The sequence below is a fragment of the Amycolatopsis sp. NPDC000009 genome (genome assembly GCF_055563465.1).
Genome location: NZ_JBVHDI010000037.1, coordinates 1 through 43,227, shown reverse-complemented (window position 1 = coordinate 43,227; position 43,227 = coordinate 1). Strand labels below are relative to the sequence as shown.

Annotated in this window: 36 protein-coding genes and 1 rRNA gene; 7 read left to right on the top strand and 30 right to left on the bottom strand. The window is 69.6% G+C overall.

All coding sequences use genetic code 11. From position 1 onward, the window contains the following. Positions 1-123 precede the first annotated feature (123 nt). The 10 genes from ACZ3HL_RS44085 to ACZ3HL_RS44040 form a co-directional block, all read right to left on the bottom strand. Complete coding sequence (locus ACZ3HL_RS44085) at positions 124-1,107, bottom strand: peptidylprolyl isomerase (RefSeq protein ID WP_465537897.1); 984 nt, start codon at positions 1,105-1,107, stop codon at positions 124-126. A gap of 60 nt (positions 1,108-1,167) precedes the next feature. Further along, positions 1,168-3,459, bottom strand: a complete 2,292-nt coding sequence (locus ACZ3HL_RS44080) for a glycosyl hydrolase family 95 catalytic domain-containing protein (RefSeq protein WP_465537895.1) — start codon at positions 3,457-3,459, stop codon at positions 1,168-1,170. Between the two features lie 2 nt (positions 3,460-3,461). Beyond that, complete coding sequence (locus ACZ3HL_RS44075) at positions 3,462-5,741, bottom strand: glycosyl hydrolase family 95 catalytic domain-containing protein (protein ID WP_465537893.1); 2,280 nt, start codon at positions 5,739-5,741, stop codon at positions 3,462-3,464. Positions 5,742-5,911: 170 nt separating this feature from the next. Next, complete coding sequence (locus tag ACZ3HL_RS44070; protein ID WP_465537892.1) at positions 5,912-6,454, bottom strand: hypothetical protein; 543 nt, start codon at positions 6,452-6,454, stop codon at positions 5,912-5,914. A gap of 561 nt (positions 6,455-7,015) precedes the next feature. Beyond that, positions 7,016-8,353, bottom strand: coding sequence for a M1 family metallopeptidase (locus ACZ3HL_RS44065; RefSeq protein ID WP_465537890.1), 1,338 nt, complete (start codon positions 8,351-8,353; stop codon positions 7,016-7,018). A gap of 19 nt (positions 8,354-8,372) precedes the next feature. Beyond that, entirely contained in the window at positions 8,373-12,275 is a 3,903-nt protein-coding gene (locus tag ACZ3HL_RS44060; protein ID WP_465537888.1) for a Pls/PosA family non-ribosomal peptide synthetase, read from the bottom strand. A 245-nt stretch (positions 12,276-12,520) separates the two neighbouring features. Beyond that, on the bottom strand, positions 12,521-14,002 hold the full coding sequence (gene der, locus ACZ3HL_RS44055; protein ID WP_465421215.1) for a ribosome biogenesis GTPase Der: 1,482 nt from the start codon (positions 14,000-14,002) through the stop codon (positions 12,521-12,523). 4 nt (positions 14,003-14,006) lie between these two features. After that, complete coding sequence (locus ACZ3HL_RS44050; protein ID WP_465537886.1) at positions 14,007-14,675, bottom strand: lysophospholipid acyltransferase family protein; 669 nt, start codon at positions 14,673-14,675, stop codon at positions 14,007-14,009. Beyond that, complete coding sequence (gene cmk, locus ACZ3HL_RS44045) at positions 14,672-15,376, bottom strand: (d)CMP kinase (RefSeq protein ID WP_465421261.1); 705 nt, start codon at positions 15,374-15,376, stop codon at positions 14,672-14,674. Before cmk ends, ACZ3HL_RS44050 begins: the two co-directional genes overlap by 4 nt. A 92-nt stretch (positions 15,377-15,468) precedes the next feature. Next, positions 15,469-16,047 carry a TetR/AcrR family transcriptional regulator gene (locus tag ACZ3HL_RS44040; protein WP_465537884.1) on the bottom strand — a complete coding sequence of 193 codons (579 nt, stop codon included), beginning with the start codon at positions 16,045-16,047 and terminating at the stop codon, positions 15,469-15,471. Positions 16,048-16,138: 91 nt separating this feature from the next. On the opposite strand from ACZ3HL_RS44040, the gene ACZ3HL_RS44035 reads away from it, so the two are divergent. Genes ACZ3HL_RS44035 through ACZ3HL_RS44025 form a run of 3 tightly spaced genes read left to right on the top strand, consistent with a single transcriptional unit; the run spans position 16,139 to position 18,232 of the window. Further along, positions 16,139-16,531, top strand: coding sequence for a DUF4267 domain-containing protein (locus ACZ3HL_RS44035; RefSeq protein WP_465537882.1), 393 nt, complete (start codon positions 16,139-16,141; stop codon positions 16,529-16,531). Positions 16,532-16,546: 15 nt separating this feature from the next. Next, on the top strand, positions 16,547-17,029 hold the full coding sequence (locus ACZ3HL_RS44030; RefSeq protein WP_126736758.1) for a cation:proton antiporter regulatory subunit: 483 nt from the start codon (positions 16,547-16,549) through the stop codon (positions 17,027-17,029). Positions 17,030-17,035: 6 nt separating this feature from the next. Continuing rightward, positions 17,036-18,232, top strand: a complete 1,197-nt coding sequence (locus ACZ3HL_RS44025; protein ID WP_340685718.1) for a cation:proton antiporter — start codon at positions 17,036-17,038, stop codon at positions 18,230-18,232. 187 nt (positions 18,233-18,419) lie between these two features. On the opposite strand, the gene ACZ3HL_RS44020 is transcribed toward ACZ3HL_RS44025, so the two are convergent. The 7 genes from ACZ3HL_RS44020 to xerD form a co-directional block, all read right to left on the bottom strand. Continuing rightward, the gene (locus ACZ3HL_RS44020; protein WP_465537899.1) at positions 18,420-20,288 is read right to left on the bottom strand and encodes a Xaa-Pro dipeptidyl-peptidase; all 1,869 of its coding nucleotides are present in this window, start codon (positions 20,286-20,288) and stop codon (positions 18,420-18,422) included. Positions 20,289-20,385: 97 nt separating this feature from the next. After that, positions 20,386-21,138 (bottom strand): pseudouridine synthase, encoded by a 753-nt coding sequence (locus ACZ3HL_RS44015; protein WP_005153474.1) that lies wholly within the window; start codon positions 21,136-21,138, stop codon positions 20,386-20,388. Further along, entirely contained in the window at positions 21,128-21,865 is a 738-nt protein-coding gene (gene scpB, locus ACZ3HL_RS44010) for an SMC-Scp complex subunit ScpB (RefSeq protein WP_465421226.1), read from the bottom strand. The genes ACZ3HL_RS44015 and scpB overlap by 11 nt, the downstream gene beginning before the upstream one ends. Next, positions 21,862-22,797, bottom strand: coding sequence for a segregation and condensation protein A (locus ACZ3HL_RS44005; protein ID WP_465421228.1), 936 nt, complete (start codon positions 22,795-22,797; stop codon positions 21,862-21,864). Before ACZ3HL_RS44005 ends, scpB begins: the two co-directional genes overlap by 4 nt. Next, on the bottom strand, positions 22,797-23,213 hold the full coding sequence (locus ACZ3HL_RS44000) for a cobyrinic acid a,c-diamide synthase (RefSeq protein ID WP_465421230.1): 417 nt from the start codon (positions 23,211-23,213) through the stop codon (positions 22,797-22,799). The genes ACZ3HL_RS44005 and ACZ3HL_RS44000 overlap by 1 nt, the downstream gene beginning before the upstream one ends. Next, the gene (locus ACZ3HL_RS43995) at positions 23,210-24,226 is read right to left on the bottom strand and encodes a ParA family protein (protein ID WP_465421232.1); all 1,017 of its coding nucleotides are present in this window, start codon (positions 24,224-24,226) and stop codon (positions 23,210-23,212) included. Before ACZ3HL_RS43995 ends, ACZ3HL_RS44000 begins: the two co-directional genes overlap by 4 nt. Positions 24,227-24,318: 92 nt before the next feature. Continuing rightward, the gene (gene xerD / locus ACZ3HL_RS43990) at positions 24,319-25,221 is read right to left on the bottom strand and encodes a site-specific tyrosine recombinase XerD (protein WP_465421265.1); all 903 of its coding nucleotides are present in this window, start codon (positions 25,219-25,221) and stop codon (positions 24,319-24,321) included. Positions 25,222-25,339: 118 nt separating this feature from the next. Between xerD and ACZ3HL_RS43985 the strand changes: the two genes are divergently transcribed. Then, complete coding sequence (locus tag ACZ3HL_RS43985) at positions 25,340-25,825, top strand: DUF1707 domain-containing protein (protein ID WP_465537880.1); 486 nt, start codon at positions 25,340-25,342, stop codon at positions 25,823-25,825. A gap of 259 nt (positions 25,826-26,084) precedes the next feature. Here ACZ3HL_RS43985 and ACZ3HL_RS43980 read toward each other — a convergent pair whose 3' ends face one another. Next, complete coding sequence (locus ACZ3HL_RS43980) at positions 26,085-26,711, bottom strand: NUDIX domain-containing protein (RefSeq protein ID WP_465421236.1); 627 nt, start codon at positions 26,709-26,711, stop codon at positions 26,085-26,087. Continuing rightward, positions 26,708-28,408, bottom strand: a complete 1,701-nt coding sequence (locus tag ACZ3HL_RS43975; RefSeq protein WP_465537878.1) for a CTP synthase — start codon at positions 28,406-28,408, stop codon at positions 26,708-26,710. Before ACZ3HL_RS43975 ends, ACZ3HL_RS43980 begins: the two co-directional genes overlap by 4 nt. Before the next feature lie 88 nt (positions 28,409-28,496). Here ACZ3HL_RS43975 and aroA point away from each other — a divergent pair, with 88 nt between their 5' ends. Then, positions 28,497-29,786 (top strand): 3-phosphoshikimate 1-carboxyvinyltransferase, encoded by a 1,290-nt coding sequence (gene aroA, locus ACZ3HL_RS43970; protein WP_465537877.1) that lies wholly within the window; start codon positions 28,497-28,499, stop codon positions 29,784-29,786. Here aroA and ACZ3HL_RS43965 read toward each other — a convergent pair. Together ACZ3HL_RS43965 and ACZ3HL_RS43960 are read right to left on the bottom strand one after the other, a co-directional pair. After that, positions 29,783-30,718 (bottom strand): phosphotransferase, encoded by a 936-nt coding sequence (locus ACZ3HL_RS43965; RefSeq protein ID WP_465537875.1) that lies wholly within the window; start codon positions 30,716-30,718, stop codon positions 29,783-29,785. The two genes, aroA and ACZ3HL_RS43965, sit on opposite strands and share 4 nt — an antisense overlap. A 24-nt stretch (positions 30,719-30,742) precedes the next feature. Further along, positions 30,743-31,420, bottom strand: coding sequence for a GntR family transcriptional regulator (locus tag ACZ3HL_RS43960; RefSeq protein WP_465537873.1), 678 nt, complete (start codon positions 31,418-31,420; stop codon positions 30,743-30,745). Positions 31,421-31,568: 148 nt separating this feature from the next. Here ACZ3HL_RS43960 and ACZ3HL_RS43955 point away from each other — a divergent pair, with 148 nt between their 5' ends. Together ACZ3HL_RS43955 and ACZ3HL_RS43950 are read left to right on the top strand one after the other, a co-directional pair. After that, positions 31,569-33,011, top strand: coding sequence for an NCS1 family nucleobase:cation symporter-1 (locus ACZ3HL_RS43955; protein ID WP_465421247.1), 1,443 nt, complete (start codon positions 31,569-31,571; stop codon positions 33,009-33,011). Continuing rightward, positions 33,011-33,721 (top strand): aspartate/glutamate racemase family protein, encoded by a 711-nt coding sequence (locus tag ACZ3HL_RS43950; protein ID WP_465421249.1) that lies wholly within the window; start codon positions 33,011-33,013, stop codon positions 33,719-33,721. The genes ACZ3HL_RS43955 and ACZ3HL_RS43950 overlap by 1 nt, the downstream gene beginning before the upstream one ends. 63 nt (positions 33,722-33,784) lie before the next feature. On the opposite strand, the gene ACZ3HL_RS43945 is transcribed toward ACZ3HL_RS43950, so the two are convergent. The 9 genes from ACZ3HL_RS43945 to rrf all read right to left on the bottom strand — a co-directional run. Beyond that, positions 33,785-34,732, bottom strand: a complete 948-nt coding sequence (locus ACZ3HL_RS43945; RefSeq protein ID WP_465537872.1) for a copper transporter — start codon at positions 34,730-34,732, stop codon at positions 33,785-33,787. Continuing rightward, positions 34,729-35,913: a putative cytokinetic ring protein SteA gene (steA, locus tag ACZ3HL_RS43940; protein WP_340685737.1), complete on the bottom strand. Its 1,185-nt coding sequence runs from the start codon at positions 35,911-35,913 to the stop codon at positions 34,729-34,731. Before steA ends, ACZ3HL_RS43945 begins: the two co-directional genes overlap by 4 nt. 263 nt (positions 35,914-36,176) lie before the next feature. Then, positions 36,177-37,973 (bottom strand): DNA repair protein RecN, encoded by a 1,797-nt coding sequence (gene recN / locus ACZ3HL_RS43935; RefSeq protein WP_465537870.1) that lies wholly within the window; start codon positions 37,971-37,973, stop codon positions 36,177-36,179. 104 nt (positions 37,974-38,077) lie between these two features. Beyond that, entirely contained in the window at positions 38,078-38,989 is a 912-nt protein-coding gene (locus ACZ3HL_RS43930) for an NAD kinase (RefSeq protein ID WP_072026471.1), read from the bottom strand. Beyond that, positions 38,986-39,801, bottom strand: coding sequence for a TlyA family RNA methyltransferase (locus tag ACZ3HL_RS43925; protein ID WP_465537868.1), 816 nt, complete (start codon positions 39,799-39,801; stop codon positions 38,986-38,988). Before ACZ3HL_RS43925 ends, ACZ3HL_RS43930 begins: the two co-directional genes overlap by 4 nt. Before the next feature lie 3 nt (positions 39,802-39,804). Then, complete coding sequence (locus tag ACZ3HL_RS43920; RefSeq protein WP_126736807.1) at positions 39,805-40,011, bottom strand: hypothetical protein; 207 nt, start codon at positions 40,009-40,011, stop codon at positions 39,805-39,807. 58 nt (positions 40,012-40,069) lie between these two features. Then, entirely contained in the window at positions 40,070-41,059 is a 990-nt protein-coding gene (locus ACZ3HL_RS43915) for an HAD-IIA family hydrolase (protein WP_465537867.1), read from the bottom strand. Further along, positions 41,052-42,974 carry a tetratricopeptide repeat protein gene (locus tag ACZ3HL_RS43910; protein WP_465537865.1) on the bottom strand — a complete coding sequence of 641 codons (1,923 nt, stop codon included), beginning with the start codon at positions 42,972-42,974 and terminating at the stop codon, positions 41,052-41,054. Before ACZ3HL_RS43910 ends, ACZ3HL_RS43915 begins: the two co-directional genes overlap by 8 nt. A gap of 162 nt (positions 42,975-43,136) precedes the next feature. Further along, positions 43,137-43,227, bottom strand: a 5S ribosomal RNA gene (gene rrf / locus ACZ3HL_RS43905); the annotation flags it as partial.

Genomic DNA, 43,227 nt, shown 5'->3' with positions numbered 1-43,227 from the left:
CCTCAAAACCCACACCCACTACAACGAAAACACCGCCTGGGCCCACCACACCACCACCGCTTGACACACAAAACCCAGGGATGTCTTCACGGACTCGACGATCGCTCCACCGGAACCTAGCGTTCAGCCCACCGCGACCGACTGGAACGTCACCGGGATCCGCGGCGGTCCGGTCCCGTCGCCCGGCCCCTTCTCGTCGTCGACGCCACCGCGCGCGACCTTGTCCAGGGTCTGGAGACCGGCGTCCGAGATGCTCCCGAACACGGTGTACTCCGGCGGCAGTTCCGCTTCACCGAAGACCATGAAGAACTGGCTGCCGCCCGAGTTCGGCGCCTGCCGCTTCGCCATGGCGAGAATGCCCCGGCCGTACTTGATCTGGGGGAACACCTCGTCAGGGACGGTGTAGCCCGGCCCGCCCATCCCGGAGCCTTCCGGATCGCCGCATTGGAGCATCTGCAATCCCGAGGTACCAAGCCGGTGGCACGACGTGCCGTCGTAGTAACCCTGCTGTGCCAGCGAGAGGAAGCTCGCCACGGTGCACGGCGCGAGCCCGCGGTCCAGCGTCAATCCGACTTCGCCCGCCGTCGTCCTGAGGGTGACGGCCGTCGTGCCGGACGCCGGGGTCGGGCCCGCCGCGGGCGGGTTCACCTTCTTCGGCACCGGACCGGACGAATCCGCAGGGAACGCGCAGTCCGTCGGATCCGCCGGCGGCGTGCCGCGCTTCGGCATCGGAACCCTGCTGGAAGGGATGTTCACCGGGCTCCGCGTCGCGGTGTCCTCGGAGCTGGACGTCGGAGCCGGCGAGGAGGACGACGACGCGGCCGTGCTCTTTTCCTTCGAGTCCGACAGGAAGAACCCTGGTGCCACGAAGCCCGTGATCGCCACGACGGCGACGATCACGACGAGGCCCAGCGCACCCAGGCCAACCCAAAGCGCCGTCTTGTTCGACGACGGCGGCGGCTGTTGCGGCGCGCCGTACCACCCTTGCTGCTGGTACGGCTGCTGCGGATAGGGCTGCTGATACTGCGGCTGGGGATGCTGCCCCTGCGACGCTCCGGGATCGGGCGCCTGGCCTTCGGGCTCGCCCGGCTGCGGCGGCTGGGACATCTGTGCTCCTGTCGTCCGGAAGAAGTACAGGAACACTCTCGCGTATCGCCGCTCAAGAAGTCACGGCATCCCCCATGGTGCACTGTTCCCGTTCGCCGGGACGGGCCGGATCTCGAGGTCGGGCCGGTCACCGGCGCGGTGCACGACGGCCTCCTCGCCACGCCGCAGGTCGAGCCGGACGTCGCCGTTCGGCAACCGCCGCCAGCGTTTCGGCCGCCCCCACCGGTCGCGGACGGTCAGCTCCCCGTCCATGTCCGTCCGCAGCACGCACGGCGCCCCCGCCTCGCTGGTGACCTTGACCCAGCGTGTCTTCCCGGCCTGCCGGGAAGCGCTGAGCAGGAACGCGCCCTCCGTGCGGAAGTCGCGCAACGCCGCGTCCGCCCATTCGGCGGGCACGGCCGGGAACAGCCGGATCACCCCGCCCCAACTCTGCACGAGCATGTCGTGCAGCGATTGCGCGGCCGACAGCGGCGTCTCGATCACCGGACCGGATTCCTTGTACATCGTGTTCGGCTGGATGTAGCGCCGCTGCAGTTCGCCGAGGTAGAACGCCGCCTTCTCGCCGCGCAGCATCTGCGCCGACATCGACGCGGCGCCGGTGAACGTGTAGCCCTGCACCGCGCCTTCGAAGCCCACCCAGTGGTCGAGCGAGGTCTCGATGATCCGCCGGTGCTCCGGCCGCTCCCAGGTGATCTCGTACAGCGGGTAGATCTGCAACAGATGCGAGTAGTGCCGATGCGACTTCGCGAACGGCACACCCGCGCCGATCATGTAGCCGTTGGCATCGGCCGGATACGGGACCAGCGTGGCCAGCACCTCCCGCCACCGCCCCGCGAGCGGGTCGTCGACGCGCAGTTCCGCCGCCGACTCCAGCAGGGTCTTGCAACCCCAGCGGATCAGCGCGAGGTCGTAGTTGCAGTCCGGCGCGTTCACGCCGTACTCCGGGGAGAAGGTCGCCGGCAGGTGCAGCTTCCCGTCCGATCCGGGAGCCAGGAAGTGGAGGTAGTAGTTGATCGCCTTGCGCAGCAGCGGGAACAGAGTGTCCCGTAAGAGCCGACGGTCCATCGTGTGCCGATAGGACAGCCAGACGTTGTGCAGGGCCCAGGTGAGATTGCCGACCTCCGGAGTCGGCGTCGCCTGGCCGGGGACCCCCACCGGGAACCCCGCGTTCGTCCCGGCCGCGCCGTTGAGCAAGGTCATGTCGGTGGTGCGTGGGATGCCCGCCGAATCGTGCTGGTAGGGCTCGGCGACCTGGCTCGTCAGGTTCGTCCGGAACTTGCCGAGCGCGTGGCTCACGGCGTCCAGTTCGAGATGATTGGACCCGTGGATGAGCCAGTATTCGAGCTGGACGTTCAGGTTCCACCAGGTCGCGGGCCACGGGGTCGGCTCCAGCCACGGTCCGCAGGTCGCCATCACCGGCGCTTCCCGGCGCGCGGCGGAGGCGATCTTGTACAGCTGGATCCAGTAGAAACCCTGGAGCCGGGTGTCCGGAATGGACAGAAAGCCGTGCCGATAGTAGTCGTGCCACCAGCGGCGATGCCCGGCCGTCAGCGCGGAGAACGGTTCTGCCCGGCGGACCGTCTTCAACGCCTCTCGCGCGGCCGTCCGCTTCGGAAACGACCACGCCACGGACGTGTACAGCGTCCGCTTCGATCCGCGGGTGACCTCGCGCCACGCCGTGACGTGTTCCCCGCCGGACAGCAGGGTCTGCACGGAAAGCCTGGTGTCGCCGCTGCTTTCCAGGGTCGCGGGCGGGTTGGCCACGTATCCGGCGGGCGGCGGCTTCCCGAACTTCGGATCGGTTCTCGGGCTCACCGCCTCGGCCGGATGGAAGACCCACTCGAAGCCGCGCTCACCCTCGGTCGGCTCGACCTCGACCGCCAGCATCGAATGTCCAGTGTGGACGATCGCGCGCAGTGAGAGGCTGCCCGCGACCGTGGTGATCGTGCCCTTCAGTTCGGCGTTCCAGAGGTCCATCCGCCAGTCGATCCCGGTGATGGCTCCGACCGGTTCGAGGGTGAAGTACCCGATCGGCAGCCGCGCGAGCCCGAACAGGGAACCGAACTCCGGCCGGTGATCCTGCACCTCGCTGTGCTGGACGTTGAACCGGACGGCGTTCCGGCCCGGTTCGGCGTAGATGCCCGAGCCGAGGAAACCGTTGCCCAGGAAGGGACCTTCGTACCAGGTTTTCGGCATGCGGCGCCAAATCAGGTCGGCCGCGCCGAGGAAGCCGGGCCAGTCGATACCTCCGAGCGCGAAGTCGTTCTCCACCGCCGAAGCCGACGGCGCGAACCCGGCCGCCGCCACGCCCGCCAAGGCCCCGCCGAGCATCGTCCTGCGAGTGATGTCCATCCTCAGACCCCCCATGCCGGAGTTCCACGATCACCCGGAACGTCCCGTGGCTCCAGCACCGGACGTGTGCCGCGTCGGGTGACGACGGCCGTCCCGCCGCGGCCGAGCGGGATCGAGATCGTGCCGGGACCCGCGTGCCGCCACGGAAGCCGCCGTCCGCGCCCGTCGCGGACCTCGATGTCACCGCGGATACCGTGCCGCAGCGTGAGCGGCTCCCCCGCCTCGCTGTGGACGCGGATCCATTCGGTCGCGCCGTTCGCGCGGGAAGCGTCCACGAGGAAGGCCCCCTCCGCACGCAAGCTCTCGAAGGACGCGTCCGGCCAGCTCGACGAGACCGACGGGAAGACCTTGAGCACTCCGTGATCGCCCTGCAGCAGCATGTCCACTATGGACTGCGCGGCGGCGATGGGGCTTTCGATCGCGAGGTTCACGCCCTCGCGGTACATCGTGTTCGGCGTCAGCTGCGTGTTGGCCACGACGGTCCCGTCGAGGAAGATCTTCAGATAACGCAGGGCTTCCTCCGGCGCGTCCATCACGGAGCTCATCGACGACGCCGCCGCGAAACTGTACCCGTGCCATTTCGCCTGTGCGCCGGCCCAGTGCGCGAAGGTGCGGCGCATGATGTCCCGGTCGCCGGGACGGTCCCAGAGCTTCTCCCGCAGCGGATAGAGCCAGAGCAGATGCGAGAAGTGCCGATGCGAGTCGGCCAGCGGGACACCGTTGCCGATCAGCACGCCCTGGGCCGCATCCTGGTGGTACGGCACCAGTTTCTCGCCGATCTCCCGCCACGCCGGTGTCCGCGGGTCGTCGATCCGAAGCTTGGCCGCCGCTTCGACGAGGGTGCGCGCGGCCCAGCGGATCAACGAGAGGTCATAGGTGCAGTCGGCCGCGTCGGCGTACTCGGGTGATCTCGTCATCGGCAGGTGCAGGGCGCCGTCCGGGCCGGTCGCGAGGAAGTGGCGGTAGTAGTTGAGCGCCTTGGCGAGCGTCGGATACAGCACGTCGCGCAGGATGCGGACGTCCATGCTGTGCCGGTACGCGAGCCAGACGTTGTGCAGGCCCCAGATCAGGTTGCCGGTCTGGTCGTTCTTGGTGGCGGGGCCCGGGATCCCGACCGCACGGGTGCCGCCTGGCCGTAGCCGCCAGTCCCCCGGATGCGAAAGGGCGTACGTGTCACCGTCCCGGTAGGCGGGAGGGACCGAGAGTTCGAGGTTGGCGTGGTCGCGGCGGAACGTCGCGGTGACGGCGTCGAGTTCGGGATGGTTGCTGCTGTTGACGATCGGGTACGTGACCTGGACGTTGAGGTTCCACCACACCGCCGTCCAGCTGTTGCCGACCTCCGGGAACCACGGCCCCCATTCGGCGACGACCGGCCCGTTCGCGCGGGTGGCGCAGGCGGTCTTGTACAGCTGGATCCAGTAGAACCGCTGGATCCGTTTGTCCGGAACGGACACGAAACTGCGGCGGTAGAAGGCGTTCCACCAGCGCCGATGGCCGGCGACGAGCCCGTCCGGGTGCACCGCCGACGCCCGGTGGACCCTCCTGATCGCCTCGGCGGTGTGTGTCGGCTCGGGAAACGCGTACGCGACCGTCGCCGCCAAGAGCCGTCGCGTGCCGATCTTCCGCTCACGCCAAGCCGTCGTGTACCCGCCACCCGCGTGCAGCGGCTGCTCGCAGTACCGGACCTCGCCCGCACTGGCGAGCGTCGGATCGGGATTCGCCGTGTACTCGGGCGGTTTGCGGATCGTCCTGGTCGTCGCCGATTCGAGCGGTGTGAACCCCCATTCCGCGGACGCCTCCCCGGTGAGCGAGATGAGGAGGAGGTCCTGGTCGTTGTGGACCAGCGCGGAGAACCGCACCGAACCCCGGGTGGTGGTGATCGTGCCGCCGAGTTCGGCGTTGTACAGGTCCAGGTGCCAGTCCACCGCGGTGATCGCGCCCTCGAAGGTGAGGGTGAGGTAGCCGATCGGGAGCCGCGAGTACCCGATGGCCGCTTCCCACTGCCCGCGTTGATCCTGGACCTGGGAATGGCCGAGCATCACCTTGAGGACGTTCGGCTGCGTGCCCGCGTAGAACTGCACGCCGAGGAAACCGTTGGCGAGAAACGGACCCTCCTGCCAGTTCTTCGGCATCCGCCGCCAGACCATGCGCGCGTCGTCGACGATCCGGCGGTGGACGTCGTGTCCGGCGAGCGCCGGCGGAGCCCCCTGAGCCCACAGCCCACCGAGCGCGGCGGCCCCCGCCGCGACCCTCAGCATCGATCGTCTGGACAGCTCGGCCATGGGTCGCCTCCAGATTCATACTACGTTTACCGCAGCTCAAGTCCTGGCGACCGGCATGTTTCCAGAAATAGCCGAGCTTTGACCACCCCCTTCACTCGCGCAGCCGTACATACATCCGATGTCTCGTCGGACAATTCATCTGTCGTTGAGTAGATTCACCCGCAGTGTCCTCAACCCTGGGTCGAGTTCAACCGCAGAGCCTCGGCGGCCAGGTACGCCGCACGAAGCTCTGCGGCGACTTCCTCGGGCTCAGTCCGGAGACGGCTGGGCAGGGTCTGAAGCAGAGCGATCCCTGCCGCGGCATACCTGGCGTTTCTGTCCAAAGTCTTCGCATAGTCCTCCTTCGCGAAGTGGAAGTCGTAGGAGTCGATCTCCCAAGCGAGCCGGACCCACTTGAAGTAGCCATCGGGCGTCGCGATGTACTCCCCGCATTCGTCTCGGAGTGGCTGGTTCCAGCTCGGTTCGGGCAGACCGGAGAGCCGCCATACGTTCATCGCATCGATTTCGGCGACCGACCGGACTCCCCTGATGACGTCACGCAACACCTCGCGGGGCAACGCGCTACCTCGATCACTGCCCGCATCCAACTCCCGGATGAGGACCTCGGGGTTCAGTCGCCCTCGCTGAACCGCTTCGGTCAGCAGCGCCCCGACCGGGTCGCGCGCGGTGAACCTGCGGCTTGCGTCGAGAACGGCCCTGGCGAGCGGTGCCACTGGTACACCGCTCACGGCGACTGGTCGCGGCATCCGCGTCGTCCGCTCAACGACCACGAATCCGGAGCTGCTGACCTGGCGAGACGCGGGCACCAGCAGGTGGACTCGATCAGTGTCGTTTTTAGGCCTCCTCAAGCCCTGAAGGAGACATGCCTGAATTCCGGTGACGATCGCTTCCGGCCCACCGTAGAGAAGAGCGCCATCGATCGTCTGCCGTCGAGTCGGCCGTCCCGGACCGAGTAACACCACCCCCGGGAGCAACCGTTGCCACGGCCCTCCCGCCAGGCAACGCCGGTGGCAAGTCCTCTTCGAGACACCGAACGTCACGAGCCGCGCGACGGTGATCACCCCGCCGCGACTCAGCTTGTAAAGGGCCTCGTGATCGCGAGCCCACTCACCGGAACGCACAGACAAGATCATCGGCGACGCTGGTAACCGCCGCCAGCACCGATTTCGCTACCTGTGGACAACTCACCACATCAGCCCCAATGTGGATAACTCAGCCACGCGCCCAATGTGGCATTGGAGACGTTGAGCGTCCCCAATGCCACATTGGGCGCATCAGGGGTAGGGCAGAGGGGGCAGCGCCGGAGAGTCCAGCCAGGCGTCGAAGAAAGCGGCGAGTGAGCGCCCAGCGAACCGTTCGGCCAGCGCCACAAAAGCCGCGGTGGTCACCAGACCGTGCCGGTTCTCCACCGCCCAAGCCTTCACCAGCGGGAAGAACACCGCATCGCCGACGGTACAACGCAAGGCGTGCAACAGAAGGCCGCCGCGTTTGTACACACGCTCGTCGAACATCCGCGCCACACCGGGGTCGGCGAGCCGCAGGTCCGCGGGCTTCACCTTCATCCGCGCGTGCCAGATCTTCGCCCACTCATGCGCGCTCTGCCCCCCGGATTCCTCGGACCAGAGCCATTCCGCGTAGGTCGCGAAGCCTTCGTTCAGCCAGATGTGCCGCCAGTCGGCGACGGTCAGACTGTTGCCGAACCACTGATGCGCCAGCTCATGCACGACGAGCCGCTCGTGGGTGCGCCGCCCGTCGACGTGGTTGGCGCCGAAGATCGACATGCCCTGCGCCTCGATCGGGTCGTCGAGGTCGTCGTCGGTGACCACGACGACGTACTCGCCGAAGGGGTACGGGCCGAACATCCGCTGCAGCGACTCCATGATCTGGCCCTGCCGCCCGAAATCGCGCGCGAAGGCCCGGCGCAGGCGCGGCGGAACGGCGGCCCGCTGCGGAACGCCTCCGGACGCCAGCACGATGTCGTCGTACCGTCCGATTTGGACACTCATCAGGTACGTCGGTGTCGGCTCCGGCCGTTCGAAGACCCACTGGGTGGTGCTCGCGCGCGTGTACCGAGAGACGAGATTCCCCGTGACGGCCACGAGATACGGCGACGACGTCGTCAGCGCGACACGGTAGGTCGCCTTGTCCGCCGGATGGTCGTTGCACGGGAACCACGACGGCGCCCCGACCGGCTGACTCGCGACGAGCGAGCCGTCGGTCAGTTCGTCCCAGCCGATGTCACCCCACAGCCCGGGAAGCGGCCGCGGATTGCCGACGTAGTAGACCTCGATCCGGAACTCACTCCCGGCCGCCAGCGACTTCGCCGGCTTCACCTGCAGTTTGTGCGCGCGCCGCAGGTATTTGGCCGGTTTCCCGTTGACCAGCACCCTGTTGATCCGGAAATCGCCGAAGTCGAGCGTGAACCGCGACAGCGCCTGCGTCGCTTCCGCGGTGATGGCCGCGGAGGCCGACAACCGGTTGGGACCGATCTTGTAGTCCAGCTCCAGATCGTAGTGCCGGACCCGGTAACCGCCGTTGCCGTGACGGGGCAGATAGGAGTCGCCGGAGGTGTCCGAACCGGGCGAGGGCTGCGCGGAGGCCTTCGAAATCACCCGCGAAGAACCCCGCTTCCTACTTCGTCCAGGCCGAGATGGGATTGCCCAGCCAGCGCGAGTCGGCGGGAACCGCGTCGCCCCGGGTCACCAGGGAGCCCGGTCCGACGGTCGTCCGCGCGCCGATGCTCGCGCCAGGCAGCACGATACCGTGCGGCCCGAGCGTCGCTCCCTCGTCCAGGGTCACCGGCGACATCGTCATGATCCGGTCGTGGAACAGGTGCGTCTGCACGACGCAGCCGCGGTTGATCGTCGCGCCGTCGCCGAGGCTCACCAGATCCGACTCTGGCAGCCAGTACGTCTCCAGCCACACCCCGCGGCCGATCTTGACGCCCATGGTCCGCAGCCACGCGGGCAGCAGCGGCGTGCCCCCGAGCGAACCGATCAGCCACGGGACGGCGAGCGCCTCGACGAAGGTGTCGGCGAGTTCGTTGCGCCAGACGAACGAGCTCCACAGCGGATGGTCGACCGCGCGGAACCGGCCGACCAGCAGCCACTTCATCGCGGTCGCGGTCAGCGCGGCGACGGCACCGGCGGCGAGCAGCAGCGGGCCGCCGAGCAGTACCGCGACCAGGAAACCGAAGGACGACGCCAGCGCGAAGATCCCGGCGGCCACCAGCACGGTCAGCGCGACGCCGCACATCACCGGCACGATGCGGCACAGTTCGACGAGCGCACGCGCCGCCTTCAGCCGCAGCGGGGGCGTGAAGGTGCGGCTCGTGTCGGCCTCGCCGACCGACCGGCGGACCGGCAGCGGCGGCATCCCGAGGTACGACGAGCCCTTCTTCGCCTTCAGCGGAGCCGATGACAGCACACCGACGAGACCGCGTTTCGGCACCGAACGTCCCGGCGCGGCCATCCCCGAGTTGCCGAGGAACGCCTGCTTGCCGATCCGCGCCGGGGCGACGTGCAGCCAGCCGTGGCCGAGCTCGTACGTGGCGACCATGGTGTCGTCCGCGAGAAACGCGCCACTGTCCACCTGGGTCATCTTCGGCAGCGCGAGAACGGTGGACGCCTCGACGTTGCGGCCGACCTTCGCCCCGAGCATCCGGAGCCACACCGGGGTGAACAGGCTGGCGTACAAGGGGAACAGCCCTTCACGCGCCATACCCATCAGCCGTTCGGTCGCCCAGACCTGCCACGCGACCCGCCCGTGCACGGGGTGATAGCCCTCGACCATGCCGATGCTCAGCGAACGAACGCCGGCGAGCACGAGCAGGGCGTAAGACAGGAAGTACGCGATGGTCGCGAGCGGCGTGAACAGCAGCGCCTGGCCGAGCGCGGCACCCAGCGAAGCCGTCCCCGCGATCGCGTAGCCGAGCACCGCGACCGCCGGAAGCGCGGCGACAGCGGGCAGAAGACCGAGAGCGACCGAAGTCGCGCCGTAGACCGAAGCCCAGAACCGCGAGCGCGGCGGGCGGCTCGACGGCCACTTCAGCGAGTCCTTCGTGGCGCGGGCGGCGGGGGCACCGGCCCAGCGCTGTCCGGCGGGCACGTTGCCGCGCACGGTCGACCCGGCCGCGATCTCCGCGCCCTTGCCGATCCGGGCGCCGGGGAACAGCGTGCTGCGTGCGCCGATCCGCGCGTCGGCACCGATCCGGATCTTGCCGATGTGCACGAGATCGCCGTCCACCCAGTGCCCGGTCAGGTCGACCTCGGGTTCGATGGCGGCACCGCGACCGAGTTTCAGCATGCCGGTCACCGGCGGCGGGGAGTGCAGATCAACGTCCTTCGCGATCCGCGCGCCGAGAGCCTTGGCGTACGTCGTCATCCAGGAAGCGCCCGCGACACTGTCCGCGCCGCTGAACTCGGCGAGCTTCTCGGCCGTCCACAGTCGCAAGTGGACACTCCCGCCCCGCGGGTAAGTGCCGGGGCGGACCCCGCGCAGCAGCAGGCGCGAGCCGGTCGCCGAGATCGCGATCCGGCCTGCCGGGCTGAACAGCACGACCCACGCGGCGGCGATCCACACCCAGTTCAACGTCGGCGCCCAGGCGAAACCGGCGAGCGACAGCACGTTCGACAGCGTCGCGGCGATGGTCGTCCAGCGCAGGCCGACCAGGCCCATCAGCGGGATCATCAGCAGCGACTGGACGATGCCCGCCTTGCGCGGGGTCGGCGCGATGTCGCGGCGTTCGGTCTTCTCACCGCTCAGCGCGTCCAGCATCGACGCGAGCGCGCCGAGCTTCGGGTTCGCGTAGATGTCGCTCACCGACACCTGCGGGTGCCGGGTGCGGATCCGCGCGATCAGCTGGGCAGCGGTCAGGCTTCCGCCGCCGTTGGTGAAGAAGTCGGCCTTCGGGTTGTCGACCGAGACGCCAAGGATCTCCGCCCAGCCTTCGGCGAGCCAGCTCTCCGTCGGCGACAGGCCGGATTTCGCGGCGTCCACAGTGGACAGCGGCCAGGGCAGCGCGTTGCGGTCGACCTTGCCGGAGGTGCGCGTCGGCAGGTCGTCGATCAGCGCCAGCAGCGGGACGAGCGCGGCGGGCAGCTGCTCGCGCAGCCGGGTCGCCGCCTCGTCGTGGTCGAAGGCGACCCCGTCGGCGGGCACGACGTACCCGACGAGCACCTGGTTGCCGGCCTTGGTGCGGCGGACCGCGGCCGCGGCACCCTGCACTCCGGGCAGCGCCTGGAGCGCGGCGTCGACCTCGCCGAGTTCGATCCGGCGGCCGCCGAGCTTGACCTGCTCGTCGAGACGGCCGAGGAACAGCAGCCCCTCGGCTTCGGCGCGGACCATGTCACCGCTGCGGTACGCGCGGCGCCACCCCAGAGACGGCAGCGGCGCGAACTTCTCGGCGTCCTTCTCCGGGTCCAGGTAGCGGGCCAGGCCGACGCCGCCGATGACCAGTTCGCCGGTCTCCCCCATCGCGACCGGCTCACCCGCCTCGTCGACGACGGCGAGCTGCCAGCCCACCAGCGGCAGGCCGATGCGAACCGGACCTTCGCCGGTCATCTGCGCGGCGCAGGCGACGACGGTGGCCTCGGTCGGACCGTAGGTGTTCCAGACTTCGCGGCCTTCGACGGCGACGCGTTCGGCCAGCTCCGGCGGGCAGGCTTCGCCGCCGAAGATCAGCAGACGGACGTCTTCCAGCGCGTCGGCGGGCCACAGCGCGGCCAGCGTCGGCACGGTCGAGACCACGGTGATGCCCTGGGCGACCAGCCACGGGCCGAGGTCGACGCCGGTGCGCACGAGCGAACGCGGCGCCGGGACCAGGCAGGCGCCGTGACGCCAGGCGAGCCACATCTCTTCGCACGACGCGTCGAACGCGACGGACAGGCCGGCGAGCACGCGGTCGCCGGGGCCGATCGGCTCCTCGGTGAGGAACAGCTGCGCTTCGGCGTCGACGAACGCGGCGGCCGAGGCGTGCGAGACCGCGACACCCTTCGGCTTACCGGTCGAGCCGGAGGTGAAGATGATCCAGGCGTCGTCGGCCGGCGCGGGCGAGCCCTCGATGCCGCCCGGCGAGCCGAGGACGGTGATCGCGCCGCCATCGGTGACGACGGCGGCGACGTCGGCCTCGCCGAAGACCAGCTCGGCGCGCTCGTCCGGGTCGTCCGCGTCGACCGGCACGTAGGCGGCGCCGACGGACAGGATGGCGAGGATCGCGACATAGAGCTCCGCGGTGCCGGAGGAGATCCGGACGCCGACCCGGTCGCCGACGCCGACCCCGTTGGCGGTCAGCTTGCGGCCGTAGGCGTCGATCTCCTCGACGAGCTTGCGGTAGGACAGCGTGGTCTCGCCGTCGTCGATCGCGCCCGCGTTGGGATGGCGGGCGGCGGTCTCGGCGAGGATGTCGAGCAGGGTGCGCTCACCGGCGCCGAGTCCGGACCAGAACAAGGCACGGTCGGCGACGGGGGCGGGCGAGGGAGCGACGGTGACGTCGGCGACACAGGCGATCGGACGGGAATCGGCGGTCAGTGTCATCGGGCGGTCACCACGGGCACGGCTGAAGCATGGGCGCGCAAGCCCATCACACACCTTTCGCGAAGTGCGTCATTCGGGCTCGCTCTCCGAATGAGGCGCCCGCTAGCAGACCAATGACTTTACCGCAGGTGAACGACATATCTCGGGAGGGTCTCGGCAGAGTGTCGAACCTCACCGGCGGACACGCCGAAACCCGAGGTCATCGGCGTGTCCACCCAGTGAAATATTCACCTACATCGTGAGAATCAACGGGCTTTCGGTTTACCCGCGGATTTTCCGGCCGCTTTTCCGCCTGCCTTGGGCCGCTGCTTCTTTTCCCGCACCCGGACATTCACCCGGACGGGTGTGCCTTCGAAGCCGAACCGCTCACGGAACTTGCGTTCGATGAACCGCCGGTAGCCCGCCTCGAGGAAGCCGGTGGTGAACAGGACCAGCGTCGGCGGCCGGATACCGGCCTGCGTCGCGAACAACACCTTCGGCTGCTTGCCGCCGCGCACCGGCGGCGGGGTCGCGGCGATGAGGTCGGCGAGCCAGCCGTTCAGCTGACCGGTGGGCACACGCTGGTCCCAGGACTTCAACGCGGTCCGCAGCGCGGGCGCGAGCTTGCGCACCGACCGGCCGGTGAGCGCCGAGATGTTGACCTTGTCCGCCCACGGCACCCGCACCAGGCCGCGGTCCAGCTCACGGACCATGGCGTGGCGGCGGTCCTCGTCGACGAGGTCCCACTTGTTGAAGGCGAGCACGCAGGCGCGGCCCGCCTCGACGACCATGGTCAGCACCCGCAGGTCCTGCTCCGAAAGCGGCTCGGCCGCGTCCAGCAGCACGATCGCGACCTCGGCCGCGTCTATCGCGGTCTTGGTCCGCAGCGACGCGTAGTACTCCGCGCCGTTGGCCGAGTTGACCCGCTTGCGCAGACCCGCCGTGTCGACGAACCGCCAGGTCTCGCCGTCCAGCTCGACCAGCGAGTCGACCGGGTCGACGGTGGTGCCGGCGACCGAGTCCACGACGGACCGCTCCTCGCCGGAGAGCTTGTTCAGCAGGCTGGACTTGCCCACGTTCGGCTTGCCGACCAGCGCGACGCGGCGCGGGCCGGTGGTGGCACGGTCGCCGTCACGCGGCATCGACGGCAGCGCCTTGACGATGGCGTCGAGCAGGTCGCCCGAGCTGCGCCCGTGCAACGCGCTGACCGGGTACGGCTCGCCGAGGCCGAGCGACCACAGCGACGCGGTGTCGGCGAGCAGACGATCGTCGTCGACCTTGTTGGCGGCGAGCAGCACCGGCTTCTTCGAGCGGCGCAAGACCTTGGAGACGGCCTCGTCGGTGGCCGTCGCGCCGACGCTGGCGTCGATGACCAGCAGCACCGCGTCGGCGGTGGCCATCGCCATCTCGGCCTGCGCGGCGACGGAGGCCTGCAGCCCGGTCGCGTCCGGCTCCCAGCCGCCCGTGTCCACCAGCGTGAACCGGCGGCCCGCCCAGAAGGCGTCGTAGGCGACGCGGTCCCGGGTGACACCGGGGACGTCCTGCACGACCGCCTCGCGGCGACCGAGGATGCGGTTGACCAGGGTCGACTTGCCCACGTTCGGCCTGCCGACGACGGCGAGGACCGGCTGCGCGAGCTGCGCCTCCTCCTCGGCCTCGCCCGCGGCGATCTGCGCGTCGAGCGCGGTGAATTCGGACTCGTCGGACCAGGAGCCGTCGATCTCGCCGACTCCGTCTAGCTCTGTCATGTACTCAATCCTGTCGCGTGTCTTGGAGCCCGTGCTCCAAGCGCCATTCGTCCAGAGCCTTCACGAGGTCCGCGAGCGCGATGCGAAGCCGCTCGGTTCCCTCCTCCAGCCCTGTCCTTCCCTTCCCGATCGCGGGAGTGAAAGGTTCGCCGACCATGATGTCGACGCGTGGCCGCCAACGCCTCTTGGCGCCGGCGGGTTTGTACGTCCCCCGAGTGGCGACCGGAACCACGGTCGCGTTCCCGGCGCGGACCAGGAAGGCCGCGCCGCGCTCGAAGTTTTCGGCGTCACCGAGGCCGCGGGTGCCTTCGGGGAAGATCCCCACGGCACCGCCGTCCTCGAGCACCTTGACCGCCATCATCAGCGGTTTGCGGTCCACCGCACCCCGTTTCACCGGGATCTGGCCCAGCTTCGGGAAGAACCAGCCGACGAACCCCCGGAAGAGTTCCTCCTTGACCAGGAACGCCGTGCGGCGCGACAACATTCCGAACAGCAGCTGCGGTTCCACCATCGAGCTGTGGTTGGCGATGAACACCACCGGACCCGACGACGGCACCCGCTCGCCACCATGGACCCGGACCCGGAAAGCGGGCCGGACGATGAACTTCGAGATCCCCCTGCCGAAGGTGTGGAACGAGTCGATCGCGCCCTCGGGCAATCCTTTCGCGCTCACCGCGTGGCCTCGGCGGGGCAGCCTTCGAGAAGGCCGCGGTGCAAGGCCAATTCCGCCAGCGCGACGATCACCTGGTCGATGTTGAGCGCCGAAGTGTCCACCTCGACGGCGTCTTCGGCCGCACGCAGGGGCGACGCCGCCCGCGTGGAGTCCAGACGGTCACGCCGTTCCACCGCCGCTTTGGCGACGTCCACGGTCGACTCGCGACCGGCCGCGGAGTCCTGCGCGCTGCGGCGCGCGGCGCGGACCTCGGCCGAAGCGGTGAGGAAGATCTTGAGCGGGGCGTCCGGCGAGACGACGGTGCCGATGTCGCGGCCTTCGACCACGATGCCGCCGACCCGGCCGAGCACCTCGGCGATGATCTCGCGCTGCCGGGTGACCAGCAGTTCGCGGACCGCGGGGACGGCCGAAACCGGCGAGACGGCGGTGGTGACGTCCGCGCCGCGGATCTCGGCGGCGACGTCCTCGCCCGCCAGGGTCACGGTCGCCTCGCCGGGGCTGGTCCCGATGCCGAGTTCGGCCTTCACGGCGACGCCGGCGACCGCGTCCGCGTCGGCCGGGTCGACCCCGGCGCGCAGGACGGCGAGGGTGACCATGCGGTACATCGCGCCCGTGTCGAGGTAGCCGGCGCCGAGCTTCGTCGCGAGCTTCCGCGAAACCGTGGATTTCCCGGTTCCGGACGGGCCGTCCATCGCGACCACACCACGCAGGGCTCCCGTCACCGAAACTCTCCTCAGCTCATTCGTCGCTCACCTGATCGACGACCATTCTGCCTGGTGGCGCGCGACACGCCTCAGCCGCCCACGGCGAACCGGTCGACGAGCATGCCGATCCGTTCCGCGCGCGCGGGCGCGGGAAGCCGCCGGCTGCGCTCGAGAGTGACCAGGCCGTGCAGGGCGGCCCAGAACGTCTCGGTGTAGAGGGCGGGGTCGTATCCGCCGGCGACCTGGCCCACGACTTCGAGCAGCGCGCCGAACGCGTCCTTCAACGGCGCCGGACTGTCCGGACTGGCGAAGCTCAGTTCACTGGCGAGGGTGAAGATCGCGTCGTAGAGCGCGGGTTTGCGGTCGGCGAAGTCGAAGTAGTTCTCGGCCAGCCGCAGCAACGCGTCCCGCGAGCCCTCCGCCGTCCCGGCCCCTCGCCGCATGTGGACGGCCATTTCGGTGCATCCCTCGAGCGCCGCGGCGGCCAAGATCGCCCCTTTGCCGGAGAAATGGCTGTAGAGCACGGGCTGGCTGTACTCGATCTTCGCCGCCAGCCGCCGCGTGGTGACCGCGTCCCAGCCCTCCTCCTCGGCTATCTCGCGGGCGGTGGTGACGATCAGCTGTTCGCGTTGCGAGCGGTCCCGCTCACGCCGGGGATGGGTGACCATACGAATATGCTAGCACTGCTAGACAAGCTAGCAGCGCTAGCGCTAGTGTCCGTCTCGTTCCTAGCGCTGCTAGCTTTTGGAGTCGGAGACCATGACCAGAATCAAGATCGCTTACATCCTGTCCGCCGCCCTCGCGCTCTTCGTCCTCTACTTCGGGAGCGGATACGTCTTCTTCCCGGCGACCCAGACGGGCGGATTCGGGCTTCCGGTGATGCCGTCCGAGGGCGACCCGATCCTCGCCGTCAAGGGGGTCCGCGACATCGGCACGGCGCTCGTGGTGCTCGCGCTGATCCTGTTCCGGAACGCCCGCGCGCTGGGCTGGGCGCTGCTCGCGATGGCGTTCATCCCGTTCGGTGACATGCTGATCGTGGTGACCCACAACGGATCCGTGGGCGCAGCGCTCGGCATCCACGGCGCGACGTGTGCCCTGATGCTCGGGATCTCGGCGTTGTTCCTGATCCGCCCCGCGCGAAACGGACAGTGAGTTACTGTTGACGTCGTGAACGTCGAAGTGACCCCGCTCCCCGGAATAGGCGTCCGCAAGGACTTCGCCACCCGCAACGGCCGCCGCGTCGGCGTGGTGACCCATCGCGACGGACACGTCGAGCTGATCGTGTCCAAAACGGACGATCCCGATGCCTGCCTTGCCTCACTTCCGCTCACCACCGACGAAGCGGGCGCGCTGGGCAACCTGCTCGGCGCGCCCCAGCTGGTCGCCCAGCTCACCGAAGAGCACCGGGACCTGCCCGGCATCAACACCAAGCAGCTGCCGATCAAGGCGTCGTCGCCGTTCGACGGCCGGACGCTGGGTGACACGGCCATGCGGTCGCGCACGAGCGTCTCGGTCGTCGCGGTGATGCGGGCCGGGCAGGTCCACCCCTCCCCCACGCCGGACTTCAACCTCACCGCGGGCGACGTCCTCGTGGCCGTCGGCACCTCGGAAGGTCTCGAGGCCGCCGTGAAGATCTTGAAGTACGGCTGATCGCGGATGGATCACACCGCACTGTCCTTGATCGAACTCGGGGCGGTCTTCTTCGGGCTGGGCGCGTTGGGCCGCCTCGCCGGGAAGATCGGGATGTCCCCGATCCCGCTGTACCTGATCGGTGGCCTGTGCTTCGGGCAGGGCGGTCTGATCCCGCTCGGCGACATCGGCGACTTCACCCACCTCGCCAGCGAGATCGGCGTCGTCCTCCTGCTGCTCCTGCTGGGGCTGGAGTACTCGGCGGCCGAACTGTTCACCGGGCTGAAACGCTCGTGGGTGGCGGGCCTCGTGGACATCGTGCTCAACGCCGCGCCGGGCGCGATCGTCGCGCTCATCCTCGGCTGGGGGCCGATCGGCGCGATCGTCATGGCGGGCGTCACCTACATCTCGTCGTCCGGGATCATCGCGAAGGTGCTCGGCGACCTCGGGCGGCTCGGTAACCGCGAAACCCCGGTGGTGCTGTCGATCCTGGTGTTCGAGGACCTGGTGATGGCGCTGTACCTGCCGATCCTCACCGCGGTGCTCGGCGGGGTGAGCTTCCTCGGCGGCATGAAGGCGGTCGGGATCTCGCTGATGGTCATCACCGTCGTCCTGGTGATCGCGCTGAAGTTCGGCCGGTACGTCTCCGCGGCGGTGGACAGCCCGGACCGCGAGGTGTTCCTCCTCAAGGTCCTCGGCGCGGCGCTGCTGGTCGCCGGCCTGGCCTCGGCGATGCAGGTTTCGGCCGCGGTCGGCGCGTTCCTGCTCGGTATCGCGATCTCGGGTTCGACGGCGGAGAACGCGACGCACATGCTCGAACCGCTGCGGGATCTCTTCGCCGCGGTGTTCTTCGTCGTGTTCGGGCTCAACACGAACCCCGCGTCGATCCCGCCCGTGCTCGGCTGGGCGGTCGTCCTGGCGGTCGCGACCACGCTCACGAAGGTCGGCACCGGCTGGTGGGCCGCGCGCAGACAGGGCATCGGGAAGATGGGCCGGGCCCGGGCCGGGGCCGCACTGGTCGCGCGAGGCGAGTTCTCGATCGTCATCGCCGGGCTGGCGGTGGCGGCGGGCGCCGTGACCGGCGAACTCGCCGCACTCGCGACGGCGTACGTGCTCCTGATGGCGATCCTCGGCCCGACGGCCGCGCGGATCGTCGAACCGGTGGCCCGCGCACTGCAGCGCAAGCCGTTCGGCTCGAAGAGCCCGGCTTCGCAGACCGGCTGACCCGCCTGGTGCGCGAGTTACGCCTCTGATCACGCGAGTTACGCGCCTGATCACGCGAGTTCGCCGTTCCCGCACGCCAAGCCCGCGTGACCGGGCGCGGAACTCGCGTGATCGAAGGCGTAACTCACGTGATTGGAGGCGTAACTCGCGTGATCAGACGGACGACACAAGGGTTAAGCGGCAAGTCCTAGCCGCGCTCGAGCCCCGAAACGGTGGCAGGAGCGATCTGCGCCGGAGCCACCGGAAGCGGAGCCGGCACCGCCGACGGACCCGCACCCGAGACAGGCAGCGCCAACGAAGTCTTGCCCAGATCCACCGTGATCTTCGGATACTGCGACGGACCGGAGATGAACGAGCCGTCCGTGCCGCCGATGATCAGCGCGAGCTGATGCCCCGCCGGGACGACGTGGTCCGTACTCGCCAGCCGGAACGTCATCGTGTACGGCTGCCCCGGCGTCAGCGGCGATTCCTGGCTCAGCGAACGGTGGTTGGCCAGATCCGCCCACCCGCGGCTGATGATGTTCAGCCCCACCGAGACGGCGTCGGTGCTCGTGTTCAGGTAGCAGGCGTCGTTACCGGGCGAGCTCGCGCCCCAGCACGACTGGGTCAGCTCGTTCTTGATGCCTTCCTTCGGTCCGGTGTAGTTCCGGATCGTCGCCGGGCCGTAGTCGACCAGGACCGCCGAGAGTCGCGCCGTGGACGTCGACGGCGTCGCGGTCACGGTCACCTTCGCCGTCCCTGAGACGTGCAAGTCCTTCGCGAGCGCGCCGGTGCTGAACAGCACGCGTCCGCTCGCGGTCTCCGTCGGCCTCGCGGCCCAGCTGTTCGAAGACTGGCCCGACGAGTCCGTGAACGAGACCGTACCCGTCCCCGCGGTCGTGCCCAGCGTGCCGACACCCGGTGTGCTCCCGGCCGCGGGGCGCAGGGTGACGGCGCTGCCCGCGGGCCAGGCCGGCTGGTCCACCCAGACATCGGGCTCGCGTTCCACACTCGCGCCCGGTGTCTTCTCGATACCGTTGTCCACGCCGAGCAGGTAGTGGTCGAACCACTTGTGCAGGGTGTCGACCCACTCCGACCGCCGGTAGTCGAACGGATCGACGTGGCCCGCCTGCGTCAGCCAGATCTTGCGCTCGACGTTCAGCGCTTCCCACCACTGCCCGAAGTTGATCGTCTTGACGTTGAGGTCGCCGAGGCCGTGCGAAGCGAGCACGCTGGCCTTCACCTTCGAGGCGCTCTGCACGTGGTCCCGGTCGAGCCAGAACGCGTTGTAGTCGCCGTTGGCGGTCGCGCCCGCGATGAGCTTCTGGTTCGCGGCGCTGCAGTCCTGCCCGCCGTTTCGCCGCGAGACGGTCTGCGCGAGCCCCGCCGGGCTCCCCTGGCGCAGGTTCGCGCCGTCGGAACGGTAGTAGTCGTACCAGGAGCTGATGGCGCCGATCGGCACGATGGTCTTGAGCCCGTCGACGCCGGTCGCGGCGACACCGTTGGCCACCGTGCCGTCGTAGGACTTCCCGATCATGCCGACCGCGCCCGTCGACCAGGTCGCGTTCGTCCTCGCCGGACCGGTCGCCGTCGTGTAACCCTTCGCGCGGCCGTTCAGCCAGTCGACGACCTTGCGCGCCGAGTTGACGTCCGAGGGGCCGCCGACGTCGGTGCAGCCGCGGGACTTGTTGGTACCGGCCAGATCCACCAGGACCACGGCATACCCGCGCGGGACGAAGAAGTTGTCGTAATAGAGCGGGAAGCCGACCGGCCTGCCCGCCGAGTCGTAGGTCTTGAGCTCGCTCTCGTTGCCCCGCCCGCAGCACGAGTAGTACGGGCTCGCGTCCATGATGACCGGGACCTTCTCGCCCCGCGCCGCCGGCTCCTTCGGCCTGATGATGTCCGCGGCGACGCGGTCCGAACGGCCGTCGCCGTCCCCGTCGAGCCCGATGTCCACCCAAGCCGTCTCGCGGACGGCCTTGGCGAAGTCGTAGACCGGTTCGCTGCCCCGCGGTTTCGCCGCGGCCTGCGGCGCCGCGACCACGGCCGCGGCGACCGCCAAGATCCCTGCCAGCACAACTGTTTTCACGGTTGAGCCCTTCCCCGTCGGCTGAAAGCCCGTCAGGGAGAGCTAAACGCGATGATCACCTGTGCAGTAGAGCGGAAAGTCTTGGTTACAGATCGACGGCGCGGTACAGCGAGCCGACCTCGCCACGGTTCAGCCGCCGGATCGAGCCCGAGCGCTGGGCGCCGAGCTGGACGTCGCCGAGCGCGGTCCGGACCAGTTTGCGCACCGGGTGCCCGGTGGCCGCCATCAGCCGCCGCACGATGTGCTTCCGGCCCTCGTGGATGACCAGCTCGATCTGGGTGCGTCCGGCCAGCATGTCCTTGACGCGGAACTGGTCGACCTTGACGATGCCGTCCGGCAGCTCGAAACCCGCGCGCAGTTCCTTGCCGAGCCCACGCGGGACGATTCCCTCGACCTCGGCGAAATAGGTCTTCAGCACGCGGAACGACGGGTGCATCAGCCGGTGGCCGAGGTCGCCGTCGTTGGTGAGCAGGAGGAGTCCTTCGGTGTTCTCGTCGAGCCTGCCGACGTGCACGATTCCGGGCGTCTCCTCGTACCGGCCGCGCAGGTAGTCGCCGACGCACGGACGGCCGCGGTCGTCGCTCATCGTGCTGTGCACGCCCTTGGGCTTGTTCAGCAGGAGGTAGACGAGGTCCTCGCGGACCTGGACGCGGGTGCCGTCGACGTGGATCACGGAGTTGTCCGGATCGACCCGGCGGCCGAGTTCGGTGACCACCTTGCCGTCCACGCTCACGCGACCGCGCACGATCAGGTCCTCGGCCGCGCGCCGCGAGGCGACGCCTGCCTGCGAAAGGACCTTCTGCAGCCGAATGCCGTCGGGATGCGGGTCAGATGTCATCGATGGTGTCCACTTCGGGTAGCAACGGAGCGATGGGCGGAAGGTCGGCCAGGGACGAGAGGCCCAGTCGCTCCAGGAACAGCTCGGTCGTCACGTACAGCGTGCCTGTGGTTTCGGGGTCGGTCCCCATCTCCTCGATCAGGCCGCGCGCCAGCAGCGTCCTGATCACCCCGTCCACGTTCACCCCTCGGACGGCGGCGACCCTGGCCCTGGTCACCGGCTGCCGATAGGCGATCACGGCGAGGCTCTCCAGCGCGGCTCGCGTCAGCTTGGAACGCTGGCCGTCGAGCAGAAGCTTCTCCACGAACGGGGCATAGACGTCCCTAGTGTAGAACCGCCACCCTTCGCCGACTCGGCGCAGGTCGATTCCGCTGGTCCGCTCGGTGAACTTCTGGGCCATCGTGCGCAGCGCCACTGTCACCCGCGACACGGGCTGGCCGACCGTGTCGGCGAGGGATTCCTCGTTGATCGGCGAGTCGACGACCAGGAGCAACGCCTCCAGAGCCGCTTCGAGCGCCTCGTCGGAGGTCACGTCGGGGTAGTCGCCATCGCCGGCCGCGACGAGCCCTTCGTCGGCGGGCGGCTCCGCCTCCCCTGCCTCCGCTTCGGCCTCCGGCGGGCTGAAAGCGTCCGTCACCTCGTCGGACTCGGTGATGGGAGCTTTCAGCCCATCCTTGGTCTCGGGGGCTTCGCTCGCTTCGGTCTCTTCGGTGTTCTCCGGGCTCACCCGTACTCCTCGTCCTCAGCGACGGCGCGATCGTGCTCGGCCGCCACCGACGCCTCCTCCACGGACCCGCCGGTCCAGCGCACATGCAGTTCGGCGAGCGCCTCCAGCTGCTCGAACTGGACCGTGGCCTCCCGGTACAGCTCCAGCAGCGCGAGGAACCGCGCCACGATCTCGACGGTGTGCTCGCAGTCCTCGACCAGCTCACCGAAGGTCGCTTCGCCCCGTTCCGCCAGCTTGAGCCGCAGCAGGGCCGCGTGCTCGCGCACCGAGACCCGGCCCATGTGGATATGCGCGATCGACACCTGCGGCGGCGGCTTCGGCTTGAAGACCGCGACCGCGATCTCGGCGAACTTCGCCGGGTCGACACCGAGCATCACCTCGGGCAGCAGTCCCATGAACCGGTCTTCGAGCGCGACCGACCGGGGGTACCGCCGCAGCGCACCGGCCTCCAGCTCCCCGAACAGGGCCGCGACCTGCTTGTACGCGCGGTACTGCAGCACACGCGCGAACAGCAGGTCCCGTGCTTCGAGCAGGGCGAGGTCGTCTTCGCTCTCCACTTCGGCGGCGGGCAGCAGCCGCGCCGCCTTGAGGTCGAGCAGGGTCGCCGCGATGACCAGGAACTCGGTCGTCTCGTCGAGGTTCCACTCCGTGCCGAGCGCGCGGGTGTAGGCGATGAAATCGTCCGTGACCCGGTGCAGCGCGACTTCGGTGACGTCGAGCTGGTGCTGCGAGATCAGCTGGAGCAGCAGATCGAAGGGGCCCTGGAAGTTCGACAGGTTCACCTTGAACTTGGACGTGCTCAGCTCTTCACTGGCCAGTCCTTCCGGGACCATCCCGCCGTGCACGGTCTCGTGCACGGCGGGGGTCTCGTCTGCTTCTGTCCGCTCGACCGGCTCTGAGCCGCTGGGAGCAGCCGCGGCCGGGTCGTCCATCAGCTCTCGGTCTCTTTCCCGTCCTCGCTGCCCGCCCGCAGGCGCTGGACGAGGACCGAGTCCTCGCCCGCCGCGTCGAAGTCGGCCAGCAGCACGGCCACCGCCTCGCGGACCAGCCTGCCGCGATCGAGGACAAGGCCGTGCTTCGCCCGGAGGTTCAGCCTGGCCTGCTCCATCGCCAGCAGTTCGTCGCCGGAGACGTAGACGGTGATCTTCGCGTCGTGTTTGGTCCGCCCGGACCCGCTGCGCGCGGCCCGGGTCAGCTGTTCCTTGTGCGTCTCGTTCCCGGAACCGTTCCCGTTGCCGTTCCCCTTCGAGGGGGCGGGCTGTTCGGGGGCGGGCGGGAGATCGAGCGCGGGGCTGGAGGTGATCCTGAAGAGTTCGGACGCTCCGGGCAGGGAAGCTCGCCTGCTCACCGAGCGATCACCTCGCGTGCCAACGCGCGATAGGCCGCCGCGCCGGCTGATTTGGGAGCCCAGGTCGTGATCGGCTCGCCCGCGACCGTCGTCTCGGGGAACCGCACGGTGCGGTTGATCACCGTGTCGAACACGGTGTCGCCGAATGCCTCCACCACTCTCGCCATGACCTCCTTCGAGTGCAGGGTTCTCGGGTCGTACATGGTGGCGAGAATCCCGGTGATGTCCAGTTTGGGGTTGAGGCGTTCCTGCACCTTCTCGATGGTGTCGATCAGGAGCGCTACGCCTCGCAGACTGAAGAACTCGCACTCCAGCGGGATGATCACACCGTCCGCGGCGGTCAGTGCGTTCACCGTCAGCAGGCCTAGCGAGGGCTGGCAGTCGACAAGAACATAGTCGTAGTCGTTCATGACCGGACGAAGGACCCGTAACAAAGTGTGTTCGCGCCCTACCTCTGCGACCAACTGGACCTCGGCCGCGGACAGGTCGATGTTGCTCGGCAGCAGGTCGACGCCGTCCACCCGGGTCTTCCGGATGACGTCGGTGATGGCGACCGAGCGCTCCATGATGACGTTGTAGACCGTCTGGTCCAGCTCGTGCGGCTGAATGCCGAGGCCGACCGAGAGCGCGCCCTGGGGGTCGAAGTCGACCAGCAGCACCCGGCGGCCGCATTCGGCCAGCGCCGCGCCGAGGTTGATGGTCGAGGTGGTCTTGCCGACCCCGCCCTTCTGGTTGCACATGGCCATCACCAGTGCGGGACCGTGCCGGTCCAGCGGCGGCGGTTCGGGGATCTCGCGGTACGGACGGCCCGTGGGGCCGATACCGTCCCTCTCGAGTTCTTGCTGCTTGGTTTCTTTGGCGCGCTTGGCCTTGCGGCCGCGGGAAGAGATCGTGTCCTCCGACGGTTCGTCGCCGTCGTGTTCGGCGGGGGTTGCGATGGTCACCTGGCTGAGGCTCGCGGCAGCCGAACCGGCGGACGCGGACGGCTTCGCCGGCTCGTTCGGTGTCGACATAACGCGAAAGCTCCTCTTCGGCAGGATCCTCGGCAGCCTATGCGCGATCCGGGAGTCGAGCCAACGAGGCACGCCGGGACCGACCGGGGTGTTTAACCGAGCGCGCGGGGATGCGCTGTCGCGTAAACCTCGCGGAGCGTGTTGACCGTGACCAGCGTGTACACCTGGGTGGTGGTCACCGAAGCGTGGCCGAGCAGTTCCTGCACGACGCGGACGTCGGCGCCGCCTTCGAGCAGATGCGTGGCGAACGAATGGCGCAACGTGTGCGGGGAAACGCCCGCCGTGATCCCCGCGGATTCCGCGGTGTCCTTGAGAACCTGCCACGCGCTCTGCCGGGAAAGCCGGGAGCCGCGGGCGTTCAGGAACATCGCCGGCGTCCCCCGGCCGTGGGTGGCGAGCGCCGGCCGCGCGCGGACGAGGTACGCGTGCACCGCTTCCAGCGCGGGACGGCCGATCGGCACGATGCGCTGTTTGCCGCCCTTGCCGTCGAGCAGCACGGTGCGTTCGGCGTCGTCGATGTCGTCGACGTCGAGCCCGACGGCCTCGGAGATCCGCGCGCCGGTGGAGTAGAGCAGTTCCAGCAGCGCCCGGTCCCGCAGCGGGCGTTCGCCCTCGGGCGGTGGGGTTTCCAGCAGTTTCAGCACGTCGCCCACCGGCAGCGCCTTGGGCAGGCGTTTGGCCGCGGCGGGCGGGCGGACCTCTCTGGCCGGATCGTTCTCGGTGATGCCGTCGGCGTGCGCGAACTTGTGCAGCCCCCGCACCGCGACCAGCGCGCGGGCCGCCGAGGACGCGGCGAGCGGGCGATGCTCTTCGTCGCCTTCGCGCAGCGCCGCGCCGAACGAGGTGATGTGCGCCGAGGTGACATCACCGAAGCACTCGACATCGGCGTCGCCGAGGTACGCGGTGTACCGGCGCAGGTCGCGGGAGTAGCTGTCGAGGGTGTTCCTCGCGGTTCCGCGCTCGACCACCAGATGGTCGAGGTAAGCGGCGACCACCTGGGCGACTCCGGTACCGCCGGCCCGTGACACACGGACACTCTAGGACGATCGCGACCCGTTCGGGGGTACGCCGCGCGTACCGCGTCGTGGGTGTGAAACGGGCTACCTTGGGAGCATGTCCCAGCAACCGGACCCGGACGAGATGCGCGCCGGCACCGCCGAGCGCGAGGAGGCGGCACGGCTGCTCGCCGATCACTACAGCCAGGGAAGGATCACGCCCGACGAGTACGAGGGCCGCGTCCTCGCCGCGTACGAGGCCGTGACGCTCGGCGAACTCCGGCCGTTGTTCCAGGACCTGCCCGCGCCACACCCGAAGTCCCTGGCGCCGCGGTTCGACCCGCCGCCGTTCGTGCCCGTCTACCAGCAGCCGGCCGCGGTGCTGCCGTACTCGCCGAAGTCGAAGATCGCCGCCGGGGTGCTGCAGATCGTGCTGCCGTTCGGGATCGGGCGGTTCTACACCGGCCACGTCGGTCTCGCCCTCGGCCAGCTGGCGGTCGTGCTGGTCACCTGCGGCGTCGGGGCGGTCTGGCCGATGGTCGACGGGATCGTGCTGCTGGCGAACGGCGGCACCGACGCGCAGGGTCGCCGCCTCCGCGACTGACCCCCTGCCCCGGTCCGTGAGCAAGCGAGATCGCTCCCCCATCACGAGTGTTCGCCTTCCAATCACGCGAGATCGCCTTCCAATCACGCGTGACGTCCATCGACGTGCGCCGCCGCCCCAGGTTGCGAAAGTGGCTTTCGCAACACATCGCGGCTCGAAGCAAGACCCGGCACGGCACCGACCGCCTCCCGAATGCAATGAACGGTCCGTTCCTTGCGAAATTTGCAAGGAACGGACCGTTCATGGCGCGCGAAGGGCCTCAGAGGCCGCGCGAAGCGAACTTCGTCGGCCTGTCCTCCCAAGGTGCGTCGGCGGGCCGCGACGAAGCCGCCCCCGAAAGCACCGCGTGCGCGGCGAGCACGCCACCGACGGTCGACCCGTTCACCAGCTCACCGGCCAGCGCCATCCGGACCGCCTCGGCGAGCGGGAACTTCCGCATGACGAGGTCCGCCTCCTCGTCGCCGAGGACCTCCCTGTCCACTTCGGACAGCTCGCGGGCGAGATAGACGCGGACGACCTCGTCGGTGAAGCCGGGCGACGCCGCGACGTCGACCAGCGTCTCCCAGCGCTCAGCGCTGAGCCCGACCTCTTCGACCAGCTCGCGTTTGGCCGCGCCGACGGGGTCCTCCCCCGCCTTGTCGATCAGCCCGGCGGGCAGTTCCCACAGCCGCCGCCCGATCGGGTGGCGGTACTGGTGGATCAGCGTCACCATGCCGTCCGAGTCGAGTGCGACGACGGCGACCGCGCCGAGGTGCTCGACGACCTCACGGCGGGCGGTGCCGCCGCCGGGCATCACGACCTCGTCCACCCGCAGCCCCACGACACGTCCGATGTGGACGTCCTTTGTGGACGCCACGGTGAACTCGTGCTTACCGGGCTCGCTCACCGGGCCGCCGTCTGAGCGGCCTCGGGCAGCTCGACCGGCAGCCGCTCGGCGACCTTGCGGTCGACGACGGCCTTCACGAACGCGCTGAACAGCGGGTGCGGGCGGGTCGGGCGGCTCTTGAGCTCCGGGTGCGCCTGGGTGCCGACGAAGAACGGGTGCTTGTCGGCGGGCAGCTCCACGAACTCGACCAGGTGGTCGTCGGGCGAGGTACCCGAGAACACCAGACCGGCGTCGGAAAGGCGCTTGCGGTAGGCGTTGTTGACCTCGTAGCGGTGACGGTGCCGCTCGGAGACCTCGGTGCTGCCGTACGCCTTCGCGACCTGCGAGCCCGGCTTGAGCTTGGCGACGTACGCGCCGAGCCGCATCGTGCCGCCCATGTCGCGCTCGCCCGCGACGACGTCACGCTGGTCGGCCATCGTGGAGATGACCGGGTTCGGGCCGTCCTCGAACTCGGCCGAGTTCGCGTCCTTGATCCCCGCCAGGTTCCGCGCCGCGTCGATCACCATGCACTGCAGGCCGAGGCACAGACCCAGCAGCGGCAGTCCGTGGGTGCGGGCGTAGGCGATGGCGCCGACCTTGCCCTCGATACCGCGGACGCCGAAGCCGCCCGGCACCAGCACACCGTCCACATCGGACAGCGCCGCGGCCGCACCGGCCGGGGTCTCGCAGGAGTCCGAGGGGACCCACTCGATCTGGACCTTGGCGCGGTGGGCGAACCCGCCCGCGCGCAGCGCCTCGGTGACCGACAGGTACGCGTCCGGCAGGTCGATGTACTTGCCGACGAGCGCGACCCGCACCGTCTCCGACGGGTTGTGCACGCGGTCGAGCAGGTCGCCCCACACGGTCCAGTCGACGTCGCGGAACGGCAGCCCGAGGCGGCGCACCACGTAGGCGTCGAGCGCCTCACGGTGCAGCACCTTCGGGATGTCGTAGATCGACGGCGCGTCGGGGCAGGCGATGACGGCCTCGGTGTCGACGTCGCACATCAGGCCGATCTTGCGCTTGAGATCCTCCGGCAGCTCGCGGTCGGCGCGGCAGACGAGCGCGTCGGGCTGGATACCGATGTTGCGCAGCGCGGCGACCGAGTGCTGGGTCGGCTTGGTCTTGAGCTCACCCGACGGGGCGAGGTACGGGACCAGCGAGACGTGGAGGAAGAAGCACTGGTCGCGGCCGACGTCGTGGCGGACCTGACGGCAGGCCTCCAGGAACGGCAGCGACTCGATGTCGCCGACGGTGCCACCGACCTCGGTGATCACGACGTCCGGGCTGTTCCCGTCGTCGTCGGCGCCCGCCGCGGCGGTGATCCGCGCCTTGATCTCGTCGGTGATGTGCGGGATGACCTGCACGGTGTCGCCGAGGTACTCACCGCGGCGCTCCTTGGCGATGACCTCGGAGTACACCTGCCCGGTGGTGACGTTCGCCTTGCCGTCGAGAGCCCGGTCGAGAAAACGCTCGTAGTGCCCGATGTCCAGATCGGTCTCGGCGCCGTCGTCGGTGACGAACACCTCACCGTGCTGGAACGGGTTCATCGTGCCCGGATCGACGTTGAGGTACGGATCCAGCTTCTGCATCGTGACCCGGAGCCCACGTGCGGTAAGGAGCTGACCCAGGCTGGAAGCCGTGAGTCCCTTACCCAGAGAGGAGGCAACGCCTCCGGTGACAAAGACATACTTGGTAGCCCGCGACTGAAGTCCCACGGGCTTCCACCTTATCGCACGCCCGCCGGGGCGCTCACCGGCCACGCCGCAAGCGTCCGATGGAGTGGAAAACCGCTACCCTCGCGGCGTGACAGACGCGCACGACACCTGGACCGCACCGGTCGCGGAAGGCCCGCTCGACGCGGACATCCGTGTCCCCGGTTCGAAGTCGATCACCAACCGGGCCTACGTCCTCGCCGCGCTCGCCAGCGCGCCGACACGGGTGCGGACCCCGCTCGACTCCCGGGACGCGCGCCTCATGCTCGGCGCCCTCTACACGCTCGGCGCCCATTCGCAGGAAAGCATCTCCGGTTACCTCGTGCACCCGCTCGGCCCCGGACGCGTGCATCCGAACGACACCGTCCGGGTGGAACTCGGCAACGCGGGCACGGTCGCCCGGTTCACCCCCGCGCTCGCCGCGCTGGGGACCGGTCCGGCACTGTTCGACGGCGACGAGGCCATCCGCCGCCGCCCCATCGGGCCGCTGCTGAAGGCGCTGCGCGACCTCGGCGCCCGCATCGACGACGACCGCCGCGACGCGCCACCCTTCACCGTCCACGGCGAAGGTGGCCTTCGGGGCGGCAGGGTCGACCTGGACGCCTCGGCGTCGAGCCAGTTCCTGTCCGCGCTGCTGCTCGCCGGGCCGTCGTTCCAGCAGGGTGTCACCGTGCGCCTCGTGGGCGGCCAGGTGCCGAGCGAGCCGCATATCGCGATGACCGTCGAGATGCTCCGCCGGTTCGGGGCCACTGTGGACCGCGAGGGCGCCGAGTTCCACGTCGCGCCGACGCGGCTTTCCTGCCCCGAGTACGTCGTCGAGCCGGATCTCTCGACGGCGGCGCCGTTCGTCGCCGCCGCGATCGCGACCGGTGGCACCGTGCGCATCGCGGGCTGGCCGCAGCGGACGACGCAACCCGGGGACTGGCTGCGCAGCCTGGCGCCCGTTCTGGGCGCCACCGCCGAACTCGACGCGGCGGGCCTGACGGTCACCGGCGGCGGCACGATTCCCGGCGTCGAGCTGGACCTGCACGACGTCGGCGAGCTGACGCCGGTGATCGCGGCGCTGCTGTGCTTCGCCGAGGGGCCGTCGGTCATCTCCGGGGTGGCGCATCTTCGCGGCCACGAGACCGACCGGCTGACCGCGCTCGCCACCGAACTGTCGTCGCTGGGCGGCGACGTCCGCGAGACCGAGGACGGGCTGCGGATCACGCCGGCGCCGCTGCACGGCGGGAAGTTCCACACCTACGACGACCACCGGCTGGTGATGGCCGCGGCCGTGCTCGGTTTGAAGGTCGGGGGGGTCGAGGTGGAGAACCCGGGGACGGTCGGGAAGACCTTCCCCGGATTCGCCGAGGCCTGGACCTCGATGCTCGCCGGCTAGGCGAGGCCTCCGGCGAACGGAGTGGCCCGCCACTGGTCGATCATCGGTTTCATGCCGTCCACCAGCATCGGCAGATCGGGCGCCATCGACAGGCACGCGACCACCTGAAGCAGGCCCAGCGCTTCGAAGGTGCGCAGCACGCCTTCGTGGACCTCGCGCAGGCCGAGTTCGACTGCGGCGGCGTTGTAGGCCGCGATGCCTTCGGGACCATTGAAGGCGAGGTCGCGTTCGATCGGGCCGCGGTTGACCAGTTCGAAGTCGGAGTACAGCTCGCCCTCGGTGGTGACGATCAGGTTGTAGCCCGGCGCGTCACCGTGGACCGGCTGCACCGTGACGCCGGGGAACGCCTTGGCGAAGGCCTCTTCCGATTCCACCAGCGGCCGGAAGATCTCCCATTCGCGGCGGGCGCGGTCGAGGTCGGCGGGGTCGAGCAGATCCGTCCGCCCTTCGAGCTGGGCGAGACCGTCGGGGATGAACGGATCGAGCCCGTTCAGGAACGCCAGCTCGCCGGGATAGTCCCGGAGCGTGGCGTGCAGCTTCGCGACGAGCTTGGCCGAGTGCTCCACGGCGAGGTTCGCGTCCTCGACGAACTCGATCAGCTCCCAGAAGGTCATCGAGAAACCGTCGCGCCGCACCGGTTCCGCCGGAACCAGCGAGCTCGGCTTCACGACCGGGAGCCCCTTCTCGCCGAGCCAGGTGGCGACGGCCAGCTCACGCCGCTGGTCGGTCAGCTGCGTCTCCAGCGTGGTCGTGCGCGGCAGCACGGTCGGCACGCGCACGACGACCGGCGAAGGCGCCAGCCGCACGATGACGGAGAAAACGTCGTACAGGACCTCGGGTTCGGTGACGGTGATGCCGAGGTCGCGTCCCGCGGAGACCGCGGCGGCCACCGCCCGCGCGGTGCGGGCGGCCCGTTGTTCGTCGGTGATCATGCCCGCGAGTCTGACATGTCCGGTTCACCCGGCGGAGCGTTCTCCGTCATCCTCGGGGAACAGCGTCTTCAACGTCACTCCCCGGTTCACCCGCACATGCTCGACGGCGTGGGTCCGCGCGCGGTCGGCGTCGCCCGAAGCGATCGCGTCGTAGAGGCGGCGGTGCTCGTCGAGCAGCTCGCCCCAGTGCTCGTTCTGGCTCGTCAGCCAGCGCAGCCTGCCCTCGAGCGGACGGAGGATCTCGTGCAGCAGCCCGTTGCCGGCGAGCGCGACGATCTGGTCGTGGAAGCGGGTGTTGAGCAGGGTGATCCTGGCCGGGTCGCCGCTCTCGGTCGCGCGGGCGGCGTCGGTGAGCAGCCGTTCGAGCGCGCGGAGTTCCGCCTTGCCCGCCCGCTCGGCGGCCAGTCCGGCGGCGAGCCCTTCGAGTGCCTCGCGGACGTCGAACAGCTCCTCGACGTCGGCCTTGGCCAGCTGGCGTACGACGATACGCCGCGGCGACTGGACGGCGAGGAAACCTTCGGCCTCCAGGCTGCGGATGGCCTCGCGCACCGGGACCCGCGAGACTCCGAGGTCTTCGGCGAGCTCGCGCTCGACCAGCCTGTCCCCCGGCTTCAGCCGTCCGGCGAGGATACGTTCGCGCAGCTCGTCGCGGACCCGCTGCCGGGTCGCGGCCAGCGGCTGACGCGGTCCTTCCTCGGCCACCCGTCCCCCTCTTCAACACCGCCGTAACAGCTCGTAACCCGAGTTTATCGGCTGAAACCTTGACGGCGGGCCACCGCGGGGTGATATTTGGGATGCCAAATTTTGGGATACCAAATCGACCGGACGTCCCCGTCGATCGGAGGCCCGCATGACCGCCGCCCCAGCAACCCGGTCCGAAGCGCCTACCACCGAGAACGCCGATCCCCGGCTCTGGAACGAGGACCTCGCCCCGGCGAAAGAACGCCGCTGGAAGGTCTACGACATCTTCGCGCTGTGGATGTCGGACGTGCACAACCTCGGCAACTACACCTTCGCGGCGGGCCTGTTCGTCCTCGGGCTCTCGGCCTGGCAGGTGTTCACCGCGCTGCTGACCGGCTTCGTGCTCATCTACTTCGGCATGAACCTGATGGGCCGGATCGGGCAGAAGACCGGCGTGCCGTTCCCCGTGGTCGCCCGCATCAGTTTCGGCACCTTCGGCGCGAACCTGCCCGCGCTGATCCGCGCGATCATCGCGATCTTCTGGTACGGCATCCAGACCTACCTCGCCTCCGTCGCCATCACGCTGCTCGTGCTCGCGATCGATCCGGGGCTGAAACCGTTGACCGAGGTGGGTTTCCTCGGCCTGCACGCGCTCGGCTGGATCTGTTTCATCGCGCTGTGGCTCGCGCAGGCGCTCGTGCTCACCCGTGGCATGGAGGCCGTGCGCAAGTTCCAGGACTGGTGTGGTCCCGGCATCTGGGTCGTGATGATCGCGCTCGCCGTGTGGATCCTGGCCGCCGCCGACTGGAACATCTCCTTGACCAGCAACCCGAAGGCACTGTCCACAGGGGAGCAAGTACGGCAGTGGTTCGGCGCGGTCGGCCTGATCCTGTCCATCTACGGCACCCTGATGCTCAACTTCTGCGACTTCTCGCGGTTCGCCCCGAACCAGAAAACGGTGCGGCGCGGGAATTTCTGGGGTCTGCCGATCAACTCGACGGCGTTCGCGCTGCTGTCGGTGCTGGTGACCGCGGGCAGCCTCCAGGTGTTCGGCGAGGCCATCACCGACCCCGCCGAACTGCTGGCCCGTATCGACAACACCCCCGTGCTGATCATCGGGGCGCTGACCTTCGCGATCGCCACCATGGGCGTGAACATCGTCGCGAACTTCGTCTCCCCTGCCTACGATCTGGCCAACATCTGGCCGAAACGGATCACCTTCACCATCGGCGGGATGATCAGCGCGGTCGCGGCGCTGTGCGTGCTGCCGTGGAAGCTGTACTCCTCCCCCGCGGTGGTCAACTACTTCCTCGGCGGCCTCGGCGCCTTCCTCGGCCCGCTGTTCGGCATCATGATCGTCGACTACTACCTGGTGAAACGCGGCCGGATCGACGTGGACAAGCTGTTCGTGGCCGGACCCGGTTCGCCGTACCACTACAAACGCGGGTTCAACCCGCGTGCGATGGTCACCTTCCTGCCCACCGCGGCGCTGTCCGCCATCATCGCGCTGGTTCCGTTCTTCGCCCCCGCCGCGCCGTACTCGTGGTTCATCGGCACCGCTTCCGCGGCGGCACTGTACTTCGCCGTGGCGCGGAAACAGCGGGTCGCGTGATGCGGATCCTGGTCACCAACTGCAACACCACCGAGGCGATGACCAAGGAGATCGAGGCAGGCGCCCGCGCCGCCGCGAGCCCCGGCACCGAAATCCTGGCCAGAACCCCGTTGTGGGGGCCGGAGTCCGCCGAAGGCTGGCTGGACAGCTTCCTCAGCGCCGCGGCCGTCCTCGACCTTCTCAACGGGCTGGACGAGCCGTTCGACGCGCTCGTGATGGCCGGTTTCGGTGAGCACGGCCGGGAAGGTGCCCGGGAGCTGCTCGACGTCCCGGTCGTCGACATCACCGAGGCCGCCGCGCATCTGGCCTGTCTGCTGGGAAGACGCTACGGCGTCGTGACCACATTGGACCGTACGTGCGGACTGATCGAAGACAGCCTGCACACCGCGGGCGTCGCGCGGAACTGCGTCGGCGTCCTCGGTGCCGGGCTCGGCGTCCTCGAACTGACCGACGAACGCCGGACGGAATCCGCGCTGCTGACCGCCGGACGGCGCGCCCGCGACGCGGGGGCGGAGGTCCTCGTCCTCGGCTGCGCGGGGATGACAGGCCTCGATCGCCGGATCTCGGCGATGCTGGACATCCCGGTGATCGACGGCGTCGCCGCCGCCGTCCGCCTCGCCGAATCCCTTGTCGCTCTCGACCTCAAGACCAGCCGAGCCGGTTCCTACGCCCGCCCACTCCCGAAAACCCGCCTCTGGCCCCGCATTTAGTCCTCTGAATGCGGTAGTTGCACACGCAAGTACCGCATTCAGAGGACGAAATGCGAAAGGGGGCTAGTTGCCGGCCGCGGCGATACCGGGGGCCGGAGCCTGGGCGTTGCCCGCGATGCCGTAGCGGCCCGCGCCGCCTTCGAGCTGCTCGCGCAGCGCCAAGATCGTGGTGACCCGGCCCGCCGCGGTCTCCGCGTTGTCCACAGTGGACAGGATCGAGGTCGACGAGGTGTCGGCGCGAACGACACCGATCGCGCCGGTGCCGTCGGCGGAACCCGCGTCGCCCGCCAGGACGGTGCCCGCGCCGGAACGATCCAGCTGCGCGGCGAACCGGGCGATGGTCGACGCACGGTCACCGGCGCCGTCCCCGGTGTATTTGGAACCGGTGAGCACGATCGCGAGCTGCGCGGGCTTCACGTCCCCGCCGGTCTTGAGGAAACCGCCGTCGGTGAGCCCGCCGAGCGCGGCCGCCAGCTCCACCGGCGTGGACTGCGGCTGCGCGTTGTCCTTGTTCAGCAACGCGACCGAGCCGATCAGCGCCCCCGCGAGGGTGCCCGGGTCGCCCGCGGTCGGGAACTGGACACCGGCGGGCTGGAGCCGCGAGACGACGTCACGCAGCTGATCGGAGCGCATCGGGTCGGAGAACGCCTCGGTCAGCTGGATCTCGCCGGTGACGGCGGCGCCCGACTGACCGACGAGCTGCTTCAGCGCGTCGCGGTCGGCGGGCTTCGCGTCCTCTGTGGTCACCAGCACCACCGAACGCTTGTCCAGCTGCCCGGCGACGACCTTCGGCCCCATCGCGCCGGCGAACGCGTCCGCGTCGCCGAGCCTGGCGTTGAGCGTATTGCGCTGCGCCTCCAGATCCGCGACCTGGGAACCCAGATCCTCCTTCTGACCGGCGAGACCGGAAAGCAGGGCACCGTTCAGCGCCGTGGACCCGAGCACCACCCCGAGGGCGAGCGCCAGGAAGCAGGCTGCGATGGAAACGATGTGGTACCGCAGTGAAATCACGTGAAGAGTCCCTTGCCCCAGGCGATGAACGAGTTCCAGGTGTCGCGGATCCAGTCGAGGTAGACCGAACCCACGTCGGACACCAGCAGCGCGGCCGCGACGGCCACCAGGGTCGCGACGACCAGCAGGACGATGGCGCCGATGGACACCCGGCTGCGGTGCAGGGTCGCGACCGCCTTGCCGTCGACCAGTTTCGTGCCGAGCTTGAGCCTGGTGAGGAACGTCGACGGGTTCGAGCCGGACCGGCCGTGGTCGAGGAACTCCCGCAGCGTCGCCTGGAATCCGACGGTGACCACCAGGCTCGCCTCGTGCGCGTCGGCCAGCAGCAGCGCCAGGTCCTCGGCGTTGCCCGTCGCGGGGAAGGTGACCGCGCCGATCCCGAGGTCCTGGATGCGTTCGACACCTGGCGCGTGCCCGTCCGGTTGCGCCGGGACCACGACCTCACCGCCGCTGCGCAACGTCTCCGCGCCGATCCCGTGCGGGTCGCCGACGATGACGTCCGGCTGATATCCCTGCGCGCGCAGCGTGTCGGCCCCGGCGTCGACGCCGATCAGCACCGGCCGGTGCTCGGCGATGTACTTCTTCAGCTTCTTGAGGTCTTCGGCGTGCCCGTTGCCACCCGCGACCACGAGGGCGTGCCGGTCCTTGAGCGGGACCCGGATCTCCGGGACCCCGACACCGTCGAGGATGAGGCTGCGTTCCCGGCGGAGGAATTCGATCGTGTTCGCGGAGAACGCCTCGAGCTGGGTGGACATCCCGGCCTTGGCCTCGATCATCTGGTCCGCGACGCTTTCCCGCGTCTGCTGGACACCCGAGCCGAGCTGCCGCTCTCCGATGTAGACGACGCCTTCGTGCAGGCGGAGTTTCGTGCCGTCCTTGACCTTGCGCAGCAGTTCGCCGCCGACCGAATCGACCAGCGGGATCCCGGCTTCGAGCAGGATCTCCGGGCCCAGGTTGGGGAAACGGCCGGAGATCGACGGCGAGGCGTTCACCACCGCCGCGACTTCGGCCTCCACCAACGCATCGGCCGTCGACCGGTCGAGGTCGAGCTGGTCGAGGACGACGATGTCGCCAGGGCTCAGCCGGCGGAGCAGCTCGCGCGTACGCCTGTCGACCCTGGCGACGCCGGTGATCCCGGGGAGGGTCTCTTGGTTACGCGAGAGCAAGCCGGTGAGCTTCATGCGACCGATAGTGACAAATCCGCGCGGCCTTCCGTGTCCGCCACGCCGATGGAAACACGCCGATTAACCCACACCGGTTCGGCCACGGCCTCTCGCGGCGAACGTTGCGAAAGCCACTTTCGCAACCTTCAGCGTTGCGAAAGTGGCGTTCGCAACCCTCACCTGAGTACCTCGACCCGGCCAGAGCGTGAGAAGTAGTGAAGACCTCCTTCACCACGCTGAAGGTAGGGAAGGAGGCCTTCACGGACTCACGCAGGCGGAGCTTACTTCGCCTTCTTTCGCTTTCCGCCGCGGCGGGCTTTGGGCTTGTCCGGCGCGCTCTTGTCGGCCTCGGCGACGGCGAGCAATTCCTCCGCGTGCGCCCGGCCGGTCTCGGTGCTTTCCATTCCGGCGAGCATGCGGGCGAGCTCGACGACACGCTCGGATTGTTCGAGCACGCGCACACCACTGCGCGTCACCCCGCCGCTGGTGCCCTTGTCCACCACCAGATGCTGGTCGGCGAACGCGGCCACCTGCGGCAGATGCGTGACCACCAGGACCTGGTGGCTCCGCGCCAGCCGCGCGAGCCGCCTGCCGATCTCGACCGCCGCCCGGCCGCCGACCCCGGCGTCGACCTCGTCGAACACCAGTGTCTGCACGGTGTCCGCGTGCGCGAGGACGACCTCGATCGCCAGCATCACGCGGGAAAGCTCACCACCGGAAGCGGCCTTGTGCACCGGAAGCGGCGGCGCGCCGTTGTGCGCCCTCAGCAGCAGCTCGACATCGTCGACGCCATCGGGCCCGGCGTGCACGAGCCTGCCTTCGACCTTCACCGCGTGCGCGTCGTTCTCGTCCACCGTGCGCCGCTCGACGGTGATCTCGATCTCGGCCTGCCCCATGGCGAGCCCGGACATCTCGGCGGTGATCGCCTCGGCCAGTTCGGCGGCGGCCTCGACACGCGCCTCCGACAGCGCGAGCGCGTGTTCCGCCAGCGTGACGGCGAGTTCGTCGCGGCGCTTGGCCAGCTCCGACAGCGCCTCTTCGGAGGTGTCCATCGTGGACATCCGGCGGCGGGCGTCGTCGGCCCACGCCAGTACGCCGTCCACGTCCGCCGCGTATTTGCGCGTGAGCCGCTTCAGGTCCGCCTGGCGCGCGAGCACCTTCTCCAGGAGCGCAGGGTCGGCGTCGAGCGTTTCGAGATAGCTGCCCAGCTCGGTGCCCACTTCGGACAGCAGCACCGAAGCCTCGTCCAGCCGGGGCCCGAGTTCACGCAGCACGGCGTCCTCGGAACCGGTCAGGTGGCGGCTCGCCTCCCCGATCAGCCCCAGCGCGCCGGGCGCGTCCGGATCCCCGTCCGCCGAACCGGCGACGGCGGCGTGCGCCGCGCTGGCCGCCGCCCGCAGTTCGTCGACCGCGGCGAGCCGTTTGATCTGCTCGGTGAGCTCGGTGTCCTCGCCCGGTTCCGGCGCGACGGCGTCGATCTCGGCGAGGCCGTGGCGCAACAGGTCGGCCTGCTGCGCCATCTCGCGGGAGCGGGTGGAGCGCTCGGTCAGTTCGGCGACGACGGCCAGCCACTCGTCCCGGACCGCGCGGTAGCGCTCGAGCGGTTCGGTGACTGCCTCACCGGCGAACCGGTCGATCACCGCGCGCTGCTCGGCGGGCCGCAGCAGCCGCAGCTGATCGTTCTGCCCGTGGACGGCGATCAGCTGCTCGGACAGATCGGCCAGCACCCCGACCGGCACCGAACGGCCGCCGAGGTGGGCACGGGACCGGCCGTCGACCGAGACCGCGCGCAGCGCGATGACGCTGCCGTCCTCGTCGACCTCCGCCCCGGCGTCGGTGACGATCCGGGTGGCGCCCTCGGCACCACCCAGCTCGAAGCGGCCTTCCACGAAGGCCTTCAGCATTCCGGTCCGCACCTTGGACACTTCGGCTCGGCCGCCGGAGAGCAGGTGCAACCCGCTGACGACCATGGTCTTGCCCGCACCCGTCTCACCGGTGACGACGGTGAAGCCCGCGTGCAGTTCCAGCAGGGCGTCCTCGATGACTCCGAGGCCCTGGATGCGCATCTCGGCCAGCACGACGCCCACCGTAGCGGCCCACCCCGACCATTCCCGCACCCGGCACGTCATGAAAGGGGCCTTGACGACGAAAGTTGTCCTCAACGGCCCTTTCACGACATCCGTCAGCGGGCGTGTCGCTCCCGCCAGCCCTTGATCGGCAACGAGAACTTGTGCACCAGCCGGTCGGTGAACGGGCCTTCCCACAACCGGACCAGGCGCACCGGCACCCGGCCGCAGGTGACCCGCACGGCCGCGCCGGCGGGAAGATCGAAGGTCCGCGATCCGTCGCAGGTCAGGACGGCGGGCGAACCGTCCGGATCGATGGCGACGGTGATCTCCGAGTCCCGCGAGACGACCAGCGGCCGGGAGAACATCGCGTGCGCGTTGCTCGGGACCACCAGCAGGGCCTGGACGTCCGGCCAGATGATCGGCCCGCCCGCGGAGAACGCGTACGCCGTCGAACCGGTCGGAGTGGCACACAGGACGCCGTCGCAGCCGAAGGACGACACGGGCCTTCCGTCGACCTCGATGAGCGCGTCCAGCACGCGCTCACGCGAGCTCTTCTCGACACTGGCCTCGTTGAGCGCCCACGTGTTGACGGTCTCCTCGCCGTCGACGGTCACGACGACGTCGACGGTCATCCGCTCTTCGACCTGATAGTCGCCGTCGACGGCGCGCTGGACGGTGTCGGCGAGCTTGTCCGAATCGGCCTCCGCCAGGAAGCCGACCCGGCCGAGGTTCACACCGAGGACCGGAACTCCGTTGGGCCGGGCCAGCTCGGCGGCTCGCAGCAACGTGCCGTCGCCGCCGAGCACGAACACCAGCTCGGTCCCGGCGGCCGGGTCCTGCTCCGGCGCCATGACCGTGCAGGGGGCGCCGATCCCGCCATCGGCTTCCAGCATCTCCCGGACGTCCTCGTCGAGTACCCGGAGCCGCACACCCGCCTTGGCGAAACGGGCCGAAACCTCGCGTGCCGCGTCCCGGGTCGCGTCCCGGTCCGGGTGCACGACGAGCAGCACCTCGCGATCGCTCATTGGGGTCCCTCCAGGACTGCGGTCCGGACGAGCCGCTCGGCGTCGGTGCCGACGGTCTCCCCCGCCCCGCGAGTAAGCCACACGAAGTATTCGACGTTCCCGGACGGCCCAGGAAGGGGGCTCGCCACGACGCCGCGCAGGCTCAGATCCAGCTTTTCGGCCTCGGCGAGCACACCGAGCACCGATTCGGCGCGCAGTTCCGGGTCGCGGACGACGCCACCGCTGCCGAGCCGGTCCTTGCCGACCTCGAACTGCGGTTTCACCATCGGCACCAGATCCGCGCCGTCCCGCGCGCAGGCGGCCAGCGCGGGCAGCACGAGCTTGAGAGAGATGAACGAGAGGTCCCCGACCACGAGGTCGACCTGCCCGCCGAGGTCTTCCGGGGTCAGGTTGCGGACGTTCGTCTTGTCGAGGACGACCACGCGGTCGTCGGTGCGCAGCCGCCAGTCCAGCAGGCCGCGGCCGACGTCGGCGGCGATCACCGTGGCGGCGCCGTTGCGCAGCAGGACGTCGGTGAAGCCACCGGTCGAGGCGCCCGCGTCGAGACAGCGTTTTCCCTCGGTGGAAAGACCTTGCGGGGTGAAGGCTTCGATCGCGCCCAGCAGTTTGTGCGCGCCGCGCGAAGCCCAGCCGGGGTCGTCACCGTCGCGCACCACGATCGGCGCGCCGGACTCGACCCCGGTCGCCGGTTTGGTGGCCACCATGCCGCGCACGGTGACCTTGCCTTCGGCGATCAGCGCCGACGCCTGCTCCCGGGAACGGGCGAGTCCCCGCCGGACGAGTTCCGCGTCCAGGCGGGCGCGTTTGGGCACGCGTCAGACCTTGTCGATGGTGGACAGCGCCACCGTCAGCTCGGTGTGCACGGCCTCGAACCGGTCGACGTGCTCCGAGAGCGGAAGCGCGGCGAGGTCGTCGAGACCCGCCACGGCTTCGTCGATCCCGGCCCGGGGATCCGTGTCCTGCTGCGCGAACTGTTCGGCCTGAACCGCCGGAGGCCCGGGCACCGGCGGCGGGCCCGGCACCGGCGGTCGCGGCACGGGGTGGAAGTGGTCTTGCACCCCACCAAGTTAGCAGCGCTGGTCAGCCGAGGCGCAGCTCGGCGAGCGCGGCGCGGGCGGTGTCGCCCACACCACGGACCTCGGTGATCCCCGAGTCCCAGGCCGCCGCGCACAACGCGCGCAACAGGTCGAGGGAGTCGCCTTCACCATCGGCTTCGAGGACGTCACCCTGTGCGGTGACGCGCCAGCCGTCCTTGGGTCCGATCTCGAGCAGGTCCGCCCGGCTGCTCAGCCCGGACAGGTCCTGCGCGAGGTAGCGCGGACGCTCCTCCGGCCTCGCCGAGATCAAGGACGCCGCGTCGGCGACGCCGGTCAGGACGCAGAGCGCGTCGATGCCGGCCGCGACCGCGCCCTCGATGTCGGTGTCCAGCCGGTCGCCCACGACGAGGGCCCGCTCCGCGCCCGCGTCCCGCGCCGCCGTCGTGAACAGCCCCGGCGCCGGTTTGCCCGCCACCAGCGGTTCGACGCCGGTGGCGGTGCGCAACGCGGCCACCATCGACCCGTTGCCCGGCAGCAGGCCGCGTTCGCTCGGCAGGGTCGCGTCGACGTTGGTCGCCACCCAGAGCGCGCCCGCGCGGATGGCGAGACACGCCTCCGCGAGAGCGGCCCAGGTGTTCTGCGGCGAGTGCCCTTGCACCACCGCGGCCACGTCCGGACCGGCTTCCCGGGCCGCCTTCAGGCCGACGGACTCGACCTGGGCGGCCAGCGAGTCCGTGCCCACGACGAGGACCACCGCGCCCCGAGGCAACCGCTCACCCAGCAGGGTGGCGGCGGCCTGAGAGCTCGTGTGGACCTCGTCAGGGGTGGCGGGCAGTCCGAGTGCCTCCAGGTGCGCGGAGACCTCCGCGGGTGCCTTGGAGGCGTTGTTGGTCACCCAACGGACGGCCGTGCCGTGGTCCCGAAGCGCCCGAAGCGCTTCCGGTGCGCCCGGGACCACTGTGCTGCCGTGATAGACCGTGCCGTCGAGGTCGAACAGGACCGCGTCGTACCCGGCCGAGAGGGCGTCAGCCATTCGTGAGCTCCGCGGCGCGCTCGGCGGCGTCGGTCTCGTCCTCCTCGTCGGCCTCTGCCGCGTTCAGGAACCAGCGGATCGCCTCGTCCTTGCGATCGGCGGCGGCGAGGTTGTCCGCGTAGGCGTAGAACAGCCGGGCGCTCCACGGGTCGCGCTTCTCCGCCTTGAGGTCGTCGCCCTGGAGGGAGACGACCGCGGCGTCCAGCTGACCGAGGTCGCGCCGCGCGCCGGCGGCGACGATCGCGAGCTCGATCTGGGTCGCCTTGGCCAGGCGCTCCTTGTCGACCTCCTTCGCGAGGTCGAGCGCCCGCTCCGGGCGGCCGATGGCGCGCTCGGCGTCGGCGATGATCGCGATGTGGTCGTCGGTCCGGGTCATCCGGCGGACGGCCCGCAGCTCCGACAGCGCCTCGGACCAGTTGCCCGCGTGGTAGGCGACCAGGCCGAGCGCCTCACGGACGATCGGAACCCGCGACGCCTTGGCCTTCGCGTACTTGGCGTGCTCCATGGCGGCCTCGGGATCCTCGTCGACGAGGCCACCGGCCGCGACCAGGTGCTTGCCGACGGTTTCCGCGAGTGCCTTGGGCAGGGTGCGCAGCTCCCGGCGGACCTCCTCGTCGAGATCGGAGAACTCGATGCCTTCGGGCAGCTCCGGAGCCTCGAGCAGCTCACGCGCCAAGGTCTCGTCGTCGACCGGCCTGTCCTCGGTGCGAGGAGAGGAACGGAAGTCCTTGCGGCCTTCGGAACGGTCGCGCTGGGGACGGTCGTCGCGTTTGCGGTCGAACCCACCGCGCTTGTCGTCGTAGCGCTTCTCCGGCCGGTCACCGGAAGGGCGACGGTCGGGACGGTCACCGGACGGCCGGTAGCCACCGCGCTTGTCGTCGCCGCGGTCGCCGTAGGACTTGCGCTCGTAGCCACCGCCGCCACTGGGACGACGGTCGCCGCCGTAGCCACCGGAACGGGAGCCACCACGGTCGTCGCCACCCCGGCTGTCACGGTTGTCGCGGTCACCGTAGGACTTGCCCTGGGGACGTCCCTCGTAACGGTTGCCGGACGGACGGTCGTCGGAACGGCCGCGGTTGTCCGAGCCGTAGCCGGAGCGGGCCGGACGGCTGTCGGAGCGCTTCTCGTACCGGCTCTCGGAACGGCTGTCCGACCGATTGTCGGAGCGGCTGTCGGAGCGGTTGTCGTAGCGACGCTCGGGCCGGCTGTCGGACGAGCGGTAGCCGCCACGGTTCTCGGACCGGTAGCCACCACGGTTGTCGTTGCCCCGCTGGTCTCCACCGCGGTTGTCACGGTTGTCGCCGCCGCGGTACCCACCGCGGTCGCCGCCACGGCTGTCACGGTTGTCGGACCGGTAACCACCGCGGTTGTCGCCACCCCGGCTGTCCGAACGGTAACCGCCCCGGCTGTCTCCACCGCGGTTGTCACGATTGTCACCGCCGCGGTACCCACCGCGATCGCCGCCACGGCTGTCACGGCTGTCACGGCTGTCCGAGCGGTAACCGCCGCGGTCGCCGCCCTTGTAGTCGCGGCTGTCGCGACGGTCGTCGGAGCGGAACCCGCCACGACGGTCGTTGTCGCGGCCACCGGACCGGTCGTCGTTGTTGTAGCGCGGGCGGTTGTCGTCACGCCCCTGGCCTGCGAACCGGCTGCCACCGGGGCGCTGGTCACGAGGACCGTCGCCGCTGCGGAAGGGTTTGCCGGAGTAACTACCGGAACCGCGGGCACCGCGGTCGTCCCTGCGCGGGCGGCCCTGGTAGCCACCATCGCGGCCGCCCCGGTCCTGCCTTCCGCCGGCGGAACCGCGCCGGTCACCTCGCTGCGCGTCAGACCGGCCTCCGCGGGGACTGTCGTCCCGGCGACCCGACCGGCCGGACGCGCCATCATCTGAGTCACGTCGACCGAACTCGGACACCTGGCCTCCTGCCACTATTGAAAAGTTTCGACACTGGGGCCCACCGCCAGGTGGGCCAACGGACCATTCTAGTCGGTCCATGGACATGAAAAGAGACAGGGCCCTGACCGGGGAGAACCTGTTGGGGTTCTCGACCCTGGTCAGGACCCTGTCCTGAAGTTAGTCCGGCGGTGTCCTACTCTCCCACAACCCTTCGGTTGCAGTACCATCGGCGCTGTCAGGCTTAGCTTCCGGGTTCGGAATGGGACCGGGC

Excerpts from the sequence above, each read along its gene's own strand:
- ACZ3HL_RS44085 (WP_465537897.1), bottom strand. The coding sequence starts at position 1,107 with ATGTCCCAGCCGCCGCAGCCGGGCGAGCCCGAAGGCCAGGCGCCCGAT.
- ACZ3HL_RS44080 (WP_465537895.1), bottom strand. The coding sequence starts at position 3,459 with ATGGACATCACTCGCAGGACGATGCTCGGCGGGGCCTTGGCGGGCGTG.
- ACZ3HL_RS44075 (WP_465537893.1), bottom strand. The coding sequence starts at position 5,741 with ATGGCCGAGCTGTCCAGACGATCGATGCTGAGGGTCGCGGCGGGGGCC.
- ACZ3HL_RS44060 (WP_465537888.1), bottom strand. The coding sequence starts at position 12,275 with ATGACACTGACCGCCGATTCCCGTCCGATCGCCTGTGTCGCCGACGTC.
- der (WP_465421215.1), bottom strand. The coding sequence starts at position 14,002 with ATGACAGAGCTAGACGGAGTCGGCGAGATCGACGGCTCCTGGTCCGAC.
- ACZ3HL_RS44040 (WP_465537884.1), bottom strand. The coding sequence starts at position 16,047 with ATGGTCACCCATCCCCGGCGTGAGCGGGACCGCTCGCAACGCGAACAG.
- ACZ3HL_RS44035 (WP_465537882.1), top strand. The coding sequence starts at position 16,139 with ATGACCAGAATCAAGATCGCTTACATCCTGTCCGCCGCCCTCGCGCTC.
- ACZ3HL_RS44025 (WP_340685718.1), top strand. The coding sequence starts at position 17,036 with ATGGATCACACCGCACTGTCCTTGATCGAACTCGGGGCGGTCTTCTTC.
- ACZ3HL_RS44015 (WP_005153474.1), bottom strand. The coding sequence starts at position 21,138 with ATGACATCTGACCCGCATCCCGACGGCATTCGGCTGCAGAAGGTCCTT.
- ACZ3HL_RS44005 (WP_465421228.1), bottom strand. The coding sequence starts at position 22,797 with ATGGACGACCCGGCCGCGGCTGCTCCCAGCGGCTCAGAGCCGGTCGAG.
- ACZ3HL_RS43995 (WP_465421232.1), bottom strand. The coding sequence starts at position 24,226 with ATGTCGACACCGAACGAGCCGGCGAAGCCGTCCGCGTCCGCCGGTTCG.
- ACZ3HL_RS43985 (WP_465537880.1), top strand. The coding sequence starts at position 25,340 with ATGTCCCAGCAACCGGACCCGGACGAGATGCGCGCCGGCACCGCCGAG.
- ACZ3HL_RS43965 (WP_465537875.1), bottom strand. The coding sequence starts at position 30,718 with ATGATCACCGACGAACAACGGGCCGCCCGCACCGCGCGGGCGGTGGCC.
- ACZ3HL_RS43955 (WP_465421247.1), top strand. The coding sequence starts at position 31,569 with ATGACCGCCGCCCCAGCAACCCGGTCCGAAGCGCCTACCACCGAGAAC.
- ACZ3HL_RS43950 (WP_465421249.1), top strand. The coding sequence starts at position 33,011 with ATGCGGATCCTGGTCACCAACTGCAACACCACCGAGGCGATGACCAAG.
- steA (WP_340685737.1), bottom strand. The coding sequence starts at position 35,913 with ATGAAGCTCACCGGCTTGCTCTCGCGTAACCAAGAGACCCTCCCCGGG.
- ACZ3HL_RS43930 (WP_072026471.1), bottom strand. The coding sequence starts at position 38,989 with ATGAGCGATCGCGAGGTGCTGCTCGTCGTGCACCCGGACCGGGACGCG.
- ACZ3HL_RS43915 (WP_465537867.1), bottom strand. The coding sequence starts at position 41,059 with ATGGCTGACGCCCTCTCGGCCGGGTACGACGCGGTCCTGTTCGACCTC.